We start from the raw sequence: 49,355 nt of genomic DNA, 5'->3' as shown, positions 1-49,355 counted from the left end.
AGACGCTCCCAGGTGCCGTCGGCCGACCAGCGCCGGTGCCGCTTGTACACCGTCTGCCACGGCCCGAAGCGATCCGGCAGGTCACGCCACTGAACTCCCGTCCGGACACGGAACAGGACGCCATCGATCACCTTGCGATGATCGCTCCAGCGGCCACCACGGTTCCCGCCACGAGGCAGGAGCGGCTCCAGCCGCTCCCACTCCGCGTTCGTCAAAGACCCTCGTCCAGCCACTCCCACAGCCTGGACCAGCCCACAAGGCCCTGTCAGCAGATCCGAGAAACAGAACCTAGGCCAGGAAGTAGGCCCGAATGGGGAGAATGACCGCCGTCGGCGCCAACATGAAGCGGCTCCGCCAGGAGCGGGGGTGGACTCAAGCGCGTGTCGCGCGCGAGATGTTGCGCGTTGCCGGTATCCGGAACTCCGAACCGGTCACCCATCGCGAGGTCTACCGGTACGAGAGCGGAGGACGGGAACCACGGGAGTGGCTGCCGGTGATCGCTGAGGTGTTCGGGGTCAGCGTGGATGAGCTGACAGCGTTGCCGCTGAAGGCAGATGAGGACACCGACGATTACGCCGTGTCGATTCGCGAGCTGTCGGCGCGGCTGATCGAACTGGACAACGAGCGGCACGGGTTGCCCATCGCGGACGCTGCGGCGTTGGCGTTCAAACGGGTTCACCGGCAGCTAGGCACCGGAGAGCACGGGCGCGACGTACAGGCCGCTGCCGCTGAACTGGCAGAAATCGCCGGTTGGGTGCTGTACGGGTCGGCCAGGTACGAGGCGGCTCGCCGGTTCAACCATGAGGCGCTGTTGCTGGCCCGGTTGGCTGGTGATCGGTCCATTGAGCTGATCACCCTTCAGAACATCGGAAACCTCGCGGGACACACGGGGAGGCCGGGCGCGGAACTGGCCATCGCCCGATCGGTTCTCGCGCGTGGCAAGCTGACCCCCCGGGTTGAGGCCATGTTCCGCGGGCGCGAGGCGCAGGGACTCGCGCTGACGGGTAACACGTCAGAGGCGAAGCGATCCATCGACCGGGCGCGCGACGTGCTCAGCGACGGCGGATCCTCCGCTGACCCGCACTGGTCCTGGTGGGTGACTGACCGCGAGATCGACCGTCAGGAAGCCCACACGCTGTGGGCAACCGGCCAGTTGCGCGCTGCCGTGCCCGTGCTGCGGCACGCCTTGGAGCCCGATTCCGTGCGCGTCGGCTATCGGAACATCGCGGCGGTCTGGCTGCTGGACTGCCTGCTGCAGCTCAAAGCGTGGCGCGAAGCGGCGGAAGAGGCCGAGCACCTGACGCAGGTGGTACCGGAGATGTGGGGCGTCGTCAGCCGGCAACTGCTGTCGCGCACAGCAGGCAGGGCCAAGGCGGACCCACATGCCCCCAGCAGCCTGCGGGACATGCTCGAACACGTGGAGCGCGAAGCAACCGCGGACCCGTGCGCCATCTAACGGGCGCTCCGGCGGATCATGTGACTGTCGCGTCTCCGGCTCGTTGGCATGGGCATGCGGCGGGGAGATCTGACCTGGACGGCCGCATTGACTGGTCGATGGTGAGCTGGATTCGACCTCCTGCCGCGCGCCAGGACGGCGGCCGTCCCCGCACCAGGGCCCGATCACCTCGGCGGCGATAAGGCGTACTCTTCACGCCGCTGCTGGCCGGCCTTTGCCATCCCGCTGGGCGAGGGCCGACGCGGCGCGGGCGGCTACGGCTTGGCCAAGACCTCGTACAGGCTGGAGAAACCCTGGTCGCCGTGGCCGTCCGCGATGCGCTGATCCATCAGCTTCTTGATCTCGCGCATCCGCACGGCCTCCACGCCGACCGACTCCCGGTGGGCAATCAGGTCGCCCATGAGCGCGGCCTGGACGTCGAGTGACCCGAGGTCCGGCCCGTAGTCACCAGTAAGCACCGCCTGCGTCATCGAGTTGAGCAGGCCCGGGAACATGGCCAGGGACCCGCCGAACCGCTCGGCGAAGCCCGCCCCGTCGACACCCTCCTCGCGCACCAGCCGCAGCGTGTGCAGGAAGCCGATCAGCAACTCGTATGACGCCGCGACCTGGGACAGGAACTCCACGGCAGCCGCGCCCGCGTCCTCGCCGTGGTACGACACCGTGCCGAGCTCGCTCAACGCCGCCTCGTGGGCGGTGAAGGCGTCGCGGGAGCCGCTGAACGGGAGCATCACATCCGGGGTACCGATGTAGGGCGGGTCGCCCATGATCTTGCCATCGACGTACTCGGCGCCGCGCTCACCCGCCCAGCGCTCGGTGGCGCGGGCCCGGGCGGGGGAGCCGCTGGTGACGTTCACCAGCACCTTGTCCGCCACTGCCGAGTCCACGGACTCCAGCACCGCGTCAACCGCCGTGCCGTCGAGCAGCACCACGACGACGAGCGGGCTCGCCGCCACCGCCTCGGCGGCGGTCGCGGCCACTGTCGCACCGGCGTCGGCGAGCGGAGCGGCCTTGCTCGCGGTGCGGTTCCAGACGGTGGTGCGGTAGCCGCGGTCCAGGAAGGTCTTCGCGATCGCCGTGCCCATGTTGCCGAGGCCGAGCACGGTGACGGTCTTTTCGATGTCTTCGGCAGCCATGACGGGGACACTAGAGGCTGAACCAGGGTTGAGGTCCAGGGCTTCGGGCCTTGCAGCCTGCTCACGTTCTGCGAAGGACTCGACCTTGGCAGCCCGCTACCGCTGCCGGGGCTGACGTTCTCGGTCGCGCCCCGGCAGGCACAAGATCCGCCGGACAGGCCCTCGAGGCTCGTCACGCAGCCTCGGCCATGCGGCGACCCGGCTGTCGGCGCGGAGCCGGAGGGCTCGGTGCCGTGTCGGGAGGCAAAAGTCGGGCTGGGTGGGCGATTTGGACCGGTTTTGGGGGTGGGTTACCGCGAGTTTGTCACGGCGACGCTCACGGGGGCGATACGGGTGGTGGTCGGGGCGCTTGAGGGGGTGTGGGTGCGCTCCGCCCCACCGGAACTGAGACCCCCGCCAGTCGGCCCACCCCGCCCCGGCCGCCGCCCGGACGGCGAACGGCCCTCCGCGCCCGACCCGCCCCGGGCTGCCACCCCACGGCGGCGAGCGCCACCCGCCCGCGGCCCACCCTGCCCCGGGCTGCACCCACGGTGGTGAGCTGCGCCCCGCACCCGGCCCGCCACGCCCCCGGCTGCCGCTCACGGCGGCGGGCGGCACCCGGCGCCCGCCCCGCCCCGGGCTCCGCTCCCGTTCGCTGGACACGCCCGCCGCCCCGGGCCGCCCGACGCCGTGCCCGTGGGTCGCGCGGCTGGGCGGTGCGGGTGGCAGCACCGCATCCGCCCGCTCACTCCCGTGACGATCAGCACCTTCACTTCCGTTCTCGCGGTGCTTGGCGCCGGTCGTCGGTCCGGGCGTCGCCGACACCTGGTCGCGGGGTCTCGCCCGGCCGGCGGTGGCCCCCCTCGGAGAGCCGCCGCCCCCGGGCCGCCACCGCCATGACCTGAGCCGCCATGCGCCCGTGCCCGTGTGCTGCGGCAGCCTCCCCGCCCGCCCGACCCGCCGTCGGACGGCCCCCTGACCAGGGTCCGTGGTCCCGCGGCCCCCGCAGGGGGTACCGCGTCGGCGGGCCGCCGTGGTGCGCGGGGGTCTGGCCCGCATGCTGGTGGGATGCCCCCGTTCACGTTCGTCTCGTCCCGGTGGTTCGTGGCGACGCTCTTCGTCCTCATCACCTTCGCCGACCTGGTGACCACCGGGGGGCAGTCGCTCGGGGCGCTCTTCTCCGTCATCCCCGTGCTCGTCGCGGTGAACGGCCCGCGGCGGGCCGTCGTCTCCGCCGGGGTGCTCGGGGTGGTGCTGGCCGCGCTGCTCAGCTGGTACAACGGCGATGTCGGCCACGCCCAGTTCTTCGCCCGGTTCATCGCCGTCGTCGGCGCCACCGGGCTCGGGCTCGTCGTGCAGACCGAGCGGGTCGACCGCGAGACGCGGCTCGCGCGGGCGCAGCGGATCGCGGACGTGGTGCAGCGGGCGCTGCTGCCGGTGCCGTCCCGTCAGGTGGGCCCCTTCGCCGTCGCCGCGAGCTACGCGTCCGCCGCGCACGACGCGCAGGTCGGCGGCGACCTGTACGACGTCGTGGACGCCGGCTCCGGGCTGCGGGCGGTGATCGGTGACGTACGCGGCAAGGGGCTGCCCGCCGTGCGCGTCAGCGGACGTGCGCTCGGGGTCTTCCGCGCCGTCGCGCACGACGAGCGGGATCTGCCGCTGATCGCCCAACGGATGGAGCACAGCGTGCTGCGGGAGGCGGGGACGGAGGACTTCGTCACCGTGCTGCTCGTCGAGGTCACCACGGGAGGCCGCTGCACCCTCCTGTCGTACGGGCACCCCCCGCCCCTGGTCCGCAACGTCGCGGGCGAGGTGCGCGAGGCACCCGTCGCCGCCCACCCCCCGCTGGGCCTGGGCCTGCTTCGCGCCTACGTCCCCGAAGACGGTGCGGAACCCGACGCCGGGCAGGACTCCGGTGTCGTCCCCGCCACCGACCCCGTGATCGACCCCCTCGCGGCCCCGCTCCCCGGCGCCCCCGCGCGCACCACCGAGCTGGTCCTCGCCCCCGGCGACGAACTGCTCCTCGTCACCGACGGCGTCCTGGAAGCCCGTAACTCCGCCGGTGAGTTCTACCCGCTGGCCCCCCGCTACGCCGCCTGCCCGGGCCCCGGTGCCCCGCCCGCGGAGGTGCTCGCCGCGCTCAACGCCGACGTGCGCGACTACTGCGGCGGCGAACCCGACGACGACCTGGCGCTCGTCCTGCTGCGCTACACCCCGCCGCTGCCGGGCGAGCGCTCCTCCTCCGGCGCCGTCTCGCCCCGCTGAGCCGGCAGCCGCGGCACCTCGGCCGCACCCGCTTCCGCCTCCGCGCCCGCTTCCGACCCGGTGACCGCCCCGGCGCCCGACCCGGCTTCACCGGGCCCGTTCCCGGCCGTCCCCGCGGCGTCCCCGCCGTCCAGCGGCGGAGTCCGCTCCTCCTGCCGTGCAGCCTGCCGTGCCGCCCGCCACTTCGTCACCCGCAGCGCGATCGGCTCCGTGTACCGCGCCGCCAGCGGCCCGGCGATCACCAGCACCAGCACGTACGCCGTCGCCAGCGGCCCCAGCTCCGGCTCGATGCCGGCGGTGACCGCGAGCCCCGCGATGACGATGGAGAACTCGCCCCGCGCGACCAGCGTGCCGCCCGCCCGCCAGCGGCCCTTCGCCGAGATCCCGGCGCGCTTCGCCGCCCAGTACCCCGTCGCGACCTTCGTCAGCGCCGTCACGGCCGCCAGCGCCAGCGCCGGCAGGATCACCGGCGGGATCGACTGCGGATCCGTGTGCAGGCCGAAGAAGACGAAGAACACCGCGGCGAAGAGGTCCCGCAGCGGACTGAGCAGGTTGTGCGCGCCCTCGGCGACCTCGCCCGACAGGGCGATGCCCACCAGGAACGCGCCCACCGCCGCCGACACCTGGAGCTGCTGCGCGAGGCCGGCGACCAGCAGCGTCAGCCCCAGGACGACGAGCAGCAGCTTCTCGGGGTCGTCGCTGGAGACGAAGCGGGAGATCAGCCGCCCGTAGCGGACGGCGACGAACAGCACCGCGCCCGCCACGCCCAGCGCGACGGCCAGCGTGGCGCTGCCCTGCGCGATGCCGACGCCGGCGACCAGCGCGGTGACGATCGGCAGGTACACCGCCATCGCCAGGTCCTCCAGGACCAGCACGCTGAGGATCACCGGCGTCTCGCGGTTGCCCAGCCGGCCGAGGTCGCCGAGGACCTTGGCGATGACGCCGGAGGAGGAGATCCAGGTGACGCCGGCCAGCACCACGGCGGCGACGCCGCCCCAGCCGAGCAGCAGCGCCATGACCGCGCCCGGCAGGGCGTTGAGCGTGAAGTCGACGAGCCCGGCCGGGTACTGGGTCTTGAGGTTCGAGACCAGGTCGCTGGCCGTGTACTCCAGGCCGAGCATGAGCAGCAGCAGGATGACGCCGATCTCGGCGCCGATCGCCACGAAGTCCTCGCTGGCGCCCAGCGGCAGCAGCCCGCCCTCGCCGAAGGCGAGCCCGGCCAGCAGGTACAGGGGGATGGGGGAGAACTGGAAGCGGCCCGCGAGCCGCCCGAGCAGACCGAGTCCGAGGATGATGGCGCCGAACTCGATGAGGAAGATTGCGGAGGAATGCAAGCGCTCACTCCCGCCCGAGCAGCGCCGCGGCTGCCTCGATGCCTTCGCGGGTGCCGATCACGATGAGCGTGTCGCCGCCGGCGAACCGGAAGTCCGGAGTGGGGGAGGGGATGGCTTCCGCGCGCCGCAGCACGGCCACGATCGACGCCCCGGTCTCGGTACGCATCCGGGTCTCGCCCAGCACCCGGCCGTTCCAGTACGAGGTGGCGGACAGCTCGACGCGCTCGGCGACCAGCCCCAGATCGGTGGTGTGCAGGAGGTTCTGGCTGTGGTGCGACGGCATCAGCGCGTCGATCAGCGCCGCCGTCTCGGGGCCGGTCAGATGCAGGGACTGCGCGCAGGCGTCCGGGTCGTCGGTGCGGTAGACGTTGATCGACCGGGTGCCGTCCCGGTGGGCGATCACCGACAGGTGCTTCTTGTCCGCACGCGTGGTGAGGTCGTATTTCACGCCGATCCCCGGCAGCGGCGTGGTGCTCATCCTTGGAGCAGGCACGGCCCGTCCCCTTTCCGGCTTCGCTGGATGTCGCGCCGTCGCGGCCCCGGGCTCGGTCAGCCGATCCCTCCGCGCGGCGCAGCGGATATCGTGCCATCCGGATGTACGGCGGGAACATGGGTGTCAGCACGGATGGACAGCCCGGCCCCGGCCGGGACACCATCGGGGCCGGGACGGTCGTCTTCTCCGCCGGTCGCACCGGTCAGGCCCGGTCCCGCCGGCCGCCTCCACCGTACCCAGGGGGAATCCGCGAATGAACCGAGCGGCCCAGGCCCGCGTCCTGCTCGCCGACGACCACGCGCTCGTACGCCGCGGGATCCGGCTCATCCTGGACGCCGAGCCCGACCTGACCGTCGCCGCCGAGGCGGGCGACGGCGCCGAGGCCGTCGCGCTGGCGCAGGACCGGGCGGTGCCCGTGGACCTGGCGATCCTGGACGTCGCGATGCCGCGGCTGACGGGTCTGCAGGCGGCACGCGAGCTGTCCCGCGTCCTGCCTGGGCTGCCGTTGCTCATCCTGACGATGCACGACAACGAGCAGTACTTCTTCGAGGCGCTGAAGGCCGGCGCCGCCGGCTACGTGCCGAAGTCCGTCGCCGACCGGGACCTCGTCGAGGCGTGCCGGGCCGCGCTGCGCGACGAGCCGTTCATCTACCCGGGCGCGGAGACGGCCCTCGTCCGCCGCTGCCTTGAGCGCGCCCGGCCGGGCGACCCGCTGCCGGCCCGGCCGGTCACGGAGCGGAAGGAGGAGATCCTGAAGCTCGTCGCCGAGGGGCACACCTCGAAAGAGATCGCGGACCTGCTGATCATCAGCGCGAAGACCGTGGAGCGGCACCGGGCCAACCTGCTGCGGAAGCTGGGGCTGCGCGACCGCCTGGAGCTGACCCGGTACGCGATCCGCGCGGGCCTGGTCGAGCCCTGACACCGCGCCCGGCGGGCGCGGCTGCCGGCTTGCCGGCGGGCCGGAACGCCGGCGCGGCAACGGACCGGCGGGCCCGTGACCGTACGCGGGAAGACGGCGGGGTACGGCCCGTGGCCGCACCCCGCCGTCCTCCGGTTCCTCCGGTTCCCCCTGGCCCAGGCAGCCGGCTCAGTGAGCCCCGTGGGCAGCCGCCCGCACCGGCTCCCCCGACGTCAGCGCCGCCGCGGCCACCGCCGACACCGCCGCCGCGACGGCCGCCACCGTGAACCCGTCGGTGAACCCGTCCAGCGTGCTGCCGACGAGGCTCGCCGCCGCCACGCTGGAGACCACCGCGGCACCCAGCGAGGCGCCGAACTCGTGGAACGTGCTCACGATGCCGGAGGCGATCCCCGCCTCGTGCGGTGCCACCTGCCCCAGCGCCGTCGCCGAGGCGACCACGAACATCGCGCCAGTGCCCAGCGCGGAGACGGTCACCCCGATCTCGACCGTGACCGGCCGCAGGGAGACCGCGGGCACCGCGAGCCCGGCCGCCGCGGCGGTCAGCGCCGCGATGGCGGGCGCCCGCGCGCCCGTCCGGCCGATCAGCCGGCCCGTCACGTGCGCCCCGGCCATGGCCGCGACCGCGACGGGCAGGAACAGCAGCCCGGTGTGCAGCGGCCCGTAGTCGCGGGCGTGCTGGTAGTAGAACGTGCCCAGGAAGAACACCGCCACCATCAGCGCCGTCGCCATCAGGATGAGGAACGCGCCGGTGGCCACCGGCCGCCGGGCCAGCAGCCGCACGTCCATCAGCGGGCTGCGGGCGCGCCGCTGCCAGACGGTGAACAGCAGATAGCCGAGGGCCGCGAGCAGGACGAGCCCGGTGGTACGGGCCGTGAGCCAGCCGCGTTCGCCGGCGTCGATGAGGCCGTAGATCAGCGTCGCCGTCGACGCGGTCACCAGGGCCGCGCCGAGCAGGTCCACCCGCGGCCGGGCGGCGGGGGCCGGGCGCGCCGGCAGCAGCACCGCGAGCACGACGGCGATGACGAGCCCGATGGGCACGTTGACGTAGAAGACCCAGGGCCATCCGGGGCCCGCGGTCAGCAGGCCGCCGACGAGGACGCCGAGCGCCGCGCCGCCGCCGCCGAGCGCGGACCAGACGCCCAGGGCCTTGTTCCGCTCCTCGCCCGCGAAGAGCGTGACCACCAGCGACAGTGCCGCGGGCGACATCATCGCCGCGCCCACGCCCTGCGCGACGCGCCCGCCGACCAGCGTGCCGCCGGACTCGGCGAGCCCGGTGGCCAGGGACGCGGCGGTGAAGACCAGCAGCCCGGCGAGCACCACGCGCTTGGGGCCGATCAGGTCCACGATCCGCCCGCCGAGCAGCATCAGCCCGCCGAACGTCAGCGTGTACGCGCTGACCGTCCACGTCAGCGCCGCCCGGCCGAGCCCGAGGTCGGCGCCGATGTGGGGGAGCGCGATGGCCACCACCGTGACGTCGAGGATCAGCATGAGCTGGGCGATCCCGAGGAAGCCGAGGATGCGCCAGCGGGCGGGGTGCCGCCCTTCTTCGGTCGTGTGCCCGACGTCGTGTGCAGTCATCAGTGCCCTCCGGTATCTCGTACTCTGATGTACGAGTTCCTAACCGGCACTGTAACGCAAACATTCCCGTACGAGTTAGGCTGGCGGGCATGACCGCCTCCTCCGGCGCCCGAGCGCGCCCGCGCCGCCGGGCCGACGCCGAGCGCAGCATCGCCCGCATCGTCGCCGCCGCCCGGGCGGAGCTGTGCTCCGACCCCGGCGCGACCACCGACGACATCGCCAAGGCGGCGGGCGTGGGGCGGATGACGCTCTACGGGCACTTCAAGACCCGGGCCGACCTGGTCGACGCCGCGCTCGAGGACGCGGTGGCGGAGGGCGACCGCACGCTGGCGGCCGTGGATCTGGCGGGCGACGCGTACGAGGCGATGCGCCGGCTGCTGGTCTCCAGTTGGGCGCTGGTCGCCGAGTCGGGGGCGCTGCTGACCGCCGCCCAGGGCGTCCTGCCGGCGGGGCGGGTGCGGGAGATGCACGCCGGGCCGGCCGAGCGTGTGGACGAACTCGTCCGCCGCGGTCAGGACCAGGGAGTCTTCCGCACCGACATGCCGACCGACTGGCTCGTCGGCGTCGTGCAGCACATCCTGCACGGCGCCGCGGAGGACAGCCGCGCCGGCCGGCTTCAACTGGCGCCGGACGAGGTCTCCGACGTGGTCACGAAGTCGGTGCTGGCGGTGCTGGCGACACCGCCCGCGCCCGGCCCGTAGCCGGCGAAGACCCCGCCCGGCCGCTGTAGTCCTAGCTGTTGAGGCCGAAGAACACGATGGCGCGTTCAGCCATCCCGGACGTCGGCAGCGAGTGGCCCACGCCCTGCACGCTGATCCCCTCCACCGGCGACTGGTCGCCGGTGCCGCCGTAGCGGGTGCGGGTCCAGCCGGACTGCGGGCTGTCGGTCATGGAGGGGGTCTGGCTCAGGCCGTGGACGTTGGTCCACTGCTTGATCTCCTCCTGGAAGTTGGGGTAGCGCAGAGTGGTGTCGTCGGTGCCGTGCCACACCTGCATGCGCGGGTACGGGCCGCTGTAGCCGGGGTACGCGCCGCGCACCAGGTCGCCCCACTGCTGCGCAGTGCGGATGAGCTGGCCGTTGGCGCAGGCGCTGTTCCAGCCGGAGCCGTCGGTGGTGGCGAAGCAACTGTGCGGCACGCCCGAGAACGCCGCGCCCGCCTTGAACACGTCGGGGTAGTTGCCGAGCATGACGTTGGTCATCATCGCGCCGGACGAGGCGCCGGTGACGAACGTCCGGTTCGGGTCGGCCCCGTTGTTGGTGCGCACGTACTCCACCATCGAGCGGATGCCCACCGGGTCGCTGCCGCCGTCGCGGCGCAGCGCCTGCGGCGAGGAGACGTCGAAGCACTGGCCGCTGCGGGTGGCGGACGGGTAGACGACGATGAAGCCGTAGCGGTCGGCGAGCCGGGCGAACTCGGTGCCCGAGTAGAACGCGGGGCCCGAGCCCGTGCAGTAGTGGATCGCCACGAGCACGGCGGGCTGCGGGTCGGCGTTGTCCGGGACGTAGAGGTGCATGCGCAGGTTGCTCGGGTTGTTGCCGAAGTTCGTCACCTCCTGGAGGGTCGCCGCGGACGCCTTCGGCGGTGCGCTGAACGACAGCGCGGCGAGGAGGGCGAGGATGGCGGCGAGCAGCGAGGCGTGCAGCGGGCGCGCCCGGCGGCGGGTGGGGAGTGGTGGAGCTGCGGCTCTGGTGAACATGTCCATGCCCTTTCTAGACTGCGTGCGTGAAGGGTCTGCTGGTGCGGCTTTCGTCGCTGGACGCGGACGCCGCCGCGGCGGTGCGCGTGATCGCCCACTTCCAGGCGCTGTTGAGCGGCGGCGCCGTCGACCGCGAGGTGCTGGTGCGGTCGACCGCCGCGCTGGCGGGCTGCCCGGCGGGTCTTTCGGGACCGGCCGGCGGCGGGGACGGCAGGGTGCTGCGCTTCGGGCCGGACGGCGCGAAGCTGCCCGGCGGGCCCGAGGCGGCGGCCGGTGCGTCCGGCCGGGTGTCGGGGCGGCGCTCGCTGGCCCCCGCGGGCAGCGTGTGGCTCGAACGGGACGGCGGCCCCGGCCCGTTGGACGACCTCGTCCTCGAATGGCTGGCGCTGGCGGCCGGCATGAGCCCGCCGCCCCCGGCCCGGCCGCCGCATGTCGCCGACCCCGCGCTGGTGGAGACCGTGCTCTCCGAACGGGAGGCCGTCGAGGACCGCATGCGCGCCCTGCGGCTGCTCGGCCTCAGCCCCGAACGGCCGCTGCGCGTGGTGGCGGTGGCCGGCGGCCGGGAGACCGACGCGGGGGTGGAGGCCGTCGCGCTGCTGGCGCGGGGCGTACCGGGTGCGACGGTGCGGATCGCGGCGATGGACGCGCTGGCGGCGGTGCTGGTGCAGACGGAGCAGGGCGGCGCGAGCGCGGCGGGGGAGCTGGCGCGGGATCTGTCGTTCGCGGCGGCGGAGCGGGTACGGGGCCTGGGGCGGAACCCGGGCGGGGGCCCGGGGCGGGGCCGGGGGAGCGGGGCGGCGGCGGGCGCAGAGCGGCGCCGGGCGGGGGCGGCGGACGGCGGCCCGGCGGACGGCGGGCACAGCGGGCACGGGCGCCCTGCGGACCCGCGGGATCGCCGGGCGGATCGCGGCGGCGGTCCGGACACCGCCGGGAACGCGGCAGGCGAGGGCGCCCCCGCGCGTCCGCGCGGCGCGCGGTTCGGGGTCGGCGGCGGGGTGGCCCCCGTACGGGCCCACGTCTCCTGGGCGCAGGCCAGGACCGCGCTGCGGTTCGCCGGTGCCGGCGGACCGGGGGAGACCGTGGTCGACCACGACGCGCTGGGGCCGCTGGCGCTGCTCGCCGAGGTGCCCGCCGAGCGGCTGCGCGCGGACCCGGGCGTTCGCGCGCTGACCGCACTCGCCGCGCGCGACGGCGGCGAGTCGAGCATCGCGGCGCTGGACGCGTTCTGCCGCACCGGCTCGCTGCGCCGGGCCGCCGCGGAACTGCACCTGCACCACAGCTCGGTGGCGGCCCGGCTGGCCCGCGCCGAGGCGGCGCTCGGCGGCCGGCTGCGCGAGCCGGACGACCGGCTGCGCGCCCGACTGGTCCTGTACGCCTGGCGGTTGGCGGCGGCGGCCGACGAGTGACGTCGCGTGGTGGGGGTCACGGGCGTCACCGCTGTCATCCCCCGGTGCCGTCCGGCGGCAAGCCGCCGGGCCGGGCGGGCCGCGCGGGCCCGCCGCCTTCGCCCCGCGGGCCCTCCGGCACTCCGCGCGGCAGGCCGCCACGGCGGGCCGGCTCCTGGGCCCGTACTTCGCGTCCGTCCGGCAGCCCGTCCCGGTTCGCGCCGCCCGCGAGCCCGTCCGGGCTCGCGCCGCGCGGGCGCCGGCACCCGCCCGTGGCCGGGCCCGGTGCCGGTACGTCGCGCTCGTCGCCGGGGTGGGCCTGCGCGCCGCCGCTGCCGTCCGGTTCCGAGGTGCGCATGCGGAGGCCCGCGTCCTGCGGTGCGGGCCCGTGTCCCGGCCGGGCCGGGCCCGGCTCCGGTGCGCCGAGGTCGTCGGGGCCGGTCCGCCGGCCCGGTCCCGCGGCGCGTTCGGTCCGTACGGCCCGCGTCCCCTGCTCCGTACGCGCGTCGGCCGCGCCGCCGTCGCGCGAAGCGGTGTGCCCGTCCGCGCCCAGCCCCGCCCGGAGGGCGTCCCGTGCGTCGGTGAGGATCCGCTGGGCCACCGCCGCGTGCGTCACCCCCACCGCGCCGTGGAACGTGCCCGGGTAGAAGTTCAGCCGCACCGGCACCCCCGCCGCCGCCAGCGCCTTCGCGTACGCCGTGGCCTCGTCGCGCAGCGGGTCGAACTCCATCACCGCCACGCACGCCGGCGGCAGCCCCGCCAGGTCGGTTGCGCGGGCCGGTGCCGCGTACGGCGGGACGGCCGGCGAGCCCGGCACGCCGGGACCGAGGTACGCCTGCCAGCTCAGCACGGCGTTGCGGCGGTTCCACACCGGGGTGTCGGTGAACGTCCGGGCGCTGGGCGTGGTGAGCCGGTCGTCCAGCGCCGGGCTCTGCAGGTGCTGGCAGCGGATCGGCGGCCCGCCGCGGTCGCGGGTGAGCAGCGCGAGCCCGGCCGCGAGCCCGGCGCCCGCGCTGTCGCCCCACAGCCCGATCCGGGCCGGGTCCACGCCGAGTTCAGCGGCGTTACCGGCCAGCCACCACAGCCCGGCGCGGCAGTCGTCGAGCGCGGCGGGGTAGGGGTGTTCGGGCGCGAGCCGGTAGCCGGCGGCGACGACCACGGCGGGCAGCTCCCGGCAGAACCGCAGGTTGGTGTCGTGGTCGACCTGCGGCGAGCCGAGGACGAAACCGCCGCCGTGCAGCGCGTACACGGCGGGCAGCGGCCTGGTCGCGGCGGCGGGACGGTAGACCCGCAGCGGAACCTGCGGCGCGCCGTCCGCCAGGCCGGGTGCGCACACGTCCCGTACGACGACGCCCGACTCGTCGGCCGCCGGCGCCGCGGCCAGCTCGGCCGCCTGGGCGGCGCGCGCGGCGGCGAGGTCGGAGATGTCGGCCTCGGCCATCAGCGCGACCGCCGCGGCGAGTTCGGGGTCGAGGGCGTAGCGCATGCGCGGGTCCCGTCCGTCGGGGGGCTTACGGGTGCGGGTGCGCTTCGCACGGTGTCACGGGACGGCACCGGCGGACATCAGACACCCGTCGGGAAAGCCGCCGCCCCCGCCCGACAACCGCGCACTCCCGTCGTACACCGGCCGGCAGAGGGCTGTCCGGACGCTCAACCCCGCCCGGGTACGCCCTGTTCGTGATCCGCACCGCGTCCGTACGACCCGTGGTCCACGGGGAAGGTGACCGCTTGCTGCGACCGCGTGAACCCCTCCCGCGCCCGGCCCGGCCGCAGCCGCCGCCCGCCGATCGCACATAGTGGTACGCACCGTACGAATCGAGGAGGCCCCGCCCCGTGTCCCTGTTCTGGCGGATCTTCGTACTCAACGCCCTGGTGCTCGGCACGGCCGCGGGCGTGCTGATGTGGGCGCCCGTGACCGTCTCCGCTTCGGTCCTGCTCACCGAGGCCGTGGTCCTGGTGGCGGGGCTGGCCGTCATGCTCGTGGCCAACGCCGCGCTGCTGCGCGTCGCCCTGGCCCCACTGGAACGCCTCACCGGGCTCATGACCACCGTCGACCTGCTCCGTCCCGGCCAGCGGCTCACCGTCCCGCGCACCGGCGACGTCGCCGAGGTCATCAGCACGTTCAACGCCATGCTCGACCGGCTGGAGGCCGAGCGCGCCGCCAGCACCGGGCGTGCGCTGTCCGCGCAGGAAGCCGAGCGGCGGCGCATCGCGCAGGAGCTGCACGACGAAGTCGGGCAGAGCATGACCACCGTGCTGCTGGAGCTGAAGCGCGCCGGCGAACGCGCACCGGACGCGCTGAGCGCCGACCTGCGCCGGGCACAGGAGACCACCAGGGAGAGCCTGGAGGAGGTGCGCAGGCTGGCCGGGCGGCTGCGGCCCGGGGTGCTGGAGGACCTGGGCCTGGTCAGTGCGCTGACCTCGCTGGGCACGGACCTCGCCGGGCACACCGGCGTGCGCGTCGAGCGCCGCCTCGACGCGGACCTGCCGCCGCTGGACCCGGACGTGGAGCTGGTGCTCTACCGCGTCGCGCAGGCGGCGCTCACGAACGTCGTCCGGCACGCCGCGGCGGACCGGGTGGAGCTGAGCCTTGTGCGCGCCGGCGCCGCGGTGGAGCTGCGCGTCGCGGACGACGGCCGCGGGCTGGGCGCCGCCGGCGAAGGCGCCGGGATCCGCGGCATGCGCGAGCGGGCCCTGCTCATCGGCGCGGCGCTGGACGTGGCACCGGCCCCGGGCGGCGGCACGCAGGTCGTGCTCACCGTGCCGGATGCCGGGCGGGCCCGCGGCGGGGTGGTCCCGGACGGCGGCCCGGATCCCGGCCGGATCGTGCGCTGAGACTTCGCGGCCCGGTGACGCCGCCGCGCGCAGCGGCTGCGCCGCCTCGACGGCGCGCGTGCGTCAGGGGGTCTTCGGGTACGGGACGTCCGCCTGCCCGTCGTGCGCCGTGCCGGCGGGCCCGGGGTGTGAGAGCGCCGCGAGGAGCCGCAGTTTCTCGTCGCTGTCGCTGTCCTTGTCGGGGTAGTTGACGACGAGGATGACGTCGTCGACGGGGAGTTTGTCCCGGTGGAGGCGGAGATCGCCGACGACGGGGTGGTGGACCGTGGTCGTGCCCCCGTCGAGGCTGCGGACGTCGTGGCGGGCCCACAGGGTACGGAACCGCTGGCTGGACAGCGCGAGTTCCCCGACGAGCTCGACGAACCGGGGGTCGTCGACATCGTCCCCGATGGTGGTGCGGAGGGCGGCGACGAAGTCGGCGGTCGCCTTCGCCCAGTCCTGGTGGAAGGCCTCCTCCTCCGGATCGAGGAGGAGGGAACGCAGCCGGTTCTGGCCGGGCCGCAGCCGGGGGGAGAGCGCGACGGCCATGGGGTTGGAGGCCAGGACGTCGAACGCGCGCCCTTCGACGAACGCGGGGATCTGAAGGTGGGCGAGCAGCTCGTGCACCCGCGCCGGTACGTGCTCGGGCCGCCTGCGGCGCGGCGCCCGGGGGCGTGCCGCCGCGAGGCCGAGCAGATACGTCCGTTCGACGTCGTCGAGCCGCAGGACGCGCGCGAGTGACTCAAGGACCTGGGGCGAGGGGTTCTTGTCGCGGCCCCGTTCCAGGCGCAGGTAGTAGTCGGGACTGATGCCGGCGAGCAGGGCCACCTCCTCGCGGCGCAGGCCGGGCACGCGGCGGTTGCCGCCGGGCGGAAGCCCCGCCTGTGCCGGGGAGACCAGCTCGCGCCGGGCACGGAGGTAGCTGCCGAGCCGGTTGCCGGATTCCTCGTCCTTCATGCCGACAACGGTAGTGCGGTGCGCGTGTCTCAGCGGGGGCCCTGCGAGGACCAGGGAAGACGGGGGCCCTGCCGCGCCCGGCGAAGGCCGCCGAGACTGCGGAGACACCGCTGCGGAAGCGGCAGCGGACCGCACCGGCTGCGCCGGGCCGGCACGCCGTCGGCGCCCTGGATCGAAGGGAAGTTCTCGTGGATCTCTCCAACCGCACGGTTCTCATCGTCGGCGGAACCTCGGGCATCGGGCGGGAGCTTGCCCGCCGGTTCACCGCGGCGGGCAGCACCGTGGCCGTTGGCGGACGCAGCCCGGACGCGCTCTCCGCACTCGCCGGGGAAGGGTTCGGCACGTTCGCTGTCGACGTCACGGACGGCGCCTCGTGTACGTCCTTCCGCGACGCCGTGCTCGCCCGGTACCCCGGGCTGGACACCGTGGTGACCATGTCGGGGGTGATGTTCCAGGAAGACCTGCGCGACCCCGCGCACTTCGAGCTGACGCAGACGACGATCGACACCAACCTGCTCGGCACCATCCGCGTCATCGACGCCTTCACCCCCCACCTGCTCCGGCGGGGCGCCGGCACCTTCATCACCGTCACCTCCGGAATCGCCTTCCTGCCGTTCCCGCCGATGCCCGGCTACGCCGCCTCGAAGGCCGCGGTGCACGCGTACTCGGAGGCCCTGCGCGCGCAGCTCGACGGCACCGGCGTCAGCGTCGTCGAACTCGTCCCCCCGGCCGTCGCCACCGCAGGCCAGGAGAAGGTGAACCCGCACGCGCTGCCGCTCGACGACTTCGCCACCGAGGTCATGCACCTGCTCGCGGAGGACCCCACCCCGCGCGAAGTCCTCGTGCGGGGCGTCCTGATGCACCGCTGGGCCGAGCGCGACGGCACCTACGACGACCTCGTCGCCCAGCGCTCCCGTGCGCTGGCCAGGCTCCCCGGCCGCGAAGGCTGACGCCCTGCCGCCGCCCGGCGGCCTCCTGGCTTTCCTCGCCCCCCGGCAGCGACGCCATCCGGACACGGACCCCGCCACCGCGCCCGTCGCGCCGGCCGCGAACCACCTCGGACGGCGAGATCATGGCCGGGCGCGAACTCAGCCGCACCCGCCTACGCGAGCGGGGCCCGCGCGCCAAGCTACAGCAGAAGAACACCCCGTCCGCGAAACGGCGCCTGAAGAGACGCAGGCGCAAAGAGGCACGGCGGGCCAAAGACATCAACCACGTTCCTCGCCGCCCCGTCGCTGGCGCTGCTGGGCCTCGCGGCCTCGCTGCGCTGGACGGCTTCGCTGCTGCTCCTCGTCCCGCCGCCGGTGGCGCTCGTCGCGTCCGCCGCGGCGGCGACGGCCCTGGTGCACCACGGCGCGCCCGCCGGCGGGGGAGGGGAGGGGCGGCAGGGCTGACGCGCGTGCGGTGCCGTCAGTCCTCGTGGCGCGCGATGCGCTCGTCGTTGAGTACGTTCACGGCGCCGCGCGCGTCGCCGATCGTGGCGTAGTCGACGGCCACCAGGTTCACCGGCCGGCCGCGTGCCCGCTCGCACTCGTGGGCCCGGTCGAGCACGAAGTCACGGGCGTTGATCCGGCCGGCGTCCAGGCGGCTGCCGCCGCTGTTGGTGATGAAGTGGTTCATGAGGAAGAGCTGCCTGTCCGTGCCGCCGCGGTTCGGTGCGCACGTCATGTCGTCGGGCGTCCGGAACGCGAACGGGGTCTCCATGCCGTACCGGTAGAAGTTGCGGTACCAGGGCGCCGGGCCGTCCGCCTTCTCCGCGAACACCACCAGGCGCCGGTCCTCGTCGATCATCTCGCCGAGCGTCGGCCACGGCTTGTCCGGGTCGTCGTCCGGCGTGAACACCATGTCGGTCAGCCCGGCGTGGCGCATCTGGGTGCGGGTGTCGGCACCGGTGATGCCGTCCTGGATCACGAGCGTGACTATGTCGGAGGGGTGCTGCTCCAGCCAGTCGCCGATCTTCTCCAGCTCCGGGACCAGGGGCAGCGCGCCGCCGCGGCAGACGGCGTGGCACAGCCAGGTGCCCGTGCGGGGCGGGTCGACAGTGTTGAGCACCGAGCGGATCTGCCGCTGCATGGCCGGGGTGAAGTCCGACTCCGCCAGCCGCTCGGTGATCTCCGGCGGCGTCTCCCAGCGGTGGGTGTCGAGGAGCAGGGCGCGCACGCCGCCGTTGAGCTGGCCGGTGATCGACGGGTCCTGGAGCGGGGCGATGAACCGGTCCTGGGAGGTGGCCATCGCGTTGTGCGAGGCGAGCTGGGCGACCTCGTCGTAGCGCAGCTCGCACAGCTCCTCGCGGCCGTTGCAGCGGCGGTCGTCCTCGCCGCCGAAGGCATGCGGCACGAAGACGGCGCCGGCCAGCGCGGCGACGACGACGCCGACCGCGCCCCAGCGGTAGCGCGGCGGCAGGGGCTGCGTGGGTCCGGCGGGGGCGGGCTGCCCGGCGGCGGGTTCTCCGGCCTCCGGCTCTGCGGCCCCGGGCGCTGCGGCCTCCGGCTCTCCAGTCTCCGGTTCCCCGGTCTCTGGCCCTGCGGTCTCCGATTCGCCGGCCAGCGCCTCTCCGGTCTCCGCCTCTCCGACCCGCGGCTTTGCGGTCTCCGGTTCGCCGGCCTCTGGGGTTCCGGTGGCCTCGGCGTCTCCGGCCTTCGGTGCGCCCGCCGCCGGCACCGCAGTCCCCTCCCCGGCCCTCTCCCCGGCCGCCGCCGCGGGCGCCCCGGCTCCAGCCCCGGCCGCCGCGGCGGCCCTCGCCGCGGCGAGCGCGGTCGCCCGGCGGTGCCACAGCCACCCGCCGGCGGCCAGCAGCACCCCCGCCGCCAGCGGCGCGGCGGCCGTCGTCAGTGCGGCCGTATAGAGCTGGTCCAGCGCCGTGCGCTGGACGTCGTCCAGCAGCCGGGCCGCGGAGGGCGGCCAGTTCCGCGGCGCGGCGGCGACGCTGGTGCCGAACCTGTCGCGCGCCACCAGCGCCAGCGCGAACGTCAGCGCGCCTCCGCACGCCAGCGCCCCGCCGATGCGCAGCAGGCGCCGGCCGGGGGCGCGGGGCCCGTAGCGCCAGAGGACGGCCAGCGAGGCGAGCCCGAGCAGTACGGCGCCGGTCTGCACCCAGCCGAGCCCCAGCCGGGTGAAGGAGCGCGCCTCGCGCACCGGGCGCAGCCCGTCCCTGCCGCCGTCGTCGAACTCGGCCGCCAGGTCCCAGGACACCCCGTCCGCCGTGTTCCGCAGCGCCGACGCGGCGCTCTCCTCCCGCTCGGAGAAGAGCGCGGGCCCGACCTCCGCGAGCGCCGTGGCCAGGTCGCCGGCGCCGAGCGCGGCCAGCAGCCGCGGGCGCAGCTCCGCCCGCTCGTCCGCGGGCACGGCCCGCAGCACCGTGTCGGTGGCGGCTTTCACCTGCCCCTCGGTGAGGTCGAGCGTCGGCAGCCCCGCGGGGCGCTCGCCGTCCCCGATCCGGTTCACGGCCTCGCCCAGGTCGGACTGGAACGCGGCGTAGTCGGGGGCGGGCTTGTCCTGGAGGTTCGCGACGACGTCGGCGAAGTGGACGTTGCCCACGGCGCCGAGGTTGTCGAGCACCGGCCGCAGGTCGATCTCCAGGGTCAGCTCGTCCTTCTCACCGCGCAGGTAGGCCACCGCGTCCCCGATGGCGCCCTCGGCCAGGGCCCGTGCGGTGGTCGGCGGCAGGACCGTCTTCAGGTTGGAGGTGACGACGGACTCGGGGACGGGCAGCCGGGCCAGCAGGTCGCGGGTGATGCCGGACGCCTCGGGGTCCACCAGCACCTGGTCGTAGAGCCGGTCGTAGGCGTGCTCCCGGTCGAGCGCGGCGCGGTAGAAGCCCGCGTCGGCGACGGTGGAACGGGCCGTACTGGCGATGACGAGCACCGCGGTGGCGAGCGCCGCGACCACGAAGGCGAGCCACCGCAGGACGGCGGCGTCCCGCGGCGGCGCGGCCTCGCCGACCCGCCGTACCGTACGGGCGAGCCGGGCTCTGAGCTTGTCGAACGGGGTCATACGCGCTTCCCTGCCTGCTGGTGCCCCCCGAGCCTAGGGGCTGCGCGCGGGAGACGCCCAGGGCCGTCAGCCGCGCCCGCCGCCGGGCGCGGCCCGGGTCAGGCGGGGGTGAGGAAGTCGCGCGGGGACAGCGCCCTGGCCACGATGCGGGTGTCGCCGATCCAGCCGTAGTAGCCCTGCTCGTACTTCTCGTCGAACTGCGTGGCGCCGATGACGAACGGCTTGCCGAGGGTGGCGATGCCGGTCGAGGGCTGGGTGGGGTTGCGGGCGATCTTCGAGCCGTCCACGTACACGAGCGTGCGCTGGCCGTCGTTGACGACGGCCACATGCATCCAGCGCCCCACCGGCAGCGTGTGGCTCCACGAGGTGGGGTCGGCGTCCTGGCGGTGCGCGTAGACGACGAACTGCAGGAAGCGCTCGGGCGAGAGGTTCAGGCTGCAGGTCGGCTCCAGGGGTGACCAGCCGGTGGTCTTGCCCGCGTCGCCGTTGCGGCCCTCCCAGCTCAGGATGCCCATCCAGGCGTGGTCGCCCTCGAAGGGCTCCGGCAGCTTCAGGTAGGTCTCGATCGTGTAGCCGGAGGTGAACTTCTCGCTGTTGAGCGGCGCGTCTGCCGCGGTGGTCAGGATCGCGCCGCGGTTCGGGCTCTTGCCGCCGTCGAAGCGCAGGCTGGCGTGCGCCGGCTGCCCTTCGTGGTGCCCGTCCGACCAGGTCAGCACGCTCGGCTCGCTGTCGTGCAGGCGGCGTACGGTCAGATCGTTGCCGTTGCCGCTGAGGTCCCTGGCGCGTATCCCGTCGGCGACGGGCTCGCCGTCCCGGCCGGCGGCGGCCAGGCCCTCGGAGTCGAAGCGCCAGTACGCGACCGTGCCGCGCGGCAGCACCGCGGCTGCCGGCCGCGGCCGTGGCGGTACGACGGGCGCGAAGCCGGCGAACCGCTCCCTGAAGCCGATCTCCAGCGAGAAGCGGTCGGTGGGTCCGGTCAGTTCGATGGTCTCCGCCGCCAGCAGCGACCGGCGCTCGGGGTCGCGGGCCAGGAACCACGGCGAGAAGGTCTCCACGTCGATCACGCCGCGGGCCAGGTCGAACCCGTACAGGCGGATCATCGCGGCGCCGCCGTAGTAGCGGTCCTGGTAGTTGGTGATGTGCACGTGGACGTCGTTGCCCGCGTCGTTGGTCAGCACGGTGCGCCCCGGCGGCCAGTAGTGGCCGCCCAGCGCCAGGAAGATCTGGTCGTTGCCGCGGATCAGCTTGTCCCACAGCCGCTGCCCGTGGTCGGACAGTTGCGCCGCGCCGTCGTCCTCCGCCCAGGCGAGGTCGTGCGTGGTGAGGATCGCGGGCAGCTCGGGGAACCGGTCGAGGACGCCCTGCGCCCACTGGAGCCCGTGGTCGGAGATCCGCCAGTCGAGCGCCAGCACCAGCCACTCGCGACCGCCGCTGCGCAGCACGTGGCAGGTGTTGTAGCCGTCGTCGGAGGAGCCGCGGAACGTCGGCATGCGGCGGTAGCGCTCCGGGCCGAAGGCGTCGAGGTACGCGCTGTCGCCCCGCTGGTCGTCCTTCGAGCCGTCGATGTCGTGGTTGCCCGCGAGCACGCTGTACGGGACCGCCCCGTGGATGGTGCGGAAGGTGGCGGCGGCGAGCTGGATCTCGTCGGCCGTGCCGTGCTCGGTGACGTCGCCGAGGTGCGTCATGAAGGCGATGTTCGCCTCGCTGCGCTCGTCGACCAGGTACCGGAACGTCGCGCGCAGCGGCTCCGGGTCGGCGCTGTCGGCGTCGAAGAGGTACTGCGTGTCCGGCAGCACCGCCAGCGTGAAGCGCGGGCTCTCGGAGTCGTACTCCTGCCCCTCGCCGGCTGCCGCCCCCGGTGCGGAGGCCCCTCCGGCCGCCGCCGCGGGGTCCGCCGCCAGCGCCGCCACCGCGCCGGCTGCCGGCACGGCGACGGCGGTCTGCAGCAGTGCGCGTCTGTCGAGGCGGGTGCGCTGCCCGCCGCGGTCCTCTTTCTCTGTTCTCTCAGTCCGGTCCACGGGAACTCCGTCCACGAGACGTGCTGTCAGCCGCACTGTGCTGATCAGCCGTGGCCGCGGGATGGCACGGACCTGAACGACGCCTGTTCATCGCCGTACCAGAACCGTCCCGGACAGAACTGATCGTGTCGTGGTCAGGTCGCGATCAGCGTGAACTCCACCTCGGGCACGGTCCGTCCGGTACGGACGTCGCTGAGCGCGGCGCCCCACTGCGTGAACTCCGGCGTCTTGTCGCGATAGCCGCGGTTCCCGCGCAGCGTGATCCGCTTCGAGTCGCGCACCCCGACCGCGTACGGGTACGGGCCCTGCACGGTGGCGACGCGGAAGAGCACCGAGTTCGCGAGCAGGATGTCNCNNGAGCGCNCNNNCTCCACCGCCTGCGAGCGCCAGCCGTAGATGTGGTCCTCGGTCTGCAGGCCGAGGAACGACCAGTCGCGGACGCGGCGCAGCACCACCTCGCGCGTCTCGTGGTGTTCGACGGACACCTCGTACAACCGGGCGGGCACGTCCGTGTCCTCGACCAGCAGCCCGTTCTCCGCCCAGCCGTTGATGCTCCACACGTTGGCGAGCGCGCCGCCCCCGCCGCGCACCCAGATGCCGTACTTGTGCGCGCCGCGGTAGGAGTAGCCGGGGTCGCCCGACTGCACGTCCTCCGGGTGCCACTTGACGAACTGCGTGACCACGTCCGCCAGATACGAACCGGTGCCGGACTGCCACAGCAGGTTCACCGAGCCGGGCGTCTGCCGTGCGGTGTCCAGGCCGAGCCCGCTGACGGTGTTGACGCCGCCGTGCGGGGTGGCGAGCAGGGCGCGCGGCGCGTCCGGGTCGGCGAAGTGCGGGTGGCCGTCGGCGGCGAGCAGCCAGGTCTGCCGCGGGTGCAGCCCGATCAGTCTGGTCCGGGCGCGCAACTTCAGGGTGTCGGTGAGCAGGTACCGCCCGATGGGCACGAACACCGTCTCGTGCCGGTCGACCGCGGCCTGGAAGACGTCGAGGTCGTCCTCGCCGGCGCCGATCGTCCGGCCCATCTCCGCGGCCACGTCGGCGACGCTGACCCAGGTGTGCACCGGGGGCGGCGGGGGCGTGTCGGCGCGCAGCCTGGCGCGGATCAGATCGTCGGGCGCGTGGCGGGCGATGTCCACGTGCACGCCTTCGCGCCGCGACTCCCGCGGGCCGAGCGCGTTCTCGACGCGCAGCCCGTACGTCAGCTCCCGGACCAGGCCGGACGGCAGCGGGCCGCGGGTGCGCGCGCCGCTCCGCGCGAGGAGCAGCAGGTCGCGGGTGCCGGTGGCGGTGCAGTCGAGCAGGGTGAGCTGGTTGCTGCGCCGGATGAGCTCGTCGTCGGCGCCGGGCAGCGAGGCGCTGTCGTCGAGTACGGCGACGGCGTCGCTCACGCCGTCGAAGTGGCAGTCCTGGACGTAGAGGTGCTGCCACTGGTCCTGCGCCGACTCGAACGCCCGCGGCGTACCCGAGAACGCGGTCCGTACGACGACGAGCTTGGCGTCATTGAACATCGACACCGCCGCCCGGCGCTGCCCCTCGAACCGGCAGTCCAGCAGCGTCGTCTGCCAGCCCGCGGAGGCGGCGTACGCGTGCAGCCCGACCTCGCCGCCGCGCACCCGCACGCGGTGGATCAGGTTCGCGTTGTGGTCGATGCCCGCGCGGCTGTCGCCCGCGTCGATGTCGAGGTCCTGGAGCAGGCACAACTGCGCGCCGCCGAAGCGCACGGCGATCGCGTCCGGGTTGCCGGGGCCGAGGCGGATGTCGAGGTTGACCAGACCCGATCCGAAGGTGTCGTTGTTCGCGTACGACACGGGCCCGCCGACCGGCCGCCGCCGGAAGGAGAACACGTCGCGGGCCGTACCCGTGGCGTACCCGGGGGTGGCCGCGCCGAGCACGAACACCGGCCGGCGCGCGCCGAACCCGACGACGCGCACCGAGTCGTGCACGTCGACGGGCGCGGTCAGCCGGTACGTACCCGGTGGGACGAGGACGACGCCGCCGCCGTCGCCGTACGGGAAGTCGCGGGCGCCGCCGAGGATGTCGCCGAGCTTGTTGGCGATGCCCCGGCGGGACGCCTCGTCGACGGCGGCCTGGAGCGCCGCGGTGTCGTCGCCGGCGCCGTCGCCGTGGACGGCGAAGCCTGGCCCGCCGAGCAGCACGGCGCCCGGGTCCGGCGGGCGGGCGGTGTACGACGAGCCGAAGCGGGCCGGGTCCCACGACGGCTCGCCGGACGGTGCGGCGAAGGCGGCGGCTCCGGTGGCCGCTCCGGTGGCGGTTCCGGTGGCGACGGCACCGAAGGCGAGCGCCGTGCTGCCGGCGGTGGCGCCGCGCAGCACGCTGCGGCGGCTCATGGCGGATGAGGACATGGCGGCTCCTGCGGCAGGAGGGAACGTACGGGAAAGGAAGGTCACTTCAGACCGGAGTGCGCGAGGCCCTCCACGAACTGGCGCTGCGCGAAGACGAACACGGCCAGCACCGGCAGCGCCGTCAGCGACGCCGCGGCGAGTTGCACGTCCCACATCGGGCCGCCGTAGTTGTCGGTGAACTGCGTCAGTGCCTGCGGCAGCGTGAACTTCTCCGGGGTGGACAGGTACACGATGGGCTCCAGATACAGGTTCCAGCTGTGCAGGAACGTGAAGATCCCCACCGCCGCCAGGGCCGGCCGGGCCAGCGGCAGCGCGATGCGCCAGTAGATCGCGAAGCGGCCCAGGCCGTCCATCCGGGCGGCCTCCTCCAGCTCGGCCGGCAGCGTGATGAAGAACTGCCGCATGATGAACGTCGCCAGCACGCTCGGCGCCCCGAGGACCGGCACCAGGACCAGCGGCCAGTGCGTGTCCGTCATCCCCCAGTCGTTGAACATCTGGAACAGCGGCACGATGGTGACCTCGCTGGGGATCAGCAGGCCGGTGAGCACCACCAGGAACAGCGCGTTCTGGCCGCGGAAGCGGATGCGCGCGAAGGCGTAGCCGGCCATCGACGACACCGCGAGCGTGCCGATGGTCACCGCGACCGCGATGTACATGCTGTTCCAGTACTGCTGCGCGAACGGCTGGAGGTCGAAGACCCGCTCGTACGCGCCGAACCCGGGGCTCTCGGGCAGCAGCGACGGCGGGAACGCGAAGATCTCGCTGGCCGGCTTCAGCGACGAGGTGACCATCCACCACGTCGGGAAGACGAACGGGACGAGGAGCACCAGCAGCACCCCGTAGAGCACGAGTCTGGCGCGCCGGGTCGGCTTATGACTCATGGAAGACCCACTTCTTGCGCATCTGCCACTGCACGACGGTCAGCACGAGCACGATGAGGAAGAGCAGTACGGAGAGCGTCGCGCCGTAGCCGAAGTGGTGGAACTCGAACGCCTGCTGGTAGAGGTAGTAGACGAGAACCGTGGTGGAGTTGCCGGGGCCGCCCTGGGTGAGCACGGCGATCTGGGCGAACACCTGGAGCGAGCCGACCACCGTGATGATCGACGTGAGCAGGATCGTCGGGCTGATCAGCGGCACGGTGATCCGCAGGAACTGCCGACAGCGCCCGGCGCCGTCCACGGTGGCGGCCTCGTACAGCTCCCGGGGCACGCCCTGCAGCGCGGCCAGGAACAGCACCATGTTCAGGCCCACGTTCTTGAAGACCTGCACGACGATCACCGAGATCATCGACGACGTCTCGCCGCGCAGCCAGTTGGGTCCTTCGATGCCGACCAGGTCGAGCCCGGCGTTGATGCCGCCGTTCTTCTGCAGCAGGAAGCCCCACACGATCGTCCAGGCGACCAGCGAGACCACGACGGGCGAGAAGAACAGGGTGCGGAAGACGGTGTTGCCGCGCAGCTTCTGGTTGAGCAGCACCGCCAGCGCCAGCGCCAGGCTGAGGTTCAGCACCACCAGGCCGACGGAGAAGAACGCGGTGGCGCGCAGCACGCCGGGCAGCTTGGGGTCGTCGGCCAGCGCCCGGTAGTTGTCCGCGCCCACCCCGTGGAAGCTGCCGGCCAGCACGTTCCACTCGTGGAAGCTGTACCAGAAGACCAGGCCGAGGGGGATCAGGACGAACAGGACACTGCCCAGTAGCTGCGGGGCGATGAACAGGTAGCCGGCCATCTGGTCCCGGCGGCGGGCGGTCCAGAAGGGCCGCCGGGAGCCGTCCCCGCCGGGGCGCGGGGGAGCGGCCTTGGCCCGGGCGCGTTCCAGGGTCGCCATGGGAGCGCCGTCACTTCTCCAGTTGCGGCTGGATCGCCGAGCAGACGTCCTGGAGCGCCTTGGCCACGTCGGCGTCCGGCTTCCACAGCGGGTCGAGCGCGGCGCGTACGGACTCGAAGAGCTCCGCCTGGTTGGTGTGGGTGGGCTTGACCTCGCCGTTCTCGATGCCGCCGACGACGACCTCGTCGAGCTGCGCGGGCTTGAGCAGCGGGTTGCTCTGGGCGAGGGTCTCGGCGTCCAGTTGGGAGCTGCGGGCCTGCGGGAAGTAGCGGCCGAGGGCGGCGGAGTTCTTCTCGTTCGTCATGAACGCCAGGAAGTCCACGGCCTCCTCGACGTTGTCGCCGTTGCCGAGCACCCCGAGGCCGGCCTGCCCGATCACGTCGTACGAGCCCGCCGGGCCCTCCGGCAGCGGCACGAAGTCCCAGGCGAAGCTGTCGTCCAGCAGTGAGGCCCGGCTGATCTGGGTGACGGTCATCGCCGCCTCGCCGGAGAAGAAGTCCGCGGTGGTGCCCGGCCCGGGCATCGCCTCGTCCTCGAAGATCGTCTCGTGCAGGAACGTCATCGCCTCGGTCATCTCGGGGGAGTCGAACGCGCAGGTCTTGCCGTCCTCGCTCCAGGGATCGGCGCCCCAGCCGTCCCAGACGGTGGCCAGGTTGTCCCACAGCTTGTAGTCGAAGTCGCCGATGACCATGCCGGCCTCGCCGGTCTCGTCCCGCACGGCGCCGCCGACCTCGGCGACCTGCTCCCAGGTCCACTTGCCCTGCTCGATCAGCTCGGCCGGGGCGGGCTGGCCGGCCTCCTTCAGCATGTCGGTGTTGACGAAGACGCCGAACGGGGAGGTGGAGAAGGGGTACGCGTAGAGCTTGCCCTCGTGCTGCCACAGCTTCTTCGCCGACGGCAGCACGTCCTTGTCGTCCTCGATCTCCGCGAGCGCGCCGGAGGTGACGAAGTCGGGGGCCGAGTTCTCGAAGATCCAGGCCAGGTCCGGGGCCTTGCCGCCGGCTATCTGGGTGGTCAGCGTGGTGGTGTAGTCCTCGACCGGGAGGGTGTCGAACTTGATCTCCTTCACCTCCGGGTGCTGCTTGCGGTAGTCCGCGGCGATCCCGTTCAGGAGCTTCAGATGCTCCTCGTTGCCGGTCCAGATGGTCATGCGCAGCGTGACCGGACCGCCGTCGGAGCCGGAGCCGCCGTCGGAGCCGCCGCACGCGGTGAGCGCGAGCAGGCCGGCGGCGGCGAGGGCGACGGGCTTTCCGCGGACGAGGGTTCCTCTGCTGGACCGGGTGCTGAGCCGTGCTGGCGAAGACATGCGGGCGCCTCCTCGGATGTCGGTTCTGTCGGTGGCCGTGCGGTCAGTAACCGCTGATGTCGGGCCAGCGCAGCTCGACACCGTGGGCGGTCAGGGTGCGCTGGAAGTCCTGGAGCAGACGGGGGGTGTTGCGTACGGCGCGGGGGGTGAGGCCGTGCGCGACGCAGTGGGCCGCGAGCAGCCCTGCGGCCTCGCCGATGTTCCACTCGACGGGGTGCAGGCGGTAGCAGCCGTTGGTGATGTGGGTGGTGCCGATGTTCTTGCCGGCCGGCAGCAGGTTCTCCGTACGCTGCGGGAGCAGCGCGCCGAGCGGGATCTCGAACGGGCTGGACGGCACGTCGATGTACGTGTCGCGCCCGGTGGAGGGATGCAGGTCGATGCGGTACATGCCGATGCCGACCGAGTCGGCGTAGCTCACCGCGCCCTTGCCGCCGCGCGCGTCGAGCGACAGGTCCTGCTCCACGACGGTGTACTCGGCCCGGATGCGCCGCGACTCGCGGATGTACGGGGCCATCGCCAGCCCGTCCGCGCCGCCGCCGGTGATGTCGCCGCGCAGCCGCAGTCCAGGGAAGCCGGTGCCGCCGTCGGGGCGCGGGGCCTCGGTCTGCATCCAGTACAGCAGCGACAGCGACAGCCCGCGGGCCTCCTCCAGCCGCGCCGCGGCGTCCGGCACGTCGATGACCGGGGCCTCGAAGTAGTCGATCATCGGCCAGTTGACGAGGGTGACGTCGCTGGCGTACGCGCCGGGCGTGAACTGGTCGCGGGCGGCGATGCGGCGGAACGTCCACAGGTTCGTATCCCCGCCGCTGCGCCGCTGGTCGGCGACGACGGCGAGCGGGTCGTCGCCCGGGTTCGGGGTGAACTCGCGCTCGACCAGCTCCAGCGTCCGCGGGTGCGGGGCCCGCCAGGACAGCAGGGGGGCACCCCAGAACTCCGGTTCGTAGGAACGCCAGAAGTCGTAGGAGGCGGGCCGGTCGATGGTGTGGTCGCCGTCGACGTGATCGACCGCGAAACAGTACGACACCGCCTGCATGTTGAGCGGCTGCGCCTCGTCGGGGGCGCTGGGCTCGCCGGTCTGCGCGCCGGACTCGAAGCCGGTGACGTACTCGGTGCCGGTCAGCGGCAGCAGTTCCCCGGTCTCGGTGGCGTCCAGGACGTACGGCGCGGTGAGCGTCAGCGGCTCGCCGCCGCCGGGGCGCTCGACGGTCACGGAGGTGACGCGGTCGCCGTCGGTCTCGGCGGCCACGGGACGGTAGGGGTGCAGCACGGTCAGCCGGCCGGCGCCGCGGTACGGGGCCAGCAGCGTGTCGAGCACCGCGACCGCCACCCGCGGCTCGTGGCAGAGCCGGCTGACGTGCCCGGCGCCGGGGTTGAGGTCCGGCTTGGCGCGGGCGGCTGCGGTGAGGGGGTAGTGGCGGCGGTAGTAGTCGCGGATGCCTTCGCGCAGCGCCCGGTACGAGGCGGTGGCGCCGAACTGCTCGATCCAGGTGTGCTCGTCGGGGGGTACGGCCTGGCTGGTGAGCTGACCGCCCAGCCAGTCGTACTCCTCGGTGAGGATCACCGACCGGCCGGCGCGCAGCGCGCCGAGCGCGGCGGCGACGCCTCCGGTGCCGCCGCCGACGACGAGGACATCTGCGTGCATGGGCCACTCCTTGGGGGGTGCTGAGTCGTGGGCGGGGACAGGGGGACGGGTACGGGGGCCGGTCAGCGGGCGGGGGCGGCGAGCGTGACGCCCTCGACGAGGAGGCAGTCCAGCAGCCCCCGGGTGTGCTCGGCCCGGCCGTGCAGCATGCCGGTGAGCAGGTCGACGGCCTGCCGGCCCATCTCGGTGCGGGGGATGCGGAATCCGGTGAACTCCACCGGTGCGTCCACCGGCGTGGTGGGGTCGCCCAGGGCCAGCACCGACAGGTCCCGCGGCACGTCGAGACCGCGGGCCGCGGCAGCCTCGTACAACTCGACGGCGTCCTTCTCGAACTCCACGAACACCGCCGTCACCCCGGCGTCGAGCAGCCGCTCCAGCCACTCCGCGGCAGGTCGCCCCTGCGCCAGATGCGGCGCCTCGTCCCCCGCCGCCTGCCGGAACCCGGTGAGCCGGTCCGCGGACGACTCCGCCCCCGCGCCCGGCCCGGCGAACGCCAGCCGCCGGTGCCCCAGCGCCCGCGCCCGCTCCACGAGCCGGGCGGTGGCGGCGACGTAGTCGGCGCCGATGTACGGCACGGGTCCGCCGTCGGCGTCGTCGCGGCGGCCCACGCAGACGAAGGGGTACCTCTCGGCGACCAGCCGGCTCAGCTCCCCGTGCGGGATCTCGCGGCCGAGGAGCACACAGCCGTCGGCCACCCGCAGCCGGTTGTTCTCGTGGAAGATGCGCCGCCGCCCGGCGGTCACCGGCGCGGAGGTGAACAGCAGCAGGTCGCAGCCGCTGCGCTCGGCGCTCTCCTCGATGCCGCGCAGGAAGGGGTGGTAGAAGTCGGCGCTGGTGCTGGGGAAGACGGGCTCGTAGGTGAAGACCCCGAGGATCTGGTTGAGCTGTTTGGTCAGCCGGCGGGCCATGGGGTCCGCGGCGTAGCCGGTCTCGCGGATCACGCGCAGCACGCGCTCGCGGGTCTCCGGGGCGATCCGGGCGGCGTCGGGGCGGTCGTTGAGCACGAGCGAGACGGTCGTCTGGCTGACGCCGGCGAGCCGGGCTATGTCGCGCTGGGTGAGTCTGCCGGGGGCTTCTGGCATGGCAAGCAGGGCCTTCACGGTGGGTAGCTAATGCGTATTGCCTAACTGCTGTGCGAGGAACCTAGAACCGTCCGCGGAGGGCCGTCAAGGGTGTTGCAGCAGTGGTAATGCGAATTAGCAGATTCCCGGGGAAGATTGCGCCCGATTGCGCGAGGTTCGCGCCGTACGCGGGGCCGCGACGCCGTCGCGGCGCGTACCCGGCTGCCGGGCTCGACGGGCTGCGCCCGACGCCGCCGTGCGAGCGACGTGGAGCGGCGACAGATCGCAAACGCGCGTGAAGTGATCGAGCTTGCCGGGTGCGCGCTCGACACCGTGGCGACGACCGATGAGGCGAAATTCGTCATCGAGCGCCTGAAGGAGTGCGCGATCGAACTGCTCGACATCTGTGACGTGCGAGGCGAACGACTGGCCGAGCGTTCGACGTGAAGCCGCCACCTGCCGGCGCCGGCCACCGGCGCCGGCTGCGCGCCTCACGCGCCGGGCACGGTCCCCCGGTGGGCCAGCGCGACGGCTGACCCGCGCGCCGCGGACCCCGGCGCCGCGATCTGGACCGGTTTGCGCCAACTGCCGTCCCGTAACGTGCACATGGAGTGCACCGCGCCGTCCGTGCCCGCGAACACCGCGTTGAGCCGGTGCGCCGCCGCCAGGCGCCCGAGGCCGATCGCCGTCGTCGGCGCGCACGTGCCCGGCGGGGCGGCGGTCACGGGCCTGCGCCAGCCCGCCGCGCCGGCCGCGGACAGCGCCAGCACGGAGCCGTCGGCGCCGGCGACCACCGCGTCCAGCCGCTCCGCGGACTTCCCGGACGCGAGCGTCACGGGTGCGCCGGGCGCGCAGTCGCCCGCCGCCGTGAGGACCTCGGGGCCGGTCCACGGGCCGGAGCCGTCGGCCCGCATGACCCGTACCGAACCGTCGGCGCCGGTGAACAGCGCGGTCAGCCGGGGCGCTTCGTCCTGGGCGGCGCTGTCCCGGGCGGCGCTGTCCTGGCAGGCGTTGCCCGGGGCGGTGCTGTCCTGGGAGGCGAGCGTCACCGCCGTGCCCGGCGCGCAGGTGCCGGGCGGGGTGAGGGCGGCGGGCCCCTGCCACGGGTGGTCGACGTCCGCCCACAGCGCCTGGACGGACCCGTCGGCGTCCGCGTACACCGCCTCAAGACGCTCGGCCGGCCCGCGCCGGCCCAGCCCGATCGGGGTGCCCGGGACGCAGGTGCCGGGCGGGGTGAGCGCCGCCGGCCCGCTCCACGACCCGTCGCCGGCCGACCACAGCGCCAGCACCGAGCCGTCCGCGCCGGTGCACAGCGCGTCTAACTGGTCCCTCGTCCGCTGGTGCGCGAGAGTGATCGCGGCGCCGGGCGCGCAGGTCCCCGGCCGCGCGACGGCCGCCGGGCCGTGCCAACCGCAGCCCGCCACGGTCCACATGACGTGAACCGCCCCGTCCGCGGACGTGTACGCCGCGTCCAGGCGGCCGGCGGGCGCCCGGTGCGCCAGCCCGACCGGGGTGCCGGGACGGCAGCTTCCGACGGGCGCGACGACGGCGGGCCCGTGCCACGGCCCGCCCTTCGGCGCCGACAGTGAACGCACTGTTCCGTCGGGTCCGGTGAAGAGCGCACGCGCCTGCGCAAAGACGTCGGACTGCGGCATCCTGGCCTCCGGGTGAGTGGCCGCGGGCCCGGTGGCGAGCGCGACGGCCAGTGGGGGACCGGAGCGCCTGTCGTCGGCGGTCAAGCCGTACGGCGGCGCACCCGGGAACGCGGAGCAACTGTCGTGCCGGAAGTGCGTCACGTCATCCCCTTCAAATGGCACGGTGCTGTCACCGTGTGGTGCCCTTCGTTGGTAACACCCTGCCCTCCGGCCGTCGATCGTCGTTTGAGGCTATGTGGAGCCGCCGCCTCAGGGCCGCTGTCAAGAGTGCGGAAACGCCTGAAGGAGTGATCCCATGGCGGGAATTCGGGCCATCATTGGCTGGAACCGGGCCGGGTGTGACGGGGGAGGAGGGGCGTATGACGCGATCCTGGTGGGGCTGGGGCAACGTCGAGGACGCGGTGCGCGGCGCCGAACTCGCCGCGCTGCTCGACCGGGTGCGGCTGCTGTCGGCCGCCGAGCCCGAGGACCACGCGCCGCCGCCCGTCTCCTCCCTCGTCCTGCCCCCGCCCCGGGTCGAGCCGCCGGCCTCGCTGGCCGGGCTGTGCTCCGCGGACCCCGCAGACCGCGCCGCGCACACCCACGGCAAGGCGTTCCGCGACGTCGTACGCAACCTGCACGGCGACCTGCGCCACCCGCCGGACCTCGTCGCCCGGCCGCGTCACGAGCGCGACGTCGCCGATCTGCTCGACTGGTGCACCCGCGCGGGCGTCGCCGCGATCCCCTACGGCGGCGGCAGTTCCGTGGTCGGCGGGGTCGAGCCGCGCTTCGCGGACGAACGCCCGGCGGTCACCCTCGACCTGGGGCATCTGGACGCGGTGCTGGAGGTCGACACGACAAGCCGTGCGGCCCGTATCCAGACGGGCGTGTTCGGGCCCCCGCTGGCGGAGCAACTGCGCCCGCACGGCCTGGCGTTGCGGCACTTCCCGCAGTCCTTCGAGTTCTCCACGCTCGGCGGCTGGCTGGCCACCCGCGCCGGCGGTCACTACGCCACGCTCGACACGCACATCGACGATCTCGTGGAGTCCCTGCGGGTGGTCTCGCCGGCCGGCACCGGCGAGTCCCGGCGGCTGCCCGGATCGGGCGCGGGCCCGTCGCCCGACCGGCTGTTCCTGGGCAGCGAGGGCGCGCTCGGGGTGATCACAGAGGCGTGGCTGCGGCTGCAGCAGCGCCCGCGGTGGCGCGCGCGGGCGTCGGTGCGCTTCGCGGACTTCACCGCGGCGGTGGCGGCGACCCGGGCGGTCGCGCAGAGCGGACTGTACCCCGCGAACTGCCGGCTGCTCGACCCGGCCGAGGCGCTGGTCCACGCGGGGGTGAGCACCGGCGGGGGCCTGCTCGTGCTCGGCTTCGAGTCCGCGGACCACCCGGTGGCCGGCCGGCTGGCGCGGGCCCTGGAGCTGTGCCGCGACCACGGCGGCGCACCGGAGGCGCCGGAGGAGCCGGAAGAGCAGGCCGTACGGGACGCATCCGGCGGTGCCGCGGAGCCGGGCGACGGGCCCGGCGCCGGGGAGCCGGACGCCGGCGGCGCGGGCGCGGCCTGGCGGTCGGCGTTCCTGCGGATGCCGTACCAGCGCGACGCACTCGTCCGCCACGGCATGGTCGTCGAGACCTTCGAGACGGCCTGCACCTGGGACGCCTTCGGCGCGCTGCACCACGCCGTCGCCGACGCCGCACACCGCGCCGTCCGCGCGGCCACCGGCGGCGCGGGCGTGGTCACCTGCCGCTTCACCCACGTCTACCCGGACGGCCCCGCGCCGTACTTCGGCGTCATCGCGCCCGGCCGCTGGGGCAGCACCGTCGCGCAGTGGGACGAGATCAAGGCCGCGGTCTCGGAGGCGATCGCGGCGCACGGCGGCACGATCACGCACCACCACGCCGTCGGCCGCGACCACCGGCCGTGGTACGACCGCCAGCGCCCGGACCCCTTCGCCGCGGCGCTCGCCGCCGCGAAGTCGGCGCTCGACCCGGCCGGCATCCTCAACCCGGGGGTGCTGGTCCCCGAGCGGTGACGTCGCGGAGGGCCGGCCCGCGGATGGCGTCCCGCGGGGTGGTGCGGCGGACCCGGCACCATGACACCGCGGATCGTGGCCCGGCCGCTGGGCTCGCCCGCGACCGTAGCCGGCACGTCCGCCGCGGGCAGCGGCCCCGTTGCTGCGAACGGCGCGAATGTGCCGCACCCAGCGTGAAGCCGGCGTTCGGACTCGGGACAGTCGTGCTCGGGGTGCGCGTCGCCTGCACCACGCCGTGGGACACGACCGGCCCGCGGCCGGACCCTACTGCCCCGGCTGCCGCTGCCCGGGCTGCTGCGCCGGCAGCGGCGGCACGGGCGGGGGGCCGTGCTGGGGCTGCCGGGGCACGGACGGCTGGGGCGCGGACTGCTGGGGCGCCTGCGGCGCGTCCGGACGCTGCGGTGCCTGCTGCCGCGGGATCTGCTGAGTCTGCTGTGTCTGCGGGACCTGCTGGGTCTGCGGGGTCTGGCCGGCCTGTGAGGTCTGCCGGTCCTGCGGGGTCTGCCGGTCCTGCGGGGTCTGCCGGTCCTGCGGGGTCTGCCGGTCCTGCGGGGTCTGCCGGTCCTGCGGGGTCTGGCCGGTCTGCGAGGTCTGCCGGTCCTGCGGCTGCTGCCGCCGCCGCGCCGGGTCTGCGATGGCGACCACCGCCTGCTGTGCCTCCGCCAGCCGCGCCCGCGCCTCCTCGATGCGCCTGGCGTAGCGTTCCTGCTCCACCGCCGCCCGGATCTCGATCCGCTCGGCCGCCTGCCAGGCCCGGTCGCGCAGGTCCGCTGCCTCCAGCTCCGCCTCCCGCAGCAGCCGGGCCGCGTACTTCGCGTTGCCGTCACGGCGGCGCAGGTACTCCGAGCGCACGGCCTCCGCCTGCCCCTCCGCCGCGCCCAGCGCGTCCTCCAGCTCCTGCAGCCGCGACCCCGTCTCGCCGGCGAGCTTCCCCTCGCGCTCGGCCTGCGCCGACTGCTGCGCGCCGATGTGCGCGGCGGCCTCCAGCGTCACCTGCTGCGCGCGCTGGCGGGCCTCCTCGCGGGTGCCGTCCGCCTGCCGCTGCGCCTCGGCGATGAGCTGCCCCGCCGTCTCGTGCGCCTGCTTGATCCGCTGCCGCGCCCGCTGCTCGGCGTCGGCTCTGATGCGCTCGGCCTGCTGCTCCGACTCCTTGCCGCGCTCTGTCACGGCGGCGTGGGCGCCCTCCTTCAGCTCCCGGGACTCCTCCTCCGCCCGGGCGAGGATCCGGTCCGCCTCGGCCTTGGCGTCCAGATAGAGCTTGCCGGCGGTCTCGCCGAGCGACTCGTACGTCTGCGGGCCCAGCGCCGCGGCCTGTTCGAGGAGCTGGGCCAGATGCCGTCCGCTCGCCTCCACCTGTGTTTCGAGGTCTCTGGCGTGGCGTACGGCGGCTTCCCGCTCGGCGAGCAGGTCGCCGACGACGCGGTCGACCTGCTGCGGCGAGTAGCCGCGGCTCCTGGTGGCCATCATGAAATCGCCGGGTTGCATCATCTCGCCCATCGTGCCCTGTCGTCTCGGCTACGCACTTCACCCCATGATGCTGCATCCGCGCCCGGGAGCCGGCGGCCGGTCCCCGGGGCGCAGGCGGGTAGCGTGGCGTCGCCGGCGCTGCCCGCGCAAGTCCCGTGGCAGGGCCGCGTGCTGGCGGGCCGGGCAGCGCAGGTGGCACCGGGGCGGCTCCGGTCCCCGCGTCGGCACACGCGTCACCCTGCGGGGGAGCGCGGACTTCAGGACGGCGGGGAGAGCGCTCTCTGACTGCTGTTCCGCCGAGCGGTACGAGGGCGGCACGGCAGGGGTGCCCGGGGCCCGGGCCCGGCTCCGCGCAAGCCGCCGCCCCGCTCCCGGTGTCGGCGTGACCGGGCACGGGGCGTCTGCACCCGCCAGGTGCGGCTCAGGGGTAGGCGACGACCTTGGAGGGGATCGTGTCCGTGCCCGAGGTGGGATCGCCGTGGTCGTTGACGACGTGGGCGTACTGCCCCTGCCCGCCGAGCGAGACCACCATGATGTGGTGGAACTTGATCCCGGAGCCCGTGGGCGTGGCGAAGCCGTGCTCCTGGATGATGTCGGGGGCGACGTTGTAGTAGCAGTAACTGCCCATGCCCCAGCCCTCGTGCTGGGTGACGTCGTCGGCGACCTTGTAGGCGGCGTAGCCGCGCAGGTCGCCGTTCTGGATCGCGGCCTGGTTCGGCGCGTCGTACGCCTTCTCGTTCTGGAGGAAGACCGTGCGCCCGCGCTCGCCGTTCCACTGCACGTCGTACTTGTTGAAGTGCTCCACGAACAGCCCGGTGATCAGTACGTCGTCGCCGTTGACGACGAGGCCGTAGTCGCACCGGTTGGTCTCCCAGCCGACGCCGTCGCCGTGGTCCGCGCGCCAGATCCAGGTGTGGTCGACGAGCACGTGCCGGCTGTTGATCACCATGCTGGTGGTCGCCTTGCCGGGGCCCGCGCCGCCGATGCGGATGAACACGTCCTGCAGCGTGGCCGGGTTGCCCTCGTGGTCCGCGGACGAGCCCTCCGGACCCACCTCGAGCAGCACGTCGGAGTTCTCCGCACCGGCGTCGAGCAGGAAGCCGGCGAGCCGCACCCCGTCGGTGTCGGCGACGGTCATGGCGGCCACGCCGCCGTCCGGGATGATCGTGGGGTAGCCGATGCCGAGGACCACGGTGTCCGCCCGGTCGATCGCGATCGGCGCGTCCACGTGGTAGATCCCCGGGGTGAGCAGCAGGTGCTTGCCCTCCTGCAGGGCGGCGTTGATGCTCGCGGCGGTGGCGCCCTCCTTGACGACGTGGAAGTCGGACAGCGGCAGCGACTCGCCCTGCGGGCTGCCGCCGCCCCAGGTGGTGCCGCGCGCGTTGCGGCGCAGTGCCGGGAGGAAGACCTTGTACTCCTCACCGTCGATGTAGAGGAACGGCTTCTCGCGGGAGATCGGGGTGGTGTCCAGCGTGGTGTACGGCGGGTCGGGGAAGGACTGCGCCGGAGCGCCCTCGACGCCCGAGAAGACCATGTTCCACACGGCGTTGAGCCAGCCGCCGATGCTGCTGTCGCGGGTGTACCACTGCTGCTGCGAGTACGGCTGCACGGTGCCGTCGATGCGGCTGTCGGCGATGTAGCCGCCGCTGGCCCAGCCGTAGCCGTCCGGCGCCAGGTTGAGGTTGCCGCGCACGTGCATGCGGCGGAACGGCGCGGCCTGGGAGACGGCGAAGCGGTTGGTGCCGTTGACGGGGCTGAGTGACAGGTTCTCGGCCGAGCGCCAGAAGTTCTGGGTGGCGTTGCCGTTGAACCAGCCGGCGTCCACGGTCACGTCCCCGTTGATGTGCGTGTCGTCGGGGGACAGGCCGAGGCCGATGATCGAGGTGTAGAAGCCGAGTTGGGCGTTGAGGCCGTCGTACGTGCCGGGCTTGAAGAGCAGCGCGTAGCGGCCGGTGCCGAACTGCGCCGACTCCTGCTGGCGGAAGATCTGGTCCAGCCGGCCCTGAATGTCGGGCGAGGACGGGTCGAAGAAGATCACGTTGGGGCCGAGGTCGGGGTCGGCGAGCGGGCGGGCCGCGGTCCGCTGCGGCGCCGCGGTCGCCTGGGAGATCGCCAGGCCCGTGGCCGGCACCGCGGCTGCCGCCGCCGCGGCGGCCAGCAGGGTGCGGCGCGACGGGCCGGATCGTGCGGACGGCGTGGGTGAGTCGCCGGTGGGGGGTACGCGCATGGGTCACGTCTCCTGAGTCGTCGGCTCTTCGATCAGTCTTCAAGGAGTGAATGATCGAATGGCGAGAGAGCGCTCTCTCGTGCTGAGTTGGTCTACGCCTGCGAGTGGATGACGTCAAGGGGGTGCGCACATACCGGTGATTGCAGCGTGGTGAGTTCAAGGAGTGTGCACAGCCGGGAGCCTGCCCTTCCCGAGTATTAAGCAACTGGGGTTGACTATTCTTCGTTAGTCAACTTAGGTTGCTTGCATGGCAGATGACGATCCGGCAGACGCCCTGGCGGCGGTCGCGGCCCTGCGCCGCCTCGCCGACCGACTGGAGGACGCCGCCGTGGAACGGGCGATGCGTACCGGCTGGAGCTGGCCGCAGGTCGCCGAGGCGCTCGGCGTCACGCGCCAGGCGGTGCACAAGAAGCACGCCAAGCGGCTCATCGCCGCCGGCGTCACGCTGAGGAGGCGGGGATGAGCGCATTCGACAGGTACCTGCACGCGGTGCTCCTGGCCGCCGAGGCCGAGGCCCGCGAGGACGGCTCCGCGACCATGGAGGCGCGGCACGCGCTGCTCGCGGTCGCCGACCAGGACGGCACCGAGCCGCAGCGCGTCCTGGCCGCCGCCGGCCTCGGCCGCGCGGAGCTGCAGGCAGCGCTGGAGGGGGAGTTCGCGCACAGCCTCGGCGCCGCCGGCGTCGCGCTCGGCGCGTTCGACCTGCGCGCCACGCCCGACCCCGGCCGCCGGCCGCCGTTCGGCGCCTCGCTCAAGCTCGCCCTGGACCGCATGGCCGGCGCCCACCGCAAGAAGGACCTCACGCCGCTGCACCTGCTGTACGCGCTGCTGCAGGCCGAGGCCGGCCCCGTGCCCCGCGCGCTGGACCTCGCGGGCGTGGACCGGGCCGCCCTCGCCGCGCGCATCCGGGAGGCGCTGTGAGTACCGACGCGGCCGTCGCGGTCGCCGGGCTGCGCATGCGCTACGGCGCCACGGACGTCCTGCACGGCGTGGACCTGCGGGTACGGCACGGCGAGACGCTCGTTCTCCTCGGTCCCAACGGCGCCGGCAAGAGCACCACGATCGAGATCCTCGAAGGCTTCCGGGCCCGCTCCGCCGGCGAGGTCACCGTCCTCGGCGCCGATCCCGCGCACGGCGACGAGCACTGGCGCGCCCGCGTCGGCGTCGTCCTGCAGTCCTGGCGCGACCACGGCAAGTGGCGCGTCCGCGAACTGCTCGCCCACCTCGCCTCGTACTACGCCTGCCTCGGCCGCACCCCCTGGGACCCCGGAGAACTCGCCGACGCCGTCGGCCTCGGCGGTCTTGGCGCACGGAAGATCCGTACCCTCTCCGGCGGCCAGCGCCGCCGCCTCGACCTCGCCATCGGCATCGTCGGCCGCCCCGACCTGCTCTTCCTCGACGAGCCGACCACCGGCTTCGACCCCGAGGCGCGGCGTGCCTGCCACCGCCTCGTACGGGACCTCGGCAGCGCCGGCACCACCGTCCTGCTCACCACCCACGACCTGGACGAGGCAGAACGGCTCGCCGACCGCATCGCCATCCTCGACGCGGGCCGCATCATCGCCGACGGCACCCCCGCGGAACTCGCCCGCCGCATCGCCGGGGCCGACCGCGTCCGCTGGCGCCACCGCGGCCGGCCCCGGGCCCACGCCACCGCCGACTCCACCGCCTTCGTCCGCGGGCTCTTCGCGCGCCACGGCGCGGACATCGCAGAACTGGAGGTCCACCGGGCGTCGCTGGAGCAGACCTACCTCGCCCTCGTCCACGCGGCGGAGACCACGGCAGGGACCACCGCGGAAGGCAGCCCCCGGTGAACGCCCGCGTCCTGCGCACCGGGCTGCGGCGCGGCGCGATCGAGCTGCGCCAGTCGTTCACCAACGGCACCGAGCTGTTCAGCCACCTGTTCTGGCCGCTGCTCATGCTGGGCGTCCTGTGGTTCGTACGCGGGCGGGAGTTCGGCTCCACCGGCTTCATGCTCGGCGCCCTGACCCTGCCCGGGATCCTCGGCATGAACGTGTCCTTCGGCATGGTCACCATGAGCCAACTGCTCACCGCAGAACGGGAGGACGGCACGCTGCTGCGTGCCAGGGCCACCCCCAACGGCGTAGCCGGCTACCTCGTCGGCAAGGTCGTCTCCGTCGCCGGCGGCCTGCTGGCCGACCTCGCGCTCTTCCTCGTCCCCGCGCTGTTCCTCGTCGACGGCCTGCACCTCGACGCCGGCGCCTGGGGCCACCTGGCGGGCGTCGTCGCGCTCGGGATGGTCGCGACGCTGCCCATCGGGGCCGTGCTGGGCTCGGTGTTCGGCGACGCCCGCGCGCAGGGCCTCATCCAGCTCCCGGTGCTCGCGCTGATCGGGATCTCCGGCATCTTCTACCCCGTCACCGCGCTGCCGGAGTGGCTGCAGTGGACCGCACAGGTCTTCCCGCTGTACTGGCTCGGGCTCGGCATGCGCGCCGCGATGCTGCCCGACGCGGCGGCGGCCGTGGAGATCGGCGACTCCTGGCGGCTCTGGGAGACCGCCGGTGTGCTCGGCGCGTGGGCGGTGCTGGGCCTGGCGGTGGCGCCGGTGGTGCTGCGCCGGATGGCGCGCCGGGAGTCGGGCGCGAGGGTCGCGGCCCGCCGCGAGCGCGCGCTGCAGCGGGTGCGGTGAGCCACGGGTGCGGGCCAGCCGCCGGCGGACGCGCCGCTCAGGCCGCCGTCCAGGCGCGCAGCTTCTCCGGGTTGCGCATCGTCCAGATGTGCGTGATCCTCTCCTCTGCCACGCGGAAGGCGAGCACCGCCCCCGTGTCCCCGTCCACCTGTGCCACCACGCCGAGTTGCCCGTTGACCGTACGTTCCTGCAGCTCGATCCGGGGCTGCCGCTCCCGCAGGTCCGCGAACGCCCGCGCGACCTCCTCGCGCCCGACGATCGGCCGCAGCGCCGCCGGCACGACGCCGCCGCTGTCCGGCGTGGACGTCACGTCCGGGTCCAGCAGCCCGACCAGGGCGCCGATGTCCTTCGCCGCCCAGGCCCGCCGGAACTCCCGTACCACGGCGGCGTGCTGCTCCGCCGCCGCGGGCTGCCGCGCCGTACGGACCCGGCGGCGGGCCGACGACGCCAACTGCCGGCACGCCGCCGGCGACCGGCCGACGATCTCGGCCACCTCCGGGAACGGGTAGCGGAAGACGTCGTGCAGGACGAACGCCACCCGCTCCGCCGGGGTCATCGACTCCAGCACCACGAGGAACGCCATGTGCACCGACTCGTCCATCGTCACACGGTCCGCCGGGTCCACCGCGTCCTCGGCCGCCCCGCCCACCCGGCCGCCGGCCAGCTCCGTGCGGTCCGGCAGCGGCTCCGGCAGCCACTCGCCCACGTACCGCTCCCGCCGCACCCGCGCCGAGCCCAGCAGGTCCAGGCAGACGCGCCCGGCGACCCTCGTCAGCCAGCCTCCCGGGGAGACGACGGCGGCCCGCCGCTCCGCGGGCATCGCGTACCAGCGGGCGTACGTCTCCTGCACCACGTCCTCGGCGTCGGCCAGCGAACCGAGCAGCCGGTAGGCGAGGTTGGTCAGCCGTCGCCGCTCGCTCGCGGTCCCGGCGGGCCCCGGTTCGAGGCGGCCGTACTGCGGCGCGGACGATGTGGTCATGGTGCCGGTGCTCCCTCGGTCGCGTGACAGCTCTCCCTGGTATGACGAAACGGAGCGCAGGACTGTGAGGCCGGCCGCCCCTCACACGTGCGGCGGCCGGGTCGTCTTAGCCACGGGGCACGCGCGCGGGACACGCGTGCCCCACCGAGAACCGTCCCCGAGCCGGACCGCGGAGTGAGAGGCCCACCATGGAATCCGAGACCCCCGTCAGGGCGGCCGTCATCTACTACAGCGCAGGCGGCACCGTGCACGCCCTCGCCGTCGCCGCCGCCGAGGGCGCGGAGAAGGCCGGCGCCGACGTGCGGCTGCGCCGGGTGCCGGAGGCCGCGCAGGAGACGGCGCAGGAAGCGGCGCGGAAGCCGGGGAGAGAGGCGATACCCGGGTCGGCCGGGGGCCGCGGTGCGAGAGCCGACGTGCCCGAGGCCGGCGTCGACGACCTGGACTGGGCCGACGTGGTGCTGTTCGGCACCCCGACGCGGCTCGGGAACATGTCCGCCCCGCTGAAGGCGTTCATCGACACCACCGGCAGGCTGGGGTCCGCCGGCGGGCTCGCGGACAAGGTGTACTCGGCCTTCACGTCCTCCGCCGCCACCGGCGGGGGGCCCGACGCCGCTCTGCTGGCGCTAGTCAACGTCTTCTGCCACTGGGGCGGCCTCATCGTGCCGCCCGGCTGCCCGGACCCCGCTTCGGACGGCTCGGCGGAGCCGCCCGGCGACGTGGCGCTGGAGACCGCCCGGTACCAGGCGTGGCGCGCCGTCACGACCGCCGCCGCGATCGACGCCCGCCGCTCGCGGGCCGTCTGAAGACCGCGGCAGTACGGGCCAGGGGCCGGCCCGCACCCGCACCCGTCCCCGTACCGACGGCGTGACCTGCGCGACCCGCTACGCCCCCGGCCGCCCGGCGCCGCCCGCACCCCGCCCGGCGGCGTCTGCCTCCCGCCCACCGGCGTCCCCCTCCCGCCCGCCGGCCTCCCCATGCCCGCCGCCCTGCTCCGCATCCGCCGCGCGCCCCGCCGACCACGCCCGCCACAGCGCGGCGTACGGCCCGTCCGCGGCCCGCAGTTCGTCGTGCGTGCCGCTCTCCGCCACCCGGCCCTCCTGCAGCACCACGACCCGGTCCGCCGCCGCGGCCTGGCTGAGCCGGTGCGCGACGACCAGCGCCGTACGCCCCTCCAACGCCCGCTGCGCCGCCTCCTCCAGCCGCCGCGCGCCGAGGCTGCCCGCCTCCGCGGTGGCTTCGTCGAGCACCGCGACCGGCGGATCGGCCAGCACCAGCCGGGCCAGGGCGAGCTGCTGCGCCCGGTCCGCCGTCAGCCGGTGACCGCCCTCGCCCACGACGGTGTCCAGCCCCTGCGGCAGCGCCTCGGCCCAGTCCAGCGCGCCCACCCGGGCCAGCGCCTCGCGCAGTTCCGCGTCGCCGGCGCCGGGGCGCGCCAGCCGCAGGTCGTCGGCGAGCCGGCCGGCGAAGACGTGCACCTCCTGAGTGACCAGCGCGACCGTACGGCCCGGCTCGTCAGGCGCCGCGCCGCCCACGGTGATGCCCCCGGCGGCCGGGACGTGGACGCCGGCGAGCAGCTTGGCGAGCGTGCTCTTGCCCGCCCCGCTCGCGCCCACCAGCGCCACCTTCTCCGCCGGCCGCAGCTCAAGGTCCACGTCGTGCAGCACCGGCCGGCCCGGCTCGTACGCGTGGGACACCCCGCTGACGGACACCCCCACCGCGGGCCGCGGCCCCGGCTCGCCGGGGGCCGCCCCGCCGGCTTCCGCCTGCTCCCGCACGTCCACGACGCCGACCAGCCGCGCCAGCCCCGCCGTCGCCGCCTGGGCGTCGTCGAGGAGTACCAGCGCCACGTTCACCGGGCCGAACAGCGAGTGGAAGTACAGCGCCGCGGCCGTCGCCGTGCCGATCGACGCGGAGCCGTCGCGGACCAGCACGTAGCCCGCCACCAGCACCGCGGACAGCCCCAGGTACTCCGCCACATGCAGCCGGTTGTAGAAGCCCATCAGCAGCCGCACCCCGCGCAGCCGCAGGTCCACCGCGGCGCGCGAGCGCGCGTCCACGCGCCCGGCATGCAGCGCCTCCAGCCGGTGCGCGCGCACGGTGGCCGCGCCGCTGACCGTGTCGAGGAGCTGCTGCTGCTGCGCCCCGGTGGCGACGCGCTCGCGCGCGTACAGCGGCACCGCGCGGCGTACGTACCAGCGGGCCGTGTACGCCTGTACGGGGACCGCGAGCAGCGCGGCCAGCAGGAAGCGCCAGTCGAGGACGGCCAGCGCACCGAGCGTGAGGACGATCGCCAGCGCGGCGGACGCCAGTTCCGGCAGCGCGCCGCGGACCGCCTCGGCGACGCGGGAGACGTCCCGGGTGACGCGGGCGGTCAGGTCGCCGGAGCCGGCCTTCTCCAGCCGGTCGAGCGGCAGGCGCAGCGCGCGCTCGACGAACCGCTCGCGCAGCTCGGCGAGTACGGTCTCGCCGAGCCGGGAGACCATCGTCCGGCCGATCGCGGTCAGCACGCCCTGCCCGGCGGCCACCGCGACCAGCAGCACCACGGGCAGCGTGAGCGCGCCGGGGTCGCGCCGGTCGGTGACCAGGTCGACGATGTGTCCCAGCAGCGGCTGGGCGAGCAGCCCGACGGCGGTGGCCGCGGCCATGACCGCGAACGCGGTCCAGGCCAGCGCGCGGCGCGGGCGCAGCAGTTCGCGCACGGCGGCGCGGGTACGGGCGGGGGTGGCGGTGGGCAGCAGCTCGCCGGCGCGCCGGTCCGCGGGCCCGTCCGGTGAGTCCGGCCCGTCCGGTCCGTCGCCGGTGCCGTCGTACGCGCCGGGCGCCGCGGTCATGCGAGCACCGCCGTCCGGTAGGCCGCGTCGTCGCGTACGAGATCGGCGTGCGGCCCCTCGGCGGCGACCCGGCCGGCGTCGACGAACACGACCCGGTCGGCGACGGCGAGCAGGGCAGGGCTGTTGGTGACCAGCAGGGTGGTCAGCCCGGCGCGGTGGGCCCGCAGCCCCTCGGCTATCCGGGCCTCGGTGACCACGTCCACCGCGGTGGTGGGGTCGTGGACGACGAGCACGGGCCGGCGGGCGTGCAGCGCGCGGGCCAGGGCGACGCGCTGGCGCTGCCCGCCGGAGAGCGCGCGACCGGCCTCGCCGACCTCGGTCCGAGCGCCGTGGGGCAGCGCACGGACCACCTCGTCGGCCGCCGCCGCGGCCATTGCGGGACCGGGGCCGGGATCGCGGCCGGGCGGCTCGGGCCCGGAACGGGGGGCGCCGGCAGGTGCGTCGTCGGCCTCCGCATGTCCGGTACGGGCGGCGTCGGCCGCTGCGCCGCCGGCTCCCGCCTGCCCGGTACGGGCACCGCCGGCGGCCGTATCCGGCCGCTTGGCGCCCACCGCCGCCACGTTCTCGCCCACCGTCCCCGCGAAGAGGTCCGCGTCGTGCGCCGCCACCAGCACCGCCGTCCGCAGCTGAGCCGGATCGAGCCCCGTCAGCGGCACCCCGTCCAGCTCCACCACCCCCGCCCGGGGGTCCTCGACCCGCCCCAGGCACCGCAACAGCGCCTCCGCGGCGGCCGGTTCCGTCGTCGCGACCCCGACCAGCTCCCCGGCCGCGACCGCCATGTCCACCTCCGTCAGCGCCCCGAGCCCCACCCCGCGCAGCCGCAGCTCGCCGCGGACCGGCGCCGCGAGCCGCCGGTCGCCGGGAACGACGGCCGGCGCCGCGGCCAGCACCTCCGCGACCCGCGCCGCCGACGCCCGCGCCTGCGCCGACTCGGCGTTGACGTACGCGAACGCCTCCAGCGGCGTCAGCAGGAACTGCGCGAGCCCCAGAGCCGCGACGAGCTGCCCCAACGTGAGGTGGCCGCTGAGTGCGAGCCGCCCGCCGACCAGCGCGACGAGCGCGAGGAAACCGCCGGTCAGCGCGAGCACGACGCCGTTCTGCCAGCTCTCGGCGCGCGCGGCGCGCAGTGTGGCGGCCAGCGCGTCGCGGCTGGTGGCCCGGTAGCGTTCGACGGCCGCGTCCCGTGCGCCGATGCCCTTCAGCACCCGCAGTCCGGCGATCAGGTCGGCGGCGACGCCGGAGGCGGTGGCGGCCTGCTCCTGCTCGGCCGCGCTGCGGTGCTCCAGCGGCTTGCTCAGCAGATGCCCCAGCCACAGCAGTACGGGCGTGCCGACCAGCACGAGCAGTCCCAGCGGTACGGAGATGAGCAGCAGCGCCACCGCGCTGACCGCCGCGCCGGCCAGCCCCGAGGAGCCGACGTTCACCACCATGGCGATGTGGCCGACGCGCCGGGCGTCGTCGGTGGCGATGTTCGCCACCGCCCCGGGCAGCCGGCCCCGCTCGGCGCCGCCGCGCGGGTCGAGCACCCGGCCCACCAGCTCCAGCCGGACCTGGTGCGCGGCGAGTTCCGCGGCGCGCTCGGACGCCCTGACCCCGAGGCGGAAGCTCAGCGCCAGCACGACGTACACCGCGACGAGCACCAGGAGCCAGCGCACCAGCGCGCCCGCGTCGGTCCCGGCGACCGCGTCGTCGATGACCATGCCGATGAGCACCGGGACCAGCGCCTCACCGAGCTGGTGCCCGGCGGCCAGTGCCGAGCCGACCGCGACGCCGCGCCGCTGTCCGCTGATCGCACGCCTGAGGACGTCCTGCCCCGACGGTTCCTGCGCAGCCACCCGCCACCCCACCCCTTGTCCACCCGCTGTCCACCCACCCTGGCAAATAGGTAAGGCTAGCCTAAGTCGTGCCCGTGGCGGCCGCGCTCCGGGGGGCGCGCACACGGCCGCCGGCTCCGACGCGCCTGTGTACAGGGGCGGTTGGGGCCGGTTGCGGTCCCGTTGATCACTTGACGTGGTGATCCCCTTGGGGAAGGTTGTGTTCCGAAACGTGCCGGAGAGCAGGCCGGGGCGCGCGAAGCCGCGTGGACCGGCCCGGAGAACAGAGGGGAGACCGTGGTGAACGAGGACTCCGTCGCCGTGGTGGGCGGGAGCATCGCGGGGTGCGCCACGGCGCAGGCGGTGGCGCGGGCGGGGGCCGGGCGGGTCACCGTCTTCGAGCGGGCCGGCGGTGAGCTGCGCGACCGCGGGGTGGGAATTGCCCTGCACGACGCCCGGTTCGCGGAGCTGGAGGCCGCAGGGTACGTGGACTCGGCGATGCCGTGGTCCGGCATGAACCGCCGGGTGTGGACGATCCGCGACGGGGACGCGGAGCTGGGCCGCGCGCTCGCCGACCAGCACTTCCCGTTCCGCGCATACAATTGGGGCTCTCTGTGGCACGAGTTGCGCAGCCGGGTGCCCGGGTCGGTCACCTTTCACACGGGCGCGGCCGTCACCGGGGTCGAGCCGGACGCGGACGGCGTCGCCCTCCGCCTCGCCGACGGCCGCCGGGAGCGCTTCGACGCGGTGATCGGCGCGGACGGGTACCGCTCGGTGGTCCGGGAGGCGATGTTCCCCGGGCTCGCCCCCGACTACGCCGGCTACCTCGGCTGGCGCGGTACCTCCACGCCTGTGCCGGGCGACTCCGAGATGGACGGCGCCGTGGCGCGCACGATCGTCTTCCCCGGCGGCCACTGCGTGCTGTACCTCATCCCCGCCGCGGGCGGCGGCCTCCGCGTCAACTGGGTGCTCTACACCGTCCTGCCGGACGACCCCGAGCTGCTGCCCGACCTGCGCACCCCCACCTCGCTGCCCCCGGGCCGGGTCGCCGCCAAGCTCACGGCGTACCTGCGCGACCTGGTCGCGGAGCACTTCCCGCCGTACTGGGGCCGCTGCGTGCTGCGTACCGCGCCCGAGGACTCGTTTATCCAGCCGATCTACGACCTCCAGGTGCCGCGGCTCGCCGTCGGCCGGCTGCTGCTCGCCGGCGACGCCGCCACCGTCGTACGGCCGCACACCGGCGGCGGCAGCGTCAAGGCGCTGCAGGACGCCACCGCGCTGGAGGCGGCCTGTCGGGCGAACGGCAACTGGCCGGAGATCGCCGCCGCGTACGACGCCGACCGCACCGCCGTCGGCGCCGCCATGGTCGCCCTCGGCCGCCGGCTGGGCCGTGCCCAGGTCGAACAGACTCCGGACTGGCAGAAGATGGGGCAGCCGGAGTTCGACGCCTGGTGGCAGGAGCAGAACCAGGGGTCGGACCGCAGCAGCGGCTTCGGCGGCCACGCGCTCAAACGCGGCTGACGCGTGGAGCGTTGGCCTCGCCGAGGCTCGAACAGGCCGCCTATCTCTGAAATTTCAGACTGAACCTGATCGAACCGGATTGTGAGAGGTAGAGATTGCATCTCCCTCTTGCATATTTTGATGTTGTACTCATCCGTAACTTACACTTCCGGCTTAGCATCAGACCCGTCGCTCAGCCCACCCTCAGCAGGAGCGATGGCTGCACCGACCCCCACATGTCAAGTCCTCCCCATCGCAAGGTAATCCCGTGTCAGCTTTACTGCTTCATGACCCCGGCCTAGGGGTCGCGTAGTGAAGATCAACCGTCGACTCGTCCTCCTGGTCGCCGTGCCCCTCGCGGTGGCCATCGCCTTTTCCGTACGCGCACTCGCGCCCGCGACCTCCCAGGCGTTCCAGGCCAACAGGCTGGCGCAGATGGTCGATGCCGCCGAGTCCGCCGCGGAGCTGACCGCACGGCTGCAGCACGAACGTGTCGCCGCAACCGCGCTGGTCGCCTCGCAGGGCGATGCCACCACGTTCCGCAAGGCCACCGAAGCCACGGACGCAGGCGTCTCGGACTACACCGAGAAGCGCAGGAAGCTCGACTCCCTGCCGCACAACGCCGACCTCGCACTCGAGCGGATCGATCGCTCGCTGGCCGAACTGCCGTCACTGCGCGCCCAGGCGCGCTCCGGTGCCGGCACGCTCTCCGCGCTCGCGTTCGGATACCGGATCACGATCGCGGACCTCATCGCCTACCGGGACGGCATTGCCCAGGCCGACGGCGTCGATGCCGACATCGCCGACCGCATCCGGGCCTCCGCCTCGCTGTCGCGCGCCGGGGAGCACCTGGCGCAGCAACAGGCTGTGGTGCTCCGCGCGTTGGCCGGCGGCGGCTTCACCCCCGCGTCCCAGCGCACGTTCGACGCCACCCAGCTCGGCTACACCGAGGCCATCGGAGCCTTCTTCGCGCTCGGCCCCGACGACTGGCGCTCCTGGCTGGAGCGCACGCTCTCCGGCCCGCGCGCGCTGCCCGCGCAGCGGATGGAGGACCAGGTCGGCCGCACCCCGATCGGCGCGGACCTCGACATCGCCGCCGCCGAGTGGCAGGAGGCCACGGCCGACCGGCTGTCGATGCTGCGCTCGGTGGAAGGCCGCGTCGACCACGCGGTGCACGCCTCCGTCACGGACGAGCGGTCCTCGCTCATCCGGTGGGCCGTCGCCGAGGCCATCGTCGTGCTCGTGACGCTGGTCGGCGCGCTGCTCTTCGCCTTCCGGATCGGGCGCGTGATGATCCGCCGGCTGCGCGACCTGCGCAACGCGGCGCACGACGTCGCCACCGACGGGCTGCCGAAGGTCGTCTCCGACCTCTCCCAGCCCGGTGCGCTGGGCGGCGCCACGCCACAGCAGGTCGCCAACAGCTCCGTCAGCCCGGTGAAGACCACCGGCGACGACGAGATCGGCGAGGTCGGCGAGGCGTTCAACTCCGTGCACCACGAGGCGGTACGGCTCGCGGCCCAGCAGGCGCACGCGCACGAGCAGTTCGCGGAGACCCTGGTCGGCGTCGCCCGGCGCGGTGCGCAGCTCACCTCCGTCATGGTGTCCGAGCTGGACGCGGTCCAGCGCGACGAGGCCGACCCGGAGCGCATGAAGATCCTCTTCGCGCTCGACCACCTCGCCATCCGCATGGAGCGCAACACCAACAACCTGCTCGTGATGGGCGGTTACGGCAACGCCCGGGTACGCGAATCGGATGCGCCCTGCGCCACCGTGGTCGTCGCCGCCGCCCAGCAGATCGAGCGGTTCGAGCGCGTCGCCATGGGGATCGTGGAGCAGGGCATCGGCATCGCCGCCCGCGCGGTGCACGACCTCGCGCACATGCTCGCCGAACTGCTCGACAACGCCACCCGCTTCTCGCCCCCCGACAAACAGGTGGGCGTCGCGGTCTGGCGGCTCTGGGACCGCGCCGTGATCCAGATCGTCGACGAGGGCGTCGGCATGA

The 49,355-nt window shown here is 74.2% G+C and carries 37 protein-coding genes and 1 pseudogene (1 of these 38 only partly in view); 16 read left to right on the top strand and 22 right to left on the bottom strand.

The features are described from left to right. Positions 1-233 (bottom strand): transposase (locus B124_RS20100; protein WP_496503811.1); only part of this gene is annotated, 233 nt, incomplete at its 3' end. An 86-nt stretch (positions 234-319) separates the two neighbouring features. On the opposite strand from B124_RS20100, the gene B124_RS20095 reads away from it, so the two are divergent. Beyond that, a complete protein-coding gene (locus B124_RS20095) occupies positions 320-1,456 on the top strand; it encodes a helix-turn-helix domain-containing protein (RefSeq protein ID WP_496504270.1) in 1,137 nt (378 codons plus the stop codon). A gap of 254 nt (positions 1,457-1,710) precedes the next feature. Here B124_RS20095 and B124_RS20090 read toward each other — a convergent pair whose 3' ends face one another. After that, complete coding sequence (locus B124_RS20090) at positions 1,711-2,589, bottom strand: NAD(P)-dependent oxidoreductase (RefSeq protein ID WP_496504269.1); 879 nt, start codon at positions 2,587-2,589, stop codon at positions 1,711-1,713. Positions 2,590-3,636: 1,047 nt separating this feature from the next. Between B124_RS20090 and B124_RS20085 the strand changes: the two genes are divergently transcribed. Then, complete coding sequence (locus tag B124_RS20085; protein ID WP_496504268.1) at positions 3,637-4,833, top strand: PP2C family protein-serine/threonine phosphatase; 1,197 nt, start codon at positions 3,637-3,639, stop codon at positions 4,831-4,833. Here the strand turns inward: B124_RS20085 and B124_RS20080 are convergent. Beyond that, a complete protein-coding gene (locus tag B124_RS20080) occupies positions 4,776-6,167 on the bottom strand; it encodes a cation:proton antiporter (RefSeq protein ID WP_496504267.1) in 1,392 nt (463 codons plus the stop codon). The two genes, B124_RS20085 and B124_RS20080, sit on opposite strands and share 58 nt — an antisense overlap. A 4-nt stretch (positions 6,168-6,171) precedes the next feature. Then, a complete protein-coding gene (locus B124_RS20075) occupies positions 6,172-6,645 on the bottom strand; it encodes a cation:proton antiporter regulatory subunit (protein WP_496504266.1) in 474 nt (157 codons plus the stop codon). A gap of 268 nt (positions 6,646-6,913) precedes the next feature. Here B124_RS20075 and B124_RS20070 point away from each other — a divergent pair, with 268 nt between their 5' ends. Continuing rightward, positions 6,914-7,579: a response regulator gene (locus B124_RS20070; protein ID WP_496504265.1), complete on the top strand. Its 666-nt coding sequence runs from the start codon at positions 6,914-6,916 to the stop codon at positions 7,577-7,579. 168 nt (positions 7,580-7,747) lie between these two features. Here B124_RS20070 and B124_RS20065 read toward each other — a convergent pair whose 3' ends face one another. Continuing rightward, complete coding sequence (locus tag B124_RS20065) at positions 7,748-9,157, bottom strand: MFS transporter (RefSeq protein WP_496504264.1); 1,410 nt, start codon at positions 9,155-9,157, stop codon at positions 7,748-7,750. A gap of 89 nt (positions 9,158-9,246) precedes the next feature. Here B124_RS20065 and B124_RS20060 point away from each other — a divergent pair, with 89 nt between their 5' ends. After that, the gene (locus B124_RS20060) at positions 9,247-9,858 is read left to right on the top strand and encodes a TetR/AcrR family transcriptional regulator (RefSeq protein WP_496504263.1); all 612 of its coding nucleotides are present in this window, start codon (positions 9,247-9,249) and stop codon (positions 9,856-9,858) included. Between the two features lie 31 nt (positions 9,859-9,889). Here B124_RS20060 and B124_RS20055 read toward each other — a convergent pair whose 3' ends face one another. Further along, complete coding sequence (locus tag B124_RS20055; protein ID WP_496504262.1) at positions 9,890-10,855, bottom strand: extracellular catalytic domain type 1 short-chain-length polyhydroxyalkanoate depolymerase; 966 nt, start codon at positions 10,853-10,855, stop codon at positions 9,890-9,892. 26 nt (positions 10,856-10,881) lie between these two features. Between B124_RS20055 and B124_RS20050 the strand changes: the two genes are divergently transcribed. Further along, the gene (locus tag B124_RS20050; RefSeq protein ID WP_496504261.1) at positions 10,882-12,261 is read left to right on the top strand and encodes a helix-turn-helix domain-containing protein; all 1,380 of its coding nucleotides are present in this window, start codon (positions 10,882-10,884) and stop codon (positions 12,259-12,261) included. 484 nt (positions 12,262-12,745) lie between these two features. Here B124_RS20050 and B124_RS20045 read toward each other — a convergent pair. Next, positions 12,746-13,726, bottom strand: a pseudogene (locus tag B124_RS20045) (alpha/beta hydrolase); the annotation flags it as partial. 347 nt (positions 13,727-14,073) lie between these two features. On the opposite strand from B124_RS20045, the gene B124_RS20040 reads away from it, so the two are divergent. Next, complete coding sequence (locus tag B124_RS20040; RefSeq protein ID WP_496504260.1) at positions 14,074-15,075, top strand: sensor histidine kinase; 1,002 nt, start codon at positions 14,074-14,076, stop codon at positions 15,073-15,075. Between the two features lie 63 nt (positions 15,076-15,138). On the opposite strand, the gene B124_RS20035 is transcribed toward B124_RS20040, so the two are convergent. Then, the gene (locus B124_RS20035) at positions 15,139-16,011 is read right to left on the bottom strand and encodes a helix-turn-helix transcriptional regulator (protein WP_496504259.1); all 873 of its coding nucleotides are present in this window, start codon (positions 16,009-16,011) and stop codon (positions 15,139-15,141) included. A gap of 188 nt (positions 16,012-16,199) precedes the next feature. Between B124_RS20035 and B124_RS20030 the strand changes: the two genes are divergently transcribed. Further along, on the top strand, positions 16,200-16,961 hold the full coding sequence (locus tag B124_RS20030) for an SDR family oxidoreductase (protein ID WP_496504258.1): 762 nt from the start codon (positions 16,200-16,202) through the stop codon (positions 16,959-16,961). Positions 16,962-17,421: 460 nt separating this feature from the next. Here B124_RS20030 and B124_RS20025 read toward each other — a convergent pair whose 3' ends face one another. The 8 genes from B124_RS20025 to B124_RS19990 form a co-directional block, all read right to left on the bottom strand. Beyond that, positions 17,422-20,004 (bottom strand): phosphoinositide-specific phospholipase C-related protein, encoded by a 2,583-nt coding sequence (locus tag B124_RS20025; protein WP_496504257.1) that lies wholly within the window; start codon positions 20,002-20,004, stop codon positions 17,422-17,424. A 98-nt stretch (positions 20,005-20,102) separates the two neighbouring features. Then, positions 20,103-22,022, bottom strand: a complete 1,920-nt coding sequence (locus B124_RS20020) for a LamG-like jellyroll fold domain-containing protein (RefSeq protein WP_496504256.1) — start codon at positions 22,020-22,022, stop codon at positions 20,103-20,105. A gap of 134 nt (positions 22,023-22,156) precedes the next feature. After that, positions 22,157-24,373 carry a glycosyl hydrolase family 28-related protein gene (locus B124_RS20015; protein WP_496504272.1) on the bottom strand — a complete coding sequence of 739 codons (2,217 nt, stop codon included), beginning with the start codon at positions 24,371-24,373 and terminating at the stop codon, positions 22,157-22,159. 56 nt (positions 24,374-24,429) lie between these two features. Next, positions 24,430-25,269 carry a carbohydrate ABC transporter permease gene (locus tag B124_RS20010; RefSeq protein WP_496504255.1) on the bottom strand — a complete coding sequence of 280 codons (840 nt, stop codon included), beginning with the start codon at positions 25,267-25,269 and terminating at the stop codon, positions 24,430-24,432. Next, entirely contained in the window at positions 25,259-26,212 is a 954-nt protein-coding gene (locus B124_RS20005) for a carbohydrate ABC transporter permease (RefSeq protein ID WP_496504254.1), read from the bottom strand. The genes B124_RS20010 and B124_RS20005 overlap by 11 nt, the downstream gene beginning before the upstream one ends. Before the next feature lie 10 nt (positions 26,213-26,222). Continuing rightward, positions 26,223-27,518, bottom strand: a complete 1,296-nt coding sequence (locus B124_RS20000) for an ABC transporter substrate-binding protein (RefSeq protein ID WP_496504253.1) — start codon at positions 27,516-27,518, stop codon at positions 26,223-26,225. Between the two features lie 43 nt (positions 27,519-27,561). Further along, on the bottom strand, positions 27,562-29,160 hold the full coding sequence (locus B124_RS19995; RefSeq protein ID WP_496504252.1) for an FAD-dependent oxidoreductase: 1,599 nt from the start codon (positions 29,158-29,160) through the stop codon (positions 27,562-27,564). Positions 29,161-29,222: 62 nt separating this feature from the next. After that, entirely contained in the window at positions 29,223-30,242 is a 1,020-nt protein-coding gene (locus B124_RS19990) for a LacI family DNA-binding transcriptional regulator (protein ID WP_496504271.1), read from the bottom strand. 279 nt (positions 30,243-30,521) lie between these two features. Here B124_RS19990 and B124_RS19985 point away from each other — a divergent pair, with 279 nt between their 5' ends. After that, on the top strand, positions 30,522-30,668 hold the full coding sequence (locus tag B124_RS19985) for a hypothetical protein (RefSeq protein ID WP_496504251.1): 147 nt from the start codon (positions 30,522-30,524) through the stop codon (positions 30,666-30,668). Between the two features lie 44 nt (positions 30,669-30,712). On the opposite strand, the gene B124_RS19980 is transcribed toward B124_RS19985, so the two are convergent. After that, entirely contained in the window at positions 30,713-32,017 is a 1,305-nt protein-coding gene (locus B124_RS19980; RefSeq protein ID WP_496504250.1) for a beta propeller lectin, read from the bottom strand. A 218-nt stretch (positions 32,018-32,235) separates the two neighbouring features. Here B124_RS19980 and B124_RS19975 point away from each other — a divergent pair, with 218 nt between their 5' ends. Then, a complete protein-coding gene (locus B124_RS19975; protein WP_496504249.1) occupies positions 32,236-33,885 on the top strand; it encodes an FAD-binding oxidoreductase in 1,650 nt (549 codons plus the stop codon). A gap of 264 nt (positions 33,886-34,149) precedes the next feature. Here B124_RS19975 and B124_RS19970 read toward each other — a convergent pair whose 3' ends face one another. After that, on the bottom strand, positions 34,150-35,373 hold the full coding sequence (locus B124_RS19970) for a hypothetical protein (protein WP_496504248.1): 1,224 nt from the start codon (positions 35,371-35,373) through the stop codon (positions 34,150-34,152). A 400-nt stretch (positions 35,374-35,773) separates the two neighbouring features. Continuing rightward, positions 35,774-37,579, bottom strand: coding sequence for a pectate lyase-like domain-containing protein (locus tag B124_RS19965; protein ID WP_496504247.1), 1,806 nt, complete (start codon positions 37,577-37,579; stop codon positions 35,774-35,776). A 247-nt stretch (positions 37,580-37,826) separates the two neighbouring features. On the opposite strand from B124_RS19965, the gene B124_RS19960 reads away from it, so the two are divergent. From B124_RS19960 to B124_RS19945, 4 genes are read left to right on the top strand one after another with little or no spacing between them, the layout of a single operon-like run. Then, positions 37,827-38,042, top strand: a complete 216-nt coding sequence (locus tag B124_RS19960; protein WP_101420395.1) for a hypothetical protein — start codon at positions 37,827-37,829, stop codon at positions 38,040-38,042. After that, positions 38,039-38,500: a Clp protease N-terminal domain-containing protein gene (locus B124_RS19955; RefSeq protein WP_496504246.1), complete on the top strand. Its 462-nt coding sequence runs from the start codon at positions 38,039-38,041 to the stop codon at positions 38,498-38,500. Before B124_RS19960 ends, B124_RS19955 begins: the two co-directional genes overlap by 4 nt. Next, positions 38,497-39,393: an ABC transporter ATP-binding protein gene (locus B124_RS19950; protein ID WP_496504245.1), complete on the top strand. Its 897-nt coding sequence runs from the start codon at positions 38,497-38,499 to the stop codon at positions 39,391-39,393. Before B124_RS19955 ends, B124_RS19950 begins: the two co-directional genes overlap by 4 nt. Next, positions 39,390-40,229, top strand: coding sequence for an ABC transporter permease (locus B124_RS19945; RefSeq protein WP_496504244.1), 840 nt, complete (start codon positions 39,390-39,392; stop codon positions 40,227-40,229). Before B124_RS19950 ends, B124_RS19945 begins: the two co-directional genes overlap by 4 nt. Before the next feature lie 37 nt (positions 40,230-40,266). On the opposite strand, the gene sigJ is transcribed toward B124_RS19945, so the two are convergent. After that, positions 40,267-41,208 (bottom strand): RNA polymerase sigma factor SigJ, encoded by a 942-nt coding sequence (sigJ, locus tag B124_RS19940; protein ID WP_496504243.1) that lies wholly within the window; start codon positions 41,206-41,208, stop codon positions 40,267-40,269. Positions 41,209-41,396: 188 nt separating this feature from the next. Between sigJ and B124_RS19935 the strand changes: the two genes are divergently transcribed. Next, entirely contained in the window at positions 41,397-42,011 is a 615-nt protein-coding gene (locus tag B124_RS19935) for a flavodoxin family protein (protein ID WP_496504242.1), read from the top strand. A gap of 78 nt (positions 42,012-42,089) precedes the next feature. Here B124_RS19935 and B124_RS19930 read toward each other — a convergent pair whose 3' ends face one another. Both B124_RS19930 and B124_RS19925 read right to left on the bottom strand, forming a co-directional pair. Further along, entirely contained in the window at positions 42,090-44,039 is a 1,950-nt protein-coding gene (locus B124_RS19930; protein ID WP_496504241.1) for an ABC transporter ATP-binding protein, read from the bottom strand. Beyond that, a complete protein-coding gene (locus B124_RS19925; RefSeq protein WP_496504240.1) occupies positions 44,036-45,874 on the bottom strand; it encodes an ABC transporter transmembrane domain-containing protein in 1,839 nt (612 codons plus the stop codon). The genes B124_RS19930 and B124_RS19925 overlap by 4 nt, the downstream gene beginning before the upstream one ends. Positions 45,875-46,153: 279 nt before the next feature. On the opposite strand from B124_RS19925, the gene B124_RS19920 reads away from it, so the two are divergent. Beyond that, positions 46,154-47,374, top strand: coding sequence for an FAD-dependent monooxygenase (locus tag B124_RS19920; RefSeq protein WP_496504239.1), 1,221 nt, complete (start codon positions 46,154-46,156; stop codon positions 47,372-47,374). A 291-nt stretch (positions 47,375-47,665) separates the two neighbouring features. Next, positions 47,666-49,355 carry the 5' portion of a sensor histidine kinase gene (locus B124_RS19915; protein WP_496504238.1) on the top strand. 782 nt of this gene lie beyond the right edge of the window, so 1,690 of the gene's 2,472 nt are visible here — the first part of the coding sequence; its start codon is at positions 47,666-47,668; its stop codon lies off the right edge, out of view.

This window comes from Streptomyces sp. CNP082 (assembly GCF_059570535.1).
Note: the sequence above shows the minus strand (reverse complement) of the source record. Positions and strands in the feature narration are given on the sequence as shown.

Bases quoted from the DNA above. Each gene is read 5' to 3' on its own strand.
- B124_RS20095 (WP_496504270.1), top strand. From the start codon at position 320: ATGACCGCCGTCGGCGCCAACATGAAGCGGCTCCGCCAGGAGCGGGGG.
- B124_RS20090 (WP_496504269.1), bottom strand. From the start codon at position 2,589: ATGGCTGCCGAAGACATCGAAAAGACCGTCACCGTGCTCGGCCTCGGC.
- B124_RS20085 (WP_496504268.1), top strand. From the start codon at position 3,637: ATGCCCCCGTTCACGTTCGTCTCGTCCCGGTGGTTCGTGGCGACGCTC.
- B124_RS20075 (WP_496504266.1), bottom strand. From the start codon at position 6,645: ATGAGCACCACGCCGCTGCCGGGGATCGGCGTGAAATACGACCTCACC.
- B124_RS20070 (WP_496504265.1), top strand. From the start codon at position 6,914: ATGAACCGAGCGGCCCAGGCCCGCGTCCTGCTCGCCGACGACCACGCG.
- B124_RS20065 (WP_496504264.1), bottom strand. From the start codon at position 9,157: ATGACTGCACACGACGTCGGGCACACGACCGAAGAAGGGCGGCACCCC.
- B124_RS20060 (WP_496504263.1), top strand. From the start codon at position 9,247: ATGACCGCCTCCTCCGGCGCCCGAGCGCGCCCGCGCCGCCGGGCCGAC.
- B124_RS20055 (WP_496504262.1), bottom strand. From the start codon at position 10,855: ATGTTCACCAGAGCCGCAGCTCCACCACTCCCCACCCGCCGCCGGGCG.
- B124_RS20035 (WP_496504259.1), bottom strand. From the start codon at position 16,011: ATGAAGGACGAGGAATCCGGCAACCGGCTCGGCAGCTACCTCCGTGCC.
- B124_RS20025 (WP_496504257.1), bottom strand. From the start codon at position 20,004: ATGACCCCGTTCGACAAGCTCAGAGCCCGGCTCGCCCGTACGGTACGG.
- B124_RS20010 (WP_496504255.1), bottom strand. From the start codon at position 25,269: ATGAGTCATAAGCCGACCCGGCGCGCCAGACTCGTGCTCTACGGGGTG.
- B124_RS20005 (WP_496504254.1), bottom strand. From the start codon at position 26,212: ATGGCGACCCTGGAACGCGCCCGGGCCAAGGCCGCTCCCCCGCGCCCC.
- B124_RS20000 (WP_496504253.1), bottom strand. From the start codon at position 27,518: ATGTCTTCGCCAGCACGGCTCAGCACCCGGTCCAGCAGAGGAACCCTC.
- B124_RS19995 (WP_496504252.1), bottom strand. From the start codon at position 29,160: ATGCACGCAGATGTCCTCGTCGTCGGCGGCGGCACCGGAGGCGTCGCC.
- B124_RS19990 (WP_496504271.1), bottom strand. From the start codon at position 30,242: ATGCCAGAAGCCCCCGGCAGACTCACCCAGCGCGACATAGCCCGGCTC.
- B124_RS19975 (WP_496504249.1), top strand. From the start codon at position 32,236: ATGACGCGATCCTGGTGGGGCTGGGGCAACGTCGAGGACGCGGTGCGC.
- B124_RS19970 (WP_496504248.1), bottom strand. From the start codon at position 35,373: ATGATGCAACCCGGCGATTTCATGATGGCCACCAGGAGCCGCGGCTAC.
- B124_RS19965 (WP_496504247.1), bottom strand. From the start codon at position 37,579: ATGCGCGTACCCCCCACCGGCGACTCACCCACGCCGTCCGCACGATCC.
- B124_RS19960 (WP_101420395.1), top strand. From the start codon at position 37,827: ATGGCAGATGACGATCCGGCAGACGCCCTGGCGGCGGTCGCGGCCCTG.
- B124_RS19955 (WP_496504246.1), top strand. From the start codon at position 38,039: ATGAGCGCATTCGACAGGTACCTGCACGCGGTGCTCCTGGCCGCCGAG.
- sigJ (WP_496504243.1), bottom strand. From the start codon at position 41,208: ATGACCACATCGTCCGCGCCGCAGTACGGCCGCCTCGAACCGGGGCCC.
- B124_RS19935 (WP_496504242.1), top strand. From the start codon at position 41,397: ATGGAATCCGAGACCCCCGTCAGGGCGGCCGTCATCTACTACAGCGCA.
- B124_RS19930 (WP_496504241.1), bottom strand. From the start codon at position 44,039: ATGACCGCGGCGCCCGGCGCGTACGACGGCACCGGCGACGGACCGGAC.